Here is a 57,087-nt window from a genome sequence, read left to right as displayed (position 1 = left end):
CCAATTACATTTTGATGATGCGGCTAATACTGCGCTGGGCCTGCTGCAGCGCCTGTTCGGCGCTCATCTGGCCCATCATGGCCATTTGCAGGTAATCGCCCAGGATGCTTTCAACCTCGGCCCAGTTCTGAATGCGCGGGCGCGCCTTGCCGATTTTCAACGCTTCGGCCTGCTGCGGATACCAGCGGTATTTCGCCACCACGTCTTTGTCGGCATAGACGCTGGCGCGCGTTGGCGGCATGCCGTAGCTCAACGCCAGCGTTTTCTGCATATCGGCGCTGGTGGCGAAGGTGAGGAAAGCCGCCGCATCGGTTTTGTTTTTCGCATCCGCTGGGATCGCCAATTGCCAAAGCCCCAGCATCGGCGACGGTTTACCGATTTCCGCCGGCGGCGCCATGATTTCCATCTCGCCGACGACTTTCGACACTTCCGGGTTATCCAAATTCGGCACCCAGGCCGGCCACACTTCGATCGCCATGGCGGCGCGGCCTTTTTGCAACGCATCGCGCACTTCATCGGCGTTATAAACATCCACGCCGCGCGCCGCGTACTGTTTCATGGTCAGGAACGTTTCCAGCGCCTGCTTCGCCTGCGGCGAATCCAGCGTCGCTTTGCCATGTTGATCCACCACGTCGCCGCCATAGCCCCACAGAATCGGCAGGAACCCGGTGACGATCGGGTTGCCCTTCACGCCGCGGAACACCACGCCCTTCATCTCTGAATGCTGATTAATCACCTGCGCAGCGTTGAGAACATCACGCCAGGTTTTCGGCTGTGAGAGGTGGTATTTTTCAAACTCCGCGCGGTTCCAGGCGAACATGGCGACGTTGCCCACCATCGGCAATGCGTAGATCGCGCCGTTGGCATCGGGATAACGGCCAATATCAAACGGCGCCGTAATGAAATCGCTGTCTGCCACATCGTTGGCCAACGGCGCCAGCCAATGGTTGCTGAAAAACTCCGGCGCCCAGGCATCATCCATTTGAATGACATCGTAATTACCGGTTTTTTCACGCATAGACAGCGCGATGTTCTCGTAAAGGCCCTTATTCGGGCGCTTCACCAGGGTGATTTTGGTTTCCGGGTGGGCTTTTTGGTAGGCGTCCACGACGTACTGCAGCGCTTCGCCATAGCTGCTGTCGCGGCCGGCAATAACCAGTTCGCTCGCCAGAGCGCCAAACGTGGTGGCCAACAGCGTAGCGGCAAGGATGGTGCGTTGGAACATGGGTATCTCCTCAACATTGCTCATTAATGCGTCTTTTTGCACGCGCGTGCATTTCAATGAGCACCAGCCTAGAGAGGAAAAATGTCACCCAGATTACAACGCCGTAAAAGTTAATAGGTGGCGCCGCCCGCCTTCCCGATTACCGGCAACCGGCCCTACCCGCATGGCAGCGATGCCGACGTGCCAGCCACAGCAAGGAAAGCTGGGCCAACAACGCCAGCACAAACCCGGCCCAGGGGGTGTGGGCCAACTGCCCCTGCGCCACCAAGGTGCTGCCGCAGGCCTGGCCAAGGGTAATGCCCAGATTGAAGGCCGAGATATTCAGCGCCGAAGCAAAATCCACCGCCCGCGGCGCCCAGCGTTCGGCGGTATCCAACATCCCGGTCTGGAACCCCGGCGACATGCCGAAGGCGAATACGCCCCAGATAAACAACAGCGGCACCATCGCCGTCTTGCTGGTCATCAATAACGCCAACGCCGCGAAGACCACCAGCAGCCCGGCCAACAGCGCCACGGCGAAAAACGGCAAGCGCCAGCCAAAACTGTTGCCGATAAAACTCCCCAGCGGCACACCAACCACCATCGCCAGATTCAACCCGGCAAACATCACCGCAATCGCCCGGCTGGCCTGCCCTTCCGGCGCCAGGCGCGCGGCGATGGTGGCGCCGATCGCAAAGAAACTGCCGTGCGCCACCGCGGTGATGCTACGCCCGGCCAGCAGCAGCGGGTAGCTGGCAGACAACGCCGACAGCAGGTTGCCTGCCAGAAACAGCGCCACCAACCCCAGCAGCACCGTTTTACGCGGCAAACGCGCCAGCGCCAGCACCACCAGCGGCGTGCCGATCGCCAATGCGAAGGCGTATAGCCCCACCAGCCCACCCGCGCTGGCCAGCGGCACGCTGAATTCTGCGGCGATGGCCGGCAGTACGCCGACCACGATGAACTCCGCGACACCAATCGCAAACGCCCCAATGGCCAGCGCATAGATGCCGGGGTGGGTATGATCTTTACGACGCATGCGGCCCCTCCTGCGTGGCGAACGGATAATCGGTATAGCCTGCCGCCGCACCGCCGAAAAAGCGATCGGCATCCGGCAGGTTCAACGGCAGCCCCAGGCGCAGGCGCGCGGGCAAATCCGGGTTAGCGATAAACGGCCGTCCAAAGCCGATCAAATCGGCCCAGCCGTGTCGCAACGCCGCCTCGGCGCGCGCCAGCGTGTACTTACCGGCATAAATCAGCGTCCCGCCATAGATCAGCCGCAGCGCTTCTTTGAACGCTGCCGGCATCTCGGGGGCATCCTCCCAATCCGCCTCGGCGATGTGCAGGTAGGCGACATGACGTTCGCCAAGCAGACGGGCGGCGGCCAGATAAGTCGCCTGCGGCGTATCGTCCACCGCGCCCTGCAGGGTGGTTAATGGCGCAAGCCGGACACCGAGCCGCTCCGGGCCGGTGACGGCAGCGACCGCCTCAACCACTTCTCGCAGGAATCGCAGGCGGTTGCCCAGGCTGCCGCCGTATTCATCACGCCGGGCATTGGCCTGGGAGTCGATGAACTGGTTGATCAGGTAGCCGTTGGCGGCGTGCAGCTCTACGCCGTCGAAGCCGGCCGCCAGTGCATTACGCGCGGCATCGGCATAATCACGCACGATGCCGGCGATTTCCGTTGTTTTCAGCGCACGCGGCGCCGAATGCAGCACCTTTTCACCCATGCCGGCCAGCGGCCCTCTGCCGTCGGGATCGATAAATACGCTCACGCCCTCGGCCCGCAGCGGCGAAGATGACACCGGCGCCACCCCTTCGGGCTGCAATGACGTATGGGAAACACGGCCGACGTGCCAAAGCTGTGCGAAGATGCGCCCGCCGGCGGCATGCACCGCGGTGGTTACGCCGCGCCAGCCAGCAACCTGTTCGGGGCTGTGGATGCCGGGCGTCCAGGCATAGCCTTGCCCCTGCTGGCTGATTTGTGTGCCTTCACTGACGATCAATCCGGCCGAGGCGCGCTGCGCGTAATAGTCGGCCATCAGGGCCGTTGGTACGTTAGCAGCGCCGGCGCGCGAACGGGTCATCGGCGGCATCACGATACGGTTGGGCAACGTCAGATCGCCCATTCGATAAGGGGTAAAAAGCATAGGTTAGTGCTCCTGTGGGGTGGCCGGCAGTTTGAGATCCGGTAACAAAGCCTGTAGATCGACGGCCGCGGCCAGCGCGCGGTTGCCCTCATCACCCGGGTGTAGGCGATCGCCGGAATCGAAACGGGCCGCCAAGCGGGCGCAGTGCGCGTCATCGCGCAGGATGGCATCGGCGTCGATCACCGCATCGAACGCGCCGCTGTGGCGTATCCAGTCATTCACCTGCCGGCGCAGGGCGTCCTTGGCTGGCTGGTAGTAATCCTCCAACGGCGTGCCGGGCAATGCGCCCTCGAACGGCGTCAGCGTGGCGCCGATGACGCGCACGCCATGGCTGTGCGCCTGCACAATCAGTTGGCGGTAGCCCGCGGTTAACGCGGCCAGCGTGGGGGGCGCGCTTGCCGGCGCGAATGCCGTTCCCGGCCAGGCAATATCATTGATCCCCAGCATCACAATGGCACTTTGCACGCCCGGCTGCGCCAGCACATCACGCTCCCAGCGCGCCAGCGCATTGACGCCCATGCCGTCGGATAACAAACGCCCGCCGGAAATACCGGCGTTGAGCACGGCAACGCCATGCGGCGCCAGGCGGGCGGCCAGGAAATCGGGCCAGCGCGCGTTGTTATCCAGGCTGGCGGCGGCGCCGTCGGTGATCGAATCGCCAATAACCGCCACCGCGCGCGCCGCTGCGGGCGCCTCGACCTGCACCCCGGCCAGCAGCAGTCGCGTCGTCGTGGTTTCCCCGCCGGACAGCGCCGGCGCCATCACCCGTTCGCCCGGCACTATCCAGCCGGTCTGGCGGCCATCCCAGTGGAAGGTGCTGATGGGGGTAGCCGCCGGCAGGTACAGACTCACCGCCACCTGCCCCAAGGCGGGCACCGGTAGCGCGATCGGATCGCTAAGCAGCACGGAGCCGGGCGGGATCACCGCCGCCGCCTGGCCGCCGAAGGTAATGGTACGCAGGCTCTCAACGTGCACAGCCCCGTCGGGTGCCGGCTGGGCGGCTGTCGCCTGGCCCAAAAAAAGCGGCTGGCGGCCGTAGGCGTTGGACAAGACGATGCGTATCCGTGGCCCGCCCAAACTGACGCGCACCACCTGGCGCACGGTATGATCGTGCAGTTGCGCGGGCGCATTGCGCGGAAATAAAAAATCCGCAGCCCAAACGGGCTGGGGGCTGGCGCTCCAACTGGCCACCCAATGGGAAGCGGATGCCGCCGCGCCTCCTGCGCTGAATACACTGGCTAACAGCATGCCTGCCGATAGGGTTTTGGTGTTTTTCATCATGGTGATCTCAATGGCAATGTGTCGCTAAAGGGTGAACCTAACGGCGAAAGTGGACTAGACTGCCTTCAGGAAAAACATTTATGAACTGGATTCACAAGGAGACCGCGATGGCCCGGCTGGAAATCAACCGTTCCGGTGAACTGGACGTTTTTGTGCAGGTTATTGAACAGGGTGGGTTTTCTGCCGCTGCGCGCGCCTGTGGGATGACGCCCTCCGCCGTAAGCAAGCTGATCACTCGCCTGGAACGCCGGTTGGGCACCCGGCTGTTGAACCGCTCGACCCGCCAGCTCCAGCTCACGCCGGAAGGCTGCACCTTTTACGAGCGCGGCGTGCGCATCCTGGCCGATCTGACTGAAGCGGAACGTTGCGCCAGCGCCCAATCGACGCCGCGCGGGCGGCTGCGGGTGAATGCCAATGTGCCGTTCGGCCACCATTTTCTGTTGCCGCTGGCGCCGGAATTTCTCGCCCGCTACCCCGACGTGGCGTTAGATATCGTACTGACCGATGAGGTCATTGATATTCTGGAACAGCGCACCGACGTGGCCGTGCGCGCCGGCCCGCTCAAAGACTCCAGCCTGGTGGCACGCAAACTCGGCCAGACGCGCATGATGATCGTCGGCGCGCCGGATTATCTGGCGCGCAACGGCATGCCGACCACGCCGGATGAATTGGCGCATCACAACCTGCTGGGCGCCAACTATGTGCGCGCCCAACCCGGCTGGCCACTGCGTTATCAGGGGGAGGACATCACCGTGCCGATCGGCGGCAATGCGCAGGCCAGCGACGGCGAAGCGCTGCACCGCCTGGCGCTTTGCGGCCTGGGCCTGGCGCGTCTGGCGGCGTTTCAGGTGCGCGAAGACATCGCCGCCGGCCGGCTGCTACCGGTGCTTGAGGCGTGCAACCCCGGCGATATCGAAGAAATCCACGCGGTGTTCGTCGGCCAGGGGGGCTACCTTCCGCTGCGGGTGCGCGCTTTGCTGGATTTCCTCGTTGAGCGGGTCAAGATCGGCGTGGAGTAGCCCGGTTGGCAGGAGAGAAATGGGCGGCGCTGTTGGCATGGCGTAAACACGCCATGCCCGCCCTTCATGCCGGCAGCGCGGCCACAAAACGCGCGGTGATCTGCTGCGGGCGAGTAATGGCGCCCCCGACCACCACCGCATGGGCGCCCAACTGCAGGCAGCGCGCCATCATCGCCGGCGTGGTGATATTCCCTTCGGCGATCACCGGCCTGGCGACCGCCGCCAGCACCTGCTGAAGAAACGCGAAATCATCCATCGGCAGGCTGCGGCCCTGCGTTTCCGCGGTATAGCCATGCAGCGTCGTGCCGATGCAGTCAAACCCCAGCGCGTCGGCGGCGCGCGCTTCTTCCAGCGTGGCGATATCCGCCATCAGCAGCAGTTGCGGATAGCGGCGGCGGATTTCGCAGACCAGTTCCGGCAGCGAAACGCCGCCCGGGCGTGGGCGTGCCGTGGCGTCCAGCGCGATCATCGCCGGCCCCGCGGCCATTAACTCTTCCACTTCTTGCAGCGTGGCGGTGATGAAGACGGCGCTGTCGGGGTAATCGCGTTTTATGATGCCGATGACCGGCAGCGCCACCGCCGCCATAATCGCTTTGATATCGGCCACGCTATTGGCGCGGATCGCCGCGGCGCCGCCTTGCTGGGCCGCCAGCGCCATGCGGCTCATAATAAAATCACTGTGCAGGGGTTCATCGGCTAACGCCTGGCAAGAGACAACCAATTTCCTTTTGATGGTTTCCAACATCGTCCGGCTCATAGTGCCAATCTCTCCTCAATTTCATTTTTGATCACGGTAACCTGCGGGCCATAGATCACCTGAATACCCTTGCCATGGCTGACCACGGCCCGCGCGCCGGTCTTTTTCAGTAGCGCTTCGTCGACCAAAGCGCCGTCTTTCACCGTCACGCGCAGCCGGGTGGCGCAGCAGTCCAGTTCATCAATGTTGTGCTGGCCGCCCAACGCGGCGATCGCCAGTTCAGCGCGCGAACCGGCCGCCGCAGCCGGCACATCGGCGGCCAACGTTTCCTGCTCGCGCCCCGGCGTTTTCAAATCGAAGCGGGTGATCAGGAAACGGAACGAAAAATAGTAAAGGAAGAACCAAGGCACCCCGACCAACGGAACCCTGAGCCAATGCGTTTTGGCTTCGCCCTGCAGGACGCCGAACAGAATAAAATCAATAAAACCGCCCGAGAACGTCTGGCCGATGGTGATGTTGAGCATATGCGCCAGCATGAACGCCAGGCCGTCGAAGAAAGCGTGCAATACGTACAGTAGCGGCGCGACAAACAAGAAGGCGAATTCGATCGGCTCGGTGATGCCGGTCAGGAAAGAGGTAAGCGCCGCAGACAGCAGCAGGCCGCCAACGCGTTTTTTGTTCTCCGGCCTGGCGGTGTGATACATCGCCAGGCACGCGCCGACCAGGCCAAACATCATGGTGATGAAGCGGCCCGACATAAAGCGCGAGGTGCCGGAATAGAAATGGCGGGTGGCGGGATCGGCCAGTTGCGCGAAGAAGATCCGTTGCGTGCCTTCCACCAGTTGGCCGTTAATCATTTCGCTGCCGCCCAGGGCGGTGGTCCAGAACGGCAGGTAGAAAATGTGGTGCAGCCCCAATGGCCCCAGCATGCGCAGGATAAAGCCGTACAAGAAGGTGCCGATATAACCGGTTTGCTCCACCAGGCCGCCCAGCCCAAAGATGACTTTCTGGACATGCGGCCACACCACCACCATCACGCCGCCCAGGGCAATCCCCGCCAGCGAACAGACGATCGGCACAAAGCGTGAGCCGCCGAAAAAACCCAGAAACTGCGGCAGGTTGATCTTGTTATAGCGTTGATGCAGCCAGGCGCACACCAGGCCCACCACCACGCCGCCAAACACGCCGGTTTCCAGCGTTTGGATCCCCAGCGTCATGCCCTGCCCCACCGCGCCGGGATTACTGACTGCCAGCTTGCCGCTCAGCGTCAGCAAGCTATTGATGGTGGCGTTCATCACCAGAAAGGCCAGCAGCGCGGCCAGGCCGGCGGTGCCCTTATCGCTGCGCGCCAGCCCCACCGCCACGCCGACCGCAAACAGCACCGCCAGGTTGGCAAAGACGACGGCGCCGGCGCTGCTCATCACCGAGAAAATGCCCTGTAGCCAGGGGATATCGAGGAAGGGATAAGCGGTGACGGTATTGGGGTTCGACAGCGCGCCGCCGATCCCGAGGAGTAACCCGGCCGCCGGTAACACCGCGATCGGCAACATAAACGACTTGCCGAAGCGTTGCGCTTTTTCAAACCAGGGACTGTTGCCACTGCTGCGAAATATCGACATGAAAATTTTCCTCACCGACGTAGCCATTAGTGATAATTTTTATCACAGCAATCAGAAAAGGAAACAATTATCATCATAGGATTTGATTATGATCGCAGGGCGAGGACGGGATGAACGAGAAAGAGAATGTGCTGCTGCACCTGAAACAGGATCTGCCAAGCCTTAGCCCGGCATTACAGAAGTTGGGCAGCTACGTTATTTCGCAGGCGGAGCGGGTGCTCTACCAGACCATCACCGAGCTGGCGCGGGAAAGCCAAACCAGTGAAGCCACCATCACCCGCCTGTGCCGCCTTCTGGGCTGCAAAGGGTACACCGAATTCAAGATGGCGCTGGCGTTCGACATTCAGCAAACGGCACCAGCCATCGCCAGCGGCCGGGATGATATCGACACCCTGATCGATGAATGCGCCCAATCCCTGCGCGACACCGGCAGGCTGACCAAACGTGAGGATCTGGATAGCGCCGCCGCGCTCGTCCATCAGGCGCGCCACATTCAGATCTTCGGCGTGGCGGCCAGCGCCACGGTCGGCGATTACCTGCACTATAAACTGATGCGCCTGGGCATCCCTGCGCAGGCGTTTACCGATAGCCATTCGGCGGCGATGAACTGCGTCAGCCTGGGCGCGGAAGACGTGACGTTCGCCATCTCCAGCTCCGGCTCTACCCGCGATGTGCTTTACGTGGTTGAGCAGGCCCGCAAACGGGGCAGCAAGATCATTGTGCTGAGCAACACCTCGCGCAGCCCGCTGGCCAACCTGGCCGACGTGCTGCTCGTGGCGGCCAAACCGGAAGGCCCGTTCACCGCCGGAGCATTGAATTCGAAGGTGGGCGTGATGCTGCTGGTGGAAATGCTGATCATGGCGCTGTTGAAGTGCGATCCGTGCTATGCGCAGCGCAGCCAGGAAACGGCGAGCGTGACGCTGCCGATGCTGCTGTAACGCGCCTGCGCCGCAAAAACGATGGGCAGCGCTGCGGCTGCCCTACCGCCTTACGCTTCCAGTTGGCTGATATCCGCCGGCGATAACTGCACCTGCGCCGCCGCCAGATTTTCTTGCAGATGGCCCAGCGATGAGGTACCGGGGATCAGCAGAATATTCGGCGAGCGCTGCAGCAACCAGGCCAGCGCTACCTGCATCGGCGTGGCGCCCAGCCTGCTGGCCACGTCGTCCAGCGCCGCAGATTGCAGGGGCGAAAAACCGCCCAGCGGGAAATACGGCACCAGCGGAATACCCTGCGCAGCCAGAGAATCAAGCAGGCTATCGTCCTGACGGTGGGCCAGGTTGTAGTGGTTCTGCACACAGGCCACCGGCGTGATTTTCTGCGCATCGGCAACCTGCCTGGCCGTAACGTGGCTCAGGCCGATATGGCGGATCAGGCCACGCGCCTTCAGCTCCGCCAACACGGTTAAGGGTTCTTCCAGCGGGCCTTCGGCGGGCTGATGCGGATCAAACATGCTGCGCAGGTTGACGACATCCAGCACGTCCAGCCCCAAATGGCGCAGGTTATCTTCCACCGCCTGGGTGAGCTCTTTCGGCGAAAAGGCCGGCAGCCAGTTGCCTTTATCATCCCGCCGCGCGCCCACCTTGGTGACGATGCACAGATCGTCCGCGTAGGGATGGAGCGCTTCTTTGATCAGCTTGTTGGTGACGTGGGGGCCGTAAAAATCGGACGTATCGATATGGTTAACGCCGGCGGCCACGGCTTCGCGCAGCACGCGAATGCACATTTGCGGATCCTTGGGCGGGCCGAACACCCCAGGCCCAGCCAGTTGCATTGCGCCATAGCCGATGCGTTTCACCTGCCGATCGCCCAGTTGATAACTGCCGGACGCATGAATGTTAGACATTGTGGCTCTCCTGTTCGGGGTTTGTTTCTTTGTACGGGCGTTGACCTGTACGACTATACGCCCAAACAGAGATAGGCGAGAAATAAAGCCAACGCAGCGACAGCCCCGTTGGCCGGGTTTACCGCGATTACAGGCCGAGCAGTTTTTCCAACATTACATTCGCCTGCAGCCAGAAGGTGTAGCCATTTTCAGGTTTGACGCTGGTGGCGGCGTACTGCCAGTTCGTGTTGTTCCAGACGCGGGAACCCGTCATGGTCAGATTGATCTCCGGCGTCAGCATGAACGATGCGTCGATGCTCAACTGGTATTCATTGCGCGGCACTCGCCAGCCGGCCCCGCCCAGGGAATCGTAGGTATCCTGCAAGTAGCGCTGTTCTCGCCCGGTCAGGCGGCCGTAGCGGAACGTCAGGCCATAGCTGTCATGGGGGCGGCTGCGCCAGGGGCCAGACCAGATCACCCCGGCATCAGCCAGCGTCGCGACGCCCGTGTAAGCATCCGACTGCAAGGTTTGCGTAATGCTGCCGTGCAGGCTCACGGCGCTGGGGGCATCATCCTGCGGGTTGGCGCCGCCGTCGCTTCGCCATACGGCTTTTTTAGCCGTCAAATAAACCCCTGAAACGCCTTTATGCGTGCGTACCGCGGCGATGCCGTCATAAACTTTCGAGGTGCCGTTCACCGTGTAATAGGCATCGTCAAAGGTCAGATCGTTATAGAACGCCAGCATTTCCCAGTTGAATGGATAGGCTTCCTGCTGCCAGTTCACGCGGCGTGCAATATTGGCGACCATCAAGGTACTGCCTGAACCATAATCATCGTCCCACCGTTCCCAACCGTTGGTGAACGGAAAAGCCTGATAGGTGCGCCAGGCGCCGAGGGTGGATTCCAGCAGCGGTGTGAAATGATAACTTGCGCGCATGCCCCAGCCGGCATAGGGCGCAGGCCCGAACACCGCGGTTTTATTCAATACCGTATTCACACAGGACGATTGCACATTGCAGTTAGTGAAACCGACAAACTGACCGGGGTTGCTCTTGCCAAGCTCAATCGACAGCCGGTCGTTAAACAGCTTCTGCTCATAACCAAAACGCAGTAAATGCGCGACCTTAGGGATGTAAGGCGGCGGATCGCCGGCCAGTATACCGCCCGCGCCGTCGCCCAGGCTGATGTTATTTTTGAAAGGCACCCACAGTTGCATGAAATGAACGCTGCCGCCGGGAATCAGCCCCATGTGATCCAGATCGAAATCCGCACCGGCGAAAAATAGAGTATAAGCCGACTGTTCACCGGTGCGGGTTCCCGCACTGGGGTTCCCCAGCCAAAGCTGCGATACCATGATATGGGGAGTGACGCCGTGCTCTTTCAGCCATGTTCCCGCATCGGACAACGGCCGGTCGGCACTTTCCACATCCGCAGCGGCGGCGCCATTCGTCAGCATCAGGGCGCACGCAATCGCGCCAGAGCACAGCATTCTCTGCCATATATTACGAGGTGTTATTTTCATATCGCTATCCCATCACGATGGGACGGAAATGCGCGGTCATCAACGACCAAAAACAGCAAAGTAAATCTTTAACTCTTATTTTTAAGCCTGGTTGGATAAATACCAACAGGCCGCGAATAAGATTATTAAAACTTTATTTCGGTCCAGAGAAATACAGTAATGACGTTCAAGCGGCAATAATTTATACGGCATACCCTGCAACTCGAATTGTTTTAGGTATACAGCCGGATATTATGCATTATCACTGCTTTATTTCCGTCTCTAATCAATATTAATACGGTTCGTTTTACCTATACCGTACATTGTTGTTTCCGCTATTACGGCGTATTTTTCTTTTCACCTTCTCGCCAAGATCAAACGCGCTCAACGATCATCGCCACGCCTTGCCCGCCGCCGACACACAGCGTCGCCAGCCCCAGCGTTTTGTCTTTGGCCGCCAGCGTGTGCAGCAGCGTGACCAGGATGCGGGCCCCTGAAGCACCGATCGGGTGCCCTAATGCGATAGCGCCGCCGTTAACATTGGTTTTTTCCATATCCAGCTTCAATTCACGGGCAACGGCGATGAATTGGGCGGCGAAGGCTTCATTCGCCTCGATCAGATCGAGATCCGGCACGGTCAGCCCCGCACGGCTTAGCGCCAGGCGGGTAGCGGGCAAAGGCCCCAACCCCATCAACGCAGGATCGACACCGCTGGTTGCGTAACCGCGAATACGGGCCAGCGGGCGAATGCCCAGGCTTTTCGCCCGCTCCTCACTCATCACCAGCAGCGCCGCCGCGCCGTCGTTGATACCCGAGGCGTTGCCTGCGGTAACCGTTCCCTCCGGCTCGAACGCCGGTTTCAGTTTTGTCAGGTTCGCCAACGTCGTATCGCTCTTGGGGTGTTCATCCACCATAAACTGGCTGTTCCCCTGCTTGGTACGCACGGTCACCGGGACAATCTCCGCCTGGAAGGCGCCACGTTCAATCGCCGCCGCCGCCCGCTGCTGCGATAACAGCGCAAACGCATCCTGCTCCTGGCGGCTGACGCCGCAGCGCCGCGCCACGTTTTCCGCCGTGATGCCCATGTGGTAGTGATTGATCGCGCAGGACAGCCCATCGTTGACCACGCTATCACTCACGGGATAATCGCCCATGCGATACCCCCAACGCGCTTTATTAAGCAGATAAGGCGCCGCCGACATATTCTCCATACCGCCCGCCAACACCACCCCGGCAGCGCCGGCGGCGATACTTTGCGCAGCGGCGATCACGCTTTGCAGCCCGGAACCGCACACCATATTGAGGCTGGTTGCCGGCTTGTCTTCCGGCAGGCCGGCCTGCAACATCGCCTGGCGCGCCGGGTTTTGGCCCAACCCTGCCTGCAGCACATTACCGAAAAGCACTTCATCAACGGCTGAGGGAGCGATAGCCGCCCGCTCGATCGCCGTTTTCATCACCAGCGCCCCCAGTTGCGGAGCGCTGACCGTAGTCAGGCTGCCGCCGAATTTACCGATAGCGGTGCGCACGGCACTCACAATCACCAACGATTTCATATTTACCTCGAGTCATCTGCGGTCATGCCGGTACTGACCGGCGTCACATCAATCAACCAAAATAACAACAGCGTTATCGCGCCCACCCCTGCCAGCAGCAGATAAGCGCCGGCATAGCCCCCCAGATAAGTCAGGCCGAAGGCCAACAGGCTAAACGCGGAACAGCGCACCACCGACTGGATCGGGTGGATAATGCCGAGGGCCCGCACATAGATGCGGCGGGGAAACTTGGCGGCGATCAGCGCGGTGCTCAGGTTGGTCGCCCCCGGCATCGCCAGACCGATCATCACCAAAGAGATCCACAGCGTGACGGCGTGGTGGGCAAGCATGTTGATCACTATCGCCAGCATCCACCATAGGGTGTAGAACAGCAGCGAACGCCGGACGCCAAAGCGCTGGTTGCACCAGCCCCAGCCATAGGCCGCGGGTAAACCACACAGCGCCGATAGGGTCATATAAAAGATGGCCGTGCTCTGGGCATAGCCCATGCCCACCAGCCGGGGCACGATCTGGCTGGTCACCCCGACCAGCATGATGTAGAGGCCGCCGGTCGCGATCCCCATAAACCACACGTCCCGCATGCGCAGCAGTTGCCCAATGCTCAAGGGGAACCTGTCGCCGTCATGCTGGCGGTGCCGTTCGGTTTGTTCCTCGTCGGAAAGCCGGCCGTTATCAGGCGCAAGCCCTATATCCTCAGGCCGGTTGGCGATAAAACGTTGCGCCAGGACGGCCACGATGAACATCATCGCCGAAATGCCCCAGAAACCGTCACGGACGCCCAGCCAGAGAAAAAGGCCGGCCAACGTCGGCACAAAGAACGCGCTGGATAGCGTCTGCCCGATGGTGCACCACCCCAGCGCCAGCCCCTGCTTACGCACGAACCAATTGGCCATGATCGCCGTACCGCCGACATAGGCGAAGCCGGTACCAAAGAAGCAAACACCGGCGAATAGCAGCGTGAAACCGATAAAAGATCCGCAATATCCCAGCAGGCCATAACAGAGGCCACAGGCTATCAGGCAGAAGATGACGTTGAATTTGGCCCCTTTCTTTTCACTCAACCACGCGCATAGCGGGCCGGCGAGGATCGAGGACCAGGATGCCGGCGTCGCCAGCGCAAGCAGCACACTGTAGTCCAGGCCAAAGTTGCGCGCCAAAGCGGGCAACATGACGTTCAGACCGTGAGTCACCGCACCGGCGGCAATCCAAAACAACACGCCCTGGAACACAATGACGCGCCAGCCGTGCGCACCAAAGTGATTCCCACGGTGCGCAACGTTGGGGCCATTTTCGGCGGTCTGCGCCCTATTATTTTCCTGCGCAATCATAGCGTTGTTGTCCTTAAACCGATGCGATAGCGCGCCATTCGCACACCGTGTCAGGCCGACATCACCTTCGGCGATACGGGAACGATCAGGCGGGGCTCCACCTGGCTCTGGATGTCGTCCGGCGTCAGCCCTTCCAGCAGTTCAACCAACACCAGCCCATCGGGCGTGACGTCGATAACGCACTGTTCGGTAACGATATGATCCACGCAGCGGCGCCCGGTCAGCGGATAGCTACAGGCGTTGACCACCTTCGGCTTACCGTCTTTGGTGCACAGTTCCATGGTGACGATCACCTTGCGGGCGCCGCTGACCAAATCCATCGCGCCCCCCATCCCGAACACCCGGCCGGGCTGGGCCCAGTTGGCCAAATCGCCATTTACCGCCACTTGCAGCCCGCCCAGCACCGTCGCCGCCAACTTGCCGGAACGCACTAACGCAAAAGATTCCGCACTGTCGAACGCACTGGCACCGGGTACCGGGATAAAACGCAGAGCGGTGGCGTTGGAAAAGCCTTCCACCGCCAACACGCCGTCCACCAGCGGCCCCATCCCCACCAGGCCGTTTTCGGTGTGGAACATCACCCCTGGCGGGGCATAGTCGCTGCACAGGCTGGGAATGCCGATGCCGAGGTTGATGACGTCGCCGTCGGTGAAGTACTCCGCCGCGCGGCGGGCGATTCTGTTACGTGGGTTCATAGCCGTTCCCCCTGAAGCTTCAGGATCTTGTTCACGTAGACGCCGGGCGTGATGATGCTATCGACGCCCAGTTCGCCCACGTCTACCTGGATATCGGCGTCGACCAGCGTCAGGTTGGCCGCCTTGGCCACCAGCGGGTTAAAATTGCGCATCGTGCCGCGATAGGTCAGGTTGCCCAACGGGTCGGCGGTGCGGGCGCGCACCAGGCCGATGTCTGCCCGCAGCGGTGTTTCCAGCAGCCACTCTTCGCCATCCACCTCAATGTGCTGTTTGCCCTTATCGACCACCGTACTCAACCCCGTTTTCGTCAACACGCCGCCCAGCCCGGAACCGCCGCAGCGCATGCGCTCCGCCAGGCTACCTTGCGGCACCAACTCCAGCGCGATTTTGCCGGCCGCCACCAGCGCCACGGTTTCGGTGTTGCGGCCGATATGCGAAGCGATCAGCTTGTCGACCAGCCCGTGATGGATCAGGCGCCCAATCGTCAGGTTGGCGTCGCCGCTGTCGTTCGAAATCAGGGTAAAATGCCGCGCCCCGCTGGCAATGACGCAATCGATGAGCCGATTCGGCACGCCGTGATTGGCGAAACCGCCGCACATCAGCGTCTGCCCGTCTTTAAACAGCGCGATAATCTCTTCGGGTAGTGCAAATTTACTCGCCATGGTTTATTCCCTCGTCAGCAGTACCGCCACGCCCTGACCACCGCCGACGCAGAAGGTGATAACGGCATTGTCCAGATGGCGGCGGCGCATGTCGTACACCGCTTTCGCGGCCAGAATCGCGCCGGTGCCGGCCAATGGATGACCCATGGCGATGGCGCCCCCGTTTGGGTTGACCCGATCGGGATCCATACCGATTTCCAACATGCAAGCCAGCGATTGCGCGGCAAAGGCTTCATTCAACTCCCACAGATCGATATCGTTCACCGACAACCCGGTCTGCTGCAGGAGCTTGGCGGTAGCGGGCACCGGCCCAAGCCCCATGTAGTTGGGATCGACGCCGGCGGCGGCATAGCCGCGAAATACGCCCAGGATTTCCCGGCCCGTTCGCTCCGCCAGGCCGCGCTCCATCACCACCAGAGCGCCGGCGCCGTCGCTCATCGGCGAACTGTTGCCCGCCGTGACCACCCCGTCGGGGCGGAAACTGGGGCGCAGCGTGGCCAGCGTCTCCAGCGAGCAATCGGGGCGCACCGACTCGTCGCGACTGACCCCAGTCGCCCGCCCTTTTCTGTCCATAACGGTCACGGGCACAATCTGTTCGTCATAGCACCCGGCCTGCCAGGCAGCGCTTGCCCGCTGGTGACTCCGTAGCGCAAACGCGTCCAGTTGCCGGCGGCTGAAATCGTATTTCTCGGCAATGTTCTCCGCGGTGATCCCCATCGGCGGGTTACCCAGGCTGTCCGGCGCTGTATGAATGTCCACGAAGCGTGGCGGCTGCACGGCATAGGCCGTGTCGGTTTTTTCCAGCATCCAGGTACGGCGCGAATCGCTCTCTACGCCGCCGGCAACGATCACATCGGCAAAGCCCGCCATAATCTGGATAGCCCCGTAGGCCAACGCGTTGAGCGACGCCGCGCACTGACGATCGAGCGTGATGCCGGGAACCGTGATGGGCAGGCCCGCCTCTAACGCCACCATGCGCCCCATGTTGTTAATCTCGTGATTCATCAGATTGGCGAAAATCACGTCGTCGATACTTTCGGCGGCAATGCCAGCGCGGCGCACCGCTTCTTTGACGGCCAGGGCACCCAGGATGTGCGCAGGCACCGGCGCCAATACACTGCGGCATCGGCCGATGGGCGTGCGCGCCGCAGCAACAATAACGGCTTCTCTCATCATTTTTTCCTTAACGTCTCGGCATGCTCATAGGCCTGTTGATATCAGCGCGCTCACGCGGAGATGGCCGTTGCGCCTGCCGACGACAGTGTTTAACGCGCATTAAACGGTTAGCGGCGCAATGCCCAGAATCTCTCTGGCGATAGCCGGCGTGGCCACCCGTTTACCGAATAGCTGCACGACTTGCGCCGCACGTTCCACCAATTGAGGATTGCTCGCCTTGATGCCCTTGCTGAAATAGACGTTATCCTCCAGCCCCACGCGCACGTGGCCGCCCAGCGCCAACGCGGCAAACAGTATCGGCAGGTGCGATTTGCCCACGCCGAAGGCCGACCAGGTGGAACCGGCGGGGATCTGCCGGGTAAGATAAAGCAGGTTTTCCACCGTGGCGGGCATGCCCCCCGGGATACCGAGGCAGAACTGATAGTGAAGCGGCGTGTTCAGCACCCCCTGTTCAGCAAAATAGTGGGCAACCCCCAGCATGCCACTGTCGAAAATCTCCACCTCAGGTTTGATGCCGCGTTCCTGCAGAATTGCGGCCAGGCGCCCCAGGAACTGTGGGCTGTTGACGAACACCCCGCCGGGCATCCAGTTGAACGAGCCGGCATCCCAGGAGGCGATTTCGATACCGTTCAGCGTCGAGACGTGCGCCATGCGCTGTTCATCGCTGGCCCGGTGGTCGCCGGATGTGGTGCAATTGATGATGACGTCGCAGTCCGGGTATTCCCGTAACAAGCGGATAGTTTCGGCAAAGCGTTCACGGTCCATCGTGCCCAGGCAGTGTTCATCGCGCATATGCAGATGAACCACCGCCGCCCCTTGCTGCCAGCACCGGTAGGCATCGGCAGCAATTTCCTCCGGTGTGAGCGGAATATATTCGTTAATCTCTTTCGGCGTTACCGCGCCGGTCAGGGCAGCAGAAATAATGACGTCGTTTCCGGTTTTCATGAAACACTCCCGCTTACTGTCGTTGTTATTTTTTAAACGACATGTTTTATTAAATAAAACGCGCATTTTGCAATCATGGGGAAATAAAGGTTTTATTCTTGCACCGCCCCACCTACATTAATTATTAAATATCGGAAAAAACGGTGCGCAATAAACAACCGACATTTAACCAGCCGCAGGTTAGCTTCCGGTGAACGAACGCCGCCACCCCATATGCAATGTGAAATATGGCGAGTATAAGCCGGTTATTTTAATTATGCCGTTACCAAACTGGCCGCAGAGTGTTATTTTATTTCGTCTTCTGCCTGCCCACCGCCGATGCGCGGGCGCACCACCTGGCCATTTTTCTCTGCGGCTTTAACCAGCTCCGCTTCTTCTTTGGCCCATTGCCAGTAATTAACTTCATGAGGCGAGTGTTCGGTGGCGGTGACGTACATCTCCGCAGCGAAGGCATTACGCAGTTCGTTGGCGATGTCTTCCTTCCAGGCTTTGCGCAACTGCTGGGTGGTAATACGACGGGTGACGCGGGTGCCGGTGCGCATAATCAGCTCGGCGATCTCCCAGGCGCGATCATAGCAAGCTTCGGTGTCGGCGCAGATTTCGTTGACCATACCCAGCGCCAACGCCTTGCGCGCGGTAATAATCTCGCCGGTCAGTTCCGCATAGGCATATCTCTTGCGCCCCATCAACTCACGCCAGGCAATCCCAATGCCATCGCCCGGCACCATATTTACGCGGAAATGCATCTCGGTGGTCCAGGCATCTTCCGTGCAAAGGGTAATATCATTAAACAACACCAGATCGGTGTGAAAAGCCGCGCCGTTCCATACGCCGATAGTGGGCACTTGAATATCAAACACCTGGCCTTCAATGTCCCTGGTGCCATCGTAATACTGATAGTCGTACATCTTCCAGGCTTCTTCCGGGGCGGAATTAAATTCGGTTGCCGGTTGCCACTGGCCTTGATCATCAATCCGGCCAATCCCTTTCATAAAGTCTTGCCCGGTGCCGCCAAGGATAATTACTTCGTTATCCGGATCTCTTCCCGCCCAGTTAAAGAAATAATGCAACCCCTGATGGGCCGGCGCGCCCCATTGCAAACTATCGCCATTGGTATGCAAACGGGCTTCCAGGATGCCGTTCTTTCTTTTCATGGTAAAGCAATGCTTCAGTCTTTCCGAGTATTCTTCGAAAGGCATATGAGGAATCGTCCCCAATTCCTTATGCGACATTTCTTTACGTTTATCATGATCGGATTCATAGTTGGCTTTAATTACCATGAATAACTCCTTAATAAATCACTATGAGGGTGAGTAACGTCTAATATCCCTTACGACAGCCGCTCGCATTCGCCGCAGAATGTCGTATTAGCAACAGTGGCAAGAATTTTTAGCCACCTGGCGACGACTCAGAACGTAGCACCACCTAAAAGTTGGGAGAAATTCTTTTTTATCTTTATGGCTATGTCATTTTCACATAACCAAGAAAAATCAACGTGAGAATATTTTATAGCGATTGAAAAACAAGCATAAAATAAAACACCTCATATTAAATCGGGCAGCCTTTCCCCAACCAGGCAACAGCAACGACAATTAATTATTGTGAGTTAAATCACATAGAATTATCCGCGCCGAGGAGATGGCCTGTCTCTTCGGCGGGCCGGCGAACACACTATCCGTGATTGGCATCTAAAAACTTTCTAAACTCTGTTAAAAAAATATTGATATCCGCATTGGTATTTTGATTATCCCAAACTAATTCCAGATTGAACCAGTAATCATCTTCGATGACCTCCAGCAACACACTGTTATCGCCGAGCAGGTACTGCCGATGCTTCGGCATCAGTAGCGCCACGTCTTTCCGGTATTCCAGATTAAAGCAGCAGGTTTTCAGGTTGGGATATTCTTTATCCAGCCTGTAGGCAATGTTGTAATGGTCGAGAAAGCGTGTGCTGAATTGCTCGAATAACGGGGATTCGCGATGGTCGACGCGGATAATAGGCCATTCACTGACCTCCCGCAGCGATACCTTGCCCCGTTTAGCCAAGGGGTGATGCCGGTTTACCGCCACGCACAGCGGATCGGTAAGAAACGGCAACGCACAAAAGCGGTTGTTTTCCAGAAAATTGGGGCGGATCAGGAACCCCAGATCGCAGGACTGTTCCTCCAGAAAACGCAGTGCCTCATCCAGCTCATTGTCGCGGCACTCTATTGCGATATCGGCATGATCCTGCTGAAACTGCATCAAAAAAGGCGTCAAAAAATCCTGTATGGCCTCACCTAACACCACGATCTTCAATTGCCGGTAGCCCTTGCCGGCAAAGGCATTGATGATCGACAACGAGCCTTCATACTGTTGGACGATTTTGCGCGCTTCCTCTAAAAACAGTTTACCGGCCGATGTCAGTACAACCTTATGTGTACTACGGATAAACAACACCACGCCTAACTTGTCTTCCAGCATTTTCATATGGCGGCTGAGTACAGGTTGCGTGACGTTCATCTTTTGCGCGGCCTGGCTAAAATTAAGCAAATTCGCTAGCTGCATAAATTCATACAGAAGTTGCATCTTCATAAATAACCTCATGATTATTAATCAATTCTAACATCACTCCCTGGAAGATTAATCACTTTGCTGCGGGATAACGCTATCTCAATACCATGCCCACCGCATTGGTTATGTCACGAGAACATGACGCGGTTCAGAAAAAAGCGGTAACAGCATATTCCAGAGTGAAGATAAAGGGCTGAATCATGATTCCGACATTATTGATTGATGCGGGAATAGGTTAACGATTTGCTATGCATTATTTACATATATTGAGAATAAAAAAAGAATTACCATTTCACATTTAATTCAGGTACAAGAAACCCAGTGCTAATTTCGAATGTAAAAACCGCGCCATCATAATTTGCAAAACAGATCACATTATTTTCAGCGTTATCAGGAGAATTCTATGACGAATAACAGGAAACCCGATACGGCAGCCATGGCTGAAATGCAGGCGGTATCGAAAAATGAGTTTTGTGATGCGATGTCACAAATTTGTGCTGCCGTGCATATCATCACGACGGCAGGCGTTGCGGGCAGAGGCGGCTTCACCGCCACCGCGGTATGCAGCCTTTCCGACTCCCCGCCATCGCTTTTGGTCTGTATGCGGCGGGAATCCGCCCAACATGACCTATTTAAGCGCAACGGCCACTTTTGCGTTAATGCGCTTTCCTATGCGCAAGCCAACCTGGCTGGCCTTTTTGCCGATAAAAACACAGAGATGGACAAGCGATACGCATCGGCCGACTGGCAAACATTACGCACCGGCAGCCCCGCGTTAAAAAATGCCCTGTTAAATGTTGACTGTGTGCTAGAAACCCTTCATGAAACCACGACACACAGTATATTCATTGGCCGTATAGTCGCCATTAAAAAATGGCAAAGTAGCCATTCACTGGTTTATTTTGACCGGGCCTATCGTTACGTAAAAAAGATTGACGCGGCGATCACTTAATCACCATTCATTAAATAGCATTACTGCAAACGTTATTCACAATAACTTTAACACTTCACAGACATTGACGTTTGCATAGCGATAATTGCTTAACATATTTATTTATCATTTCCGGTTAATCTCCGGCCAACCGATTAGTAAAGTTAAGAGGAAAAAATGATCAACTCATACAATAAATGGCAAGAGCCAGAAAACCATCTGCCTGTCCCTGGCTGGGAGACGCCGCCCCAGCCAATCCCCGATAATAAAATCGCACAAATTGTCGAAAGCGATGTTGTCATCATCGGTGCGGGCTGCGCCGGTTTGTTTGCCGCCCATTCAGCAGCGGAACACGGGTTGAAAGTCACCGTGATCGAAAAATTCGCTACCTTCTCTGCCCGCGGGATGGACAACGGCGCCGTCAATAGCAAGCTGCAGCTTCAATCCGGCAAAGAGATTGATGAAGACCTGATTTTTGCCGATCTCATCCGCTTCGCCAATAACAAAGTGCATCCTGAACTGTTGTCTATATGGGTACGCCAAAGCGGCCGGGTATTCGATCACTACATCGATCTGTGTGAAGCCAACGGCATGAAAATCGCCCTCGCCGATGCGTTTAGCGTTGCCAAACAGTATCCGGATCTTTACCGCCAATACCCGACGGCGCATATTTTTGCACGCGCGGACCAGAAGATCAGTACCGGGAATGAATACATTCCTACCCAGCAGGCATTTCTCGGCTTTATTGAGGATCAGTGTAAAAAACTGGGGGTTGCCTTCTATTACAACGTCGCCAGCGAACAGATCCTGCGTGAAGAAAATGGCCGGGTAAGCGGCGTAATCGGCCAAACACAGGATGGGCACTCTGTGAAATTCACGGCGGCCAAAGCCGTGATACTGGCCTGCGGCGGATACTCTGAAAACCAAGCGATGATCGATGCCTGGTGCCCAATCATCAATAAAGCCGAAATCAAAACCTATAATCCCCAGGGCGGCAATGCCGGCGAAGCGTTGGCTCAGGCTTTGTGGATAGGCGCCGGTCTGCAAAACTGGCCGCATCCGGTGATGCTGCATACCATCCCCGGTTTTCATGTTGATTTGATGTGCGGCAACCAATCGTTCATGCACGTTAACCAGTTTGGCAAACGGTTCCAAAGTGAATCTTTGCCTAACCAGTGCCTGGTCAATGGCCGCTTCCGCCAACCCAATCAGCTGGCGTGGGCGATTTTCGACGCCAGGTATGAGAGCGATCATCAAACGTTCCAAACCGGCTTTGACGGCCCGGTGACCGAACCGATTGACGTGTTGAACGCCCACGCCGACAAAGGCCGCCTCTACCGGGCCGATACGCTGGAAGCGCTGGCTCAACAGATAGGCGTGCCCGTGGATAACTTCGTCGCAACCTGCAAACGATACAGCGAAATGGCGCATAACGGTAAAGACGCCGACTTTAACAAAGAACCCTATCTGATGTTCCCCATCGAACAACCGCCCTATTACGCCGTGCCGATCCGCTCCCACCTGCTGGTAACGGTGGGGGGCCTTGATTGCGATCCCGATATGCAGGTGCTCGATATCCGCGGCAACAAGATCCCAGGGCTTTATGCGGCCGGCAATATACAGGGTAATTTTTTCGCCAACGAATACCCTCTCATGGCGCCAGGGTTGAGCCACGGCCGTGCCATCACATTGAGTTATGTGCTGGGCGAACAGTTGGCAAAACAATAAGCCATCCCCCCGGCCTCTGGGGGGTAAAACAACACGCATTGTGAACTGGCCCTATCCAACAACCGCGCCACATTTCTGATTAATGGCCGCGCGCGGGTACCAGGAGTAATCAGTATGAGTGTTCACCACGCATCACAACAATCTCCTTATCCATCAATACGCTGGGCGATTCTCGCCGGATGCTGCCTGGCCGGCGTATCTTTCCAGCTTGCCGCTATGTCTTACGCGCCGTTATTCGGCGTTATCGCCAAGGATCTGGGGATCGCATTTCCCGAAGCGGTTCAGTTGATGACCTATTTTATGCTGTTTTCTAACCTCTCGTTCTTTATCAGCGGCCCCTTTATTGACCGATTCACCCCAGCGATATCGATTATCGTCAGTATCGTATTATCGTTTGTGCCAACGTTGGCGACGCTATGGGTCGGCAATTCCTACGCCAGCGTGGCCATTATTCGTATTCTGCAAGGATGTGCCGTCGGTTTTTGTATGGCGGCGATGGTGCCGCTGATAATGCAATGGTTCCCGGGAAAACAGAGAGCGTTTGCATTAGGCATCACCGGTGCATTTATTCCTCTCGGCGCCATGTTGAGCGTTGTGATTGCGCCAGTGATCTACACCTTGTTGGGTAATTGGAAATTATCCATGGCGGCCATCTCACTTTTTGCGCTGATTTCGCTGATTTATTGCCTGATTATTTTTAGCATCGCCAGAAATAAGGCACCATTATTAACGGATGAGGCACCCGGCCCCGACGAAATCGCCGACAATGCCCCGGGTGAAGGGTTATTCAAAGCGGCGTTGCTTTCCCGATATACCTGGATCGGCATTGCGGCCACCTTCGCCGCCAACTGGATCCTACAGTCCGTCTTTAGCCTGACGCCTTCCTATTTTTCGGAAGCCGAACCCATTGGTTTAGGGCTGGGGCCCATCGCGGGCGGCAGCCTGACGGCCGTTTTACAGGTGGCCTCGGTCATTGCTCCGGTGATCGGGGGATATATCGCCGGCAAATACTTCAATGGCCGGCCCGGAGGCATCATCACGGTCGCCATGGTGCTGACCACCGTATACGGCGCGATTCAATTCCAGCAAGTTTATCGCCAGGAAGCGGTTTTGATGCTGTGCCTGATCCTGCCGGGCTTCGGTATCGGTATGCTGATGCCAATGCTACAAGCTAAAATAGCGGAATCTTACGATCATCGCATCGTTGGGCGCATGAATGGGCTGTGGCTGGGCATCGGTTCATTCGGGGGTACCGTCGGCTTGTTCGTCTCGGCAAAGGCGCTGGCCGCCACGGGCAATTATATTAGCATTATCAATATTATTGCGTTGGTCGCACTAGTCGGATTAATCCTTTCTCTCTTCCTGAATCGCCGCAAAGAGCAAAAAGATAGCCACCCGACGCTGGAAGCAAACAAAAATTGAAACCAGATGAAATCTCCCTGCGGGGGCGGAATACTGCCGGTGTGACTAAAGGCCAGAGAAAACATATGTATCATTCACTGCTGTTGTTTGCCTTTATCACATTGGCGATGAATCTGCGGGCGCCGCTGACATCATTGCCATCAGTGATTGAGTTCATTAAGGCCGATCTGCATATTAATTCAGGCCTGGCGGGATTACTGACGACGATTCCGGTATTGTGCTTCGGCGCACTGGCGCCCGTCGCCTCTGCGGTCATTGCGCGCGTAGGTATCGAGAAGGCCATTTATTTCACTCTGTTCGGCGTAACACTGGGAGCCTTGCTGCGTTCGGCTGATGGATTAAGCCTGGTTTTGGCGGGCACATTGCTTCTCGGCGCGGCCTTGACGCTTGGCAACATCGCCAGCCTGATGGTAATCGCCCGGGACTTCCAACACCGCTCGAGCCTGATTACCGGATTGTATGTCATGTCGATGAGTATCGGCGCCATGCTGACCGCCGCGTTAACGGCGCCGTTAGCCGCGGTGATCGGCTGGCGCGCCGCGCTGGCCGTTTGGAGCGGGCTGGCCGTACTGGCCGTCATGCTATGGTTGGCGGTCAATCATGCTAAGCGTTCTTCACCGGCGGCCATTCATCCGCCTTGCCCCTCTTCCCAGCGGGAAACCGCTGAGCCAACGCCTTCCCAGCGGGCAAACGCAGCGCAAGTATGGCGCCGCCCGGTGGTCTGGTTACTGGCCATCGCATTTTCAGCACACACCTTCCTGTTTTATGCCATGACCGCCTGGCTGCCGGACTATTTGAAACACGCCGCAAATATGAATACCAGCGCCGCCGGTATGGCGGCCTCGCTGTTTCAGATCCTGGGTATCCTCGGCTGCTTCGGTATCCCCTGGCTGGGTTCGGCCGCGCATTTTTCCAAGGCCACACGCTTTCTTATCGTGGGCCTGGCGTGGTTTTGTATGCCGGCCGGGTTGTTGGCCTATCCCGGCCTGTGGCCGATATGGATAATTTGCGGCGGGATCGGCGCCGGCGGCGGCTTTCTGGTGGTCTTCACATTAGTCATCGACATCGCCGACAATTTGGATGAAAACCGCCGAATTTCCTCTTTTGTGCAAGGCATTGGCTATATCGTTGCCTCCACCGGGCCGATTGTGGTCGGGGTGATTCATCAATTGAGCGGCGGTTGGCACAGCGGATTCATTCTACTGGCCTCGATTGCCTTATTGATGTGCTTTAGCGGAACAAGTGCAGCGAAATCTCAACGCAGGTAAATTAGCCGGCGCCGGGCCGATGAACGGTATGACCCGGGTTGCAGGTAACGCCTTTATTCGTGAGTTGCAGGGTAAGTTTTTCTAAGGGCGCACCATCAGCCGATGCCTTCTTGGCCAGCGCCACACACCAGGGCGCAGACGTTAACATCCTTGGCAAAGGTCAACTGCCCGGAGCGCAGCGCAGCAATAGCGGCACTGCCACTGAGATCGGCCGCCAGGCCAAGCTCAAACCACAGCCACTGGGCCGCAGAAAGCAACGCCTCATCGGATACCAAAACAACGTGGTCAACGGATTGGCGAACGATATCGAACACCAATTGTTCGGTTTTACCGCATGCCATGGTCGCGACACGCGTTGTCACCTGCGGCAGTCGCATCACTTGCCCCGCCTGCAACGACGCATGCAGGGTCGGTGAACCTTCCGGCTCGATGCCGATGATTTTCACGCTGGGCTTTAGCACCTTAAGCACACTCGCAATGCCGCTGATCAGGCCGCCACCGCCAATGGATACCAGGATCACATCCAATTCCGGCAGCGCCTGCAGGATCTCCAGGCCCAGCGTACCCTGGCCGGCGATCACAGCCGGATCGGCAAACGGATGGAAGTAAGCCGCTCCGGTCGCATCGGCCAGCGCCAGGGCCTGTTCGTTACATTCGTCCCAAACATTGCCGAAGATCTCCACGTTGGCCCCCCAGGCTGCCAGCTTGACCAACTTGGCCGGAGTGATATTTTTAGGCACAAAAATAGTCGCAGGCACCCCAGCCAAATTTGCCGCTCGCGCAGTCGCCAGGCCATGATTGCCCCCGGATGCGGTAACGATACCGTTACCGAGTTTTTCAACCGGTGTCGTCAACCAGCGGTTGGTTGCACCTCGGACCTTGAAAGACCCCGTAGGTTGTAAGCATTCCAGCTTGAGCCACAGATTAGCCTCGGTGATCGGCACACGTAACGCCGTCACCTGCAACAACGGGGTTTGGCGAATATGTGGTGCAATGCGCCGTTCGGCGTTTTTTATTTCATCAAGGTTAATCATGGTGTTTAACTTTTTAGTTAATCGATTGCGTTAAATTTTATATCAACATAAGCTCCATTGGCTGACAAGCTTTTTTATCATGGAGATTCCGCCGATGAATGAGATCCATTTTTTCGATCCGCGCCAGAGCCGCTATTGTGCATTCAGCAACCTCCATCCACGCCCTTTGTGGCTGCATGGCGAGATATTTGCCAGCGCTGAGCATGCCTACCTGAGCGCTAAAGCGCGCCGCCCGGAAGTCCGCCGCTGGCTGATCGCCGCGCCAACGCCGGAACTGGCGGCGATAGCCGGCCATGGCCTGCCACCGGAAGAAACCGCCGAGGGTTGGCCTGCCTGGCACGTAGACTTTATGCGCACAGTGCTGCAAACGAAGTTCGACCAGGCGCCGGATCTGCGTATCTTGCTCACCTCGACCGGCGATGCCCGGCTCGTTGAATGGTCACCTGAAGACAACCCACTGGCACGCTTCTGGGGCGAGTATCAAGGCGAAGGCGCAAACACGCTGGGGAATTTATTGATGGCGCTACGTGCCCAATTTCAGCAAAAGCCTTAATGCCCGCCAGCGAACGCCCTAATCGCGCCAATCAGAACCGATAGGTATGCAACGCGTTATCACGATAAAAACGGCGCAGATCGTCCTCCGCTACACCCTGCAACACATCGTCCAGAAGATGTACCCATTGGCTATAGCTGCTGCTCATGTTCATTACCGGCCAGTCGCTGGCAAATAACATGCGGGAGAAACCGAAGCAATCGAAAGCGTGCTCGATATAGGGTCGGATATCGTCAAGCGTCCAGTGTTGCCGATCGGCCTCGGTGGTCACTCCGGTCATCTTGCAAACCACATTGGGCAACGCAGCAATAGCCCGCATCTCTTTCATCCAGGGCTCGCGCAAACCAGCGGCAATCCCGGGTTTTGCAATGTGATCCAGCACAAAATTAACGTCCGGGCAACGCCGTACCAGTTCTATGGCGCTGGCAAGTTGCTGATGACGAATGCAAATATCAAAACTAAAGCCGTATTTTGCCAGCAGACGTACACCCGCAACAAAATCGGGATTCAGGCAGTAGTCCGATGCCGAATGATACTGGATCAAGCGGCGAACCCCCGTTACCCGGCCGATATTCGCCAACGCATCCAGCGCCGGCTCAACGTGTGCGCCCAGTTCAATCGGCGCCGATACGACAATCGCACCAATCCGCGGTTCCTCTTTCTGCGCCAGCCCATCAATAAACCGGGCTTCGTCCAATTCCTGCCCTGAAGCAACATCGACCTCAACGAAAACCATCCGTTCGACATCAACCCCCTCGCTGGCGGCTTGAAAATCCTGCGGCAAATAAGTGCCATTGATGAGGGGCACGCTTGCCAGCCAGGGATACGACAACCGTTCTGGCGCGTAGAAATGAACGTGAGCGTCTATCAGGGCAAAATTTGGCATATTACGCCTCCAGGAGCGGTGTGGTACTGCGGCGAATGATCAGTTCTGTCTCTAGCACCACGCGTGCATTGTTCTTCGGCGTACGGCCACTAGACATCACATATAACAGATGCTCGGCGGCCACCTGTCCAAGCTGATAAGCCGGCTGAGAAACCGCGGTTATTGCTGGCTGGAACATCGGATACCATTCCATATCATCAAAACCAACGATCGACAGATCATCAGGGATACGCAAACCCGCTTCCAGTACGGCGGCAATAGCGCCCATCGTCATCAGGTTATTTGTGGCAAAGATGGCGGTCACAGATTGCTTCCCGGCCAGTAACTCACGGACGATGGCTTGACCGCCCTCGTAGGTGGAAGCACCATTCAGCACCAGAGCGGGATCGACCATGAGGCCGCGTTGCGCAAACGCATCGTGATACCCCGCCAGGCGTTCGCGGTCAAACGAGGCTTGCAGTTGCCCGTTGATAACGGCAATACGCCGGTGCCCCAACATCAGCAAATGCTCAACCGCCTCTTCAGCCGCCCGCCGGTTATCGATAACGATAGTCTCGGCATTCACTCCGCTGAACTCGGTATCCACCAAGACAATGCGCATCCCATGCGCGATAGCCTCTTCAATGTGGCGCCCATCGGCAGCAGAACTGGCCATGATGACGGCATCAACCTGTTTTTCCGTCATCAGCCGCAGTAAACGCTTTTCTTCTTTGACGCTGTTGCCGGAGTTAGCCAGCAGCACGGCGAAGTTTTGTCGGCTGAGAATGTTTTCCACCCCGCTGGCGAGCCGGCCAAAGAAGGGGTTAGCAATATCGGCGATGATCAAACCAACCGTCGAGGTTCTTTCGCGGCGCAGGCTGGCCGCAACCGAGTTAACCACATAGCCCAACCGGGTAGCGACATCACGCACACGTTTGGCCGTCGTATCAGACGTCGCCCCTTTGAAATCCGCCAGCACGCGCGAAACAGTGGCCGTGGACACACCGGCCTCTCTGGCAACATCCTGCATGGTAATTTTATTGCTGGTTTTCAATGAGATTCCCTTTATTAAGATAAGGAGGAAACTGCCCCGCGATTTGCGTGGCGCAAAAAAGCAAGCCCCCCTTAATAAAACTTCTTGACGATGTAATGTTGATTATATTATTAAGTAATCGATTACGTAAATCCATTACGTGATTTTTTCAGCGAGGGCAACGCATGTATCAGCATTTTCCGACTTCTGCGAATGACACAGCCACCAGCATTCCCCCGCGCCGCAAACCGGCCCTGGAAGCACTGGGCATTGTTAAAAACTTCGGTTCACTCCATGTTTTACGTGGCGTATCAATGTCGTTGTATCGCGGAGAAATCACCGCCGTCGTTGGCGATAATGGCGCCGGCAAATCTACCTTTATGAAAGTCTTGAGTGGAGAACATGTTCCTGATGACGGCCAACTTTGCGTGGACGATAAGGAAGTTGTTTTACGCTCAACGCAGGATGCCCAGCATTACGGTATCGAAACCGTCTATCAGGATCTTGCGCTAGCGCCGGATTTGTCCGTTGCGGAAAATGTCTACCTGGGGCGTGAACTGAAAGCACCAGGCTGGCGTGGCCGAATCGGCATGCTCAATCACGCCGAAATGCTCGCAGAAACCGCGCATACGCTGACCGAATTGGGCGTCAAGCTCAAAACCTACCGGGCCGCCACACAAAGCCTTTCCGGCGGCCAGCGCCAGGGGGTCGCCATTGCACGTGCGATCAAATGGGCGCGCCATGCCATTTTGATGGATGAACCCACCGCTGCGTTAGGTGCCCGGCAGAGAGATATGGTCTATCAGGCTATTCGCGCCGCCGCCAGCAGAAACCTGGCGGTACTGCTAATTTCGCACGATCTTCCTCAGGTTCTTGAGTTAGCTGACCGCATCATAGTCATGCGCCAGGGAACCGCTATCGCCACGCTCAACCCGGCCGACGTTAGTGTCCGCGACATTGTCGACGTCATGCTCGGCGCCAAAGAGGTCTGACCATGAATGAGCCACATGATTTGCAGAATGTCGACACGCCCCCGTTAACCGATGATGGTTCGACCTGGTTTTCTCGCCTTCGCGAAACCACCGTATTTTGGATGGCGCTCATCCTGTTCGGCCTGATCGTGCTGTTTTCAATGATTTCACCCAATCACGCTTTCCTTAGCGTAAATAATTTCTTCAATATCGCGCTCAATGCTTCGCAACTGGTGTTAATGGCAGTGGGTATGACCTTCCTGCTTGGCGCAAGGGAGTTTGATCTGTCGATCGGCGCTAACCTGGTACTGTCTTCAATACTGGCCGCAAAAACCATCACGTCTCTCGCCGGTACGCCTGACGAGGTGGCGATGGGAGAATACCCACATCTGCCGCTGGCACTTACTGCCGGCATTCTGGTGGCGCTCATTACCGGCACACTGTTTGGCATCATCAACGGCCTGTTGGTGACCAAACTCAAACTCAGTTCGTTTCTGGTCACGCTCGCCACCACCGCCATCGGGCTGGGCACCGCGCTGGTGATCACTCACGGCGCCAACGTGCCGAACATCCCACGCGTGTTGCAAACCTCTTTTGCGACCTATCGCCTGTTTGACGTTGTTCCACTGCCGGTAATCCTCTCACTCGCCATTGTGCTATTGCTCTGGTTCGTGATGGCGCAGACCCGTTTCGGCATACACACACTGGCGTTGGGATCTTCGCCCGACGCTTCACGCCGCGCCGGCATCAACAATGGCCGCCACTTGATTAGCCTGTTCGCCATGATGGGATTTATTTGCGGGATTGCCGCCATGCTCGATATTTCCCGTTTTGCCACCACCAATATCGGTGGCCACCAAACCGACAATTTACAGGCCGTGGCCGCCGCTGTGATTGGCGGCACGAGCCTGTTCGGCGGCATGGCGTCAATTCCCGGTACGCTAATCGGCACCATGATCCCAGTGGTGCTGGGCACCGGGTTGGTCATTATGGGGCTGGATTCCTTCTACCAGCTCATCGTGGTCGGCCTGATTGTCATTGCTGCCGTATATATCGACCAACATAACCGTCAGCGCAATCATTGATGTTGTCAAACACCAACCCAGAGGTAGCAAGATGAAGATGAAATATGCCGTTTCACTATCCATGCTGTTCAGTACCCTGGTTTCCCATGCACAAGCCGCCGATACTGTCAGCGTGGCGTTCCTTCCCGGCCAGGTGGGCATCCCCTTTTATTCCTCTATGCAGTGCGGTGCACAAGCGGCGGCGAAAGAATTTAACGTTAAGCTAAGCTGGGCTGGGCCACCGGAATGGGACGTTTCGTTGCAACAACCCTTTATTGATGCGGCGCTGCAGGCGAAGCCGAACGCGGTAGTGCTCGCGCCGACAGACGGCAATGCGCTGATTAGCCAGGTAAAATCATTGGAAGAGAGCGGCGTACCGGTGATTACCGTTGATGCGCCGCTGAATGAACCGGTGGAAACCCAGAACATCCAGTCCAACCACTATCTCGGCGGTGCCGCGGCGGCGAAAACAATGTCCGATGTTGCTGGCAGCGACGGCACATTCCTGGTGGTCGGTATGCGGCCGGGTTTGCCGGACATTGATGCCCGGGTCCAGGGGTTCATTGATACGATGAAAAAGGATTACCCCAACGCCAGGTTGTTGCCGGTTGTCTATCCAGAGACCAGCTCCACCCGAGCAGCCCAGCAAGTCGCCGCAGCGCTGCAGGCCACGCCAAACCTGAAAGGGGTATACGTTACCCATTCAGCAGCGGCAACAGGCGCTTCCGCCGCCATCATGGAAGCGGGCCTGCGCGGCAAAGTGAAACTGATTTCATTCGATGCAGACCCGCAACAGGTTCGGGATCTGAAAGATGGGATCTATGACGCGCTGATTATCCAGCAACCATACCAAATGGGCTATCAGTCCGTGAAGCTTGCTGAGCAACTGGTGCGCAAGCAGGTACAAAAAAGCACTGTGCCGCACGACAATTTATTGCCGTTTGTGATCGCCACCCGCAAGAACATGCAAAATGCGGATATCCGTGCCTACTTTTACCAAACCAGCTGTAAATAAGCCATTGCGACCCGGTAGAAACGCAAGCGGCCTGGTAGCCAGTAAAACCAGGCCGCAACGGCACCATAGTGGTTTACGGGCCACCACGCGACAAGCGATGGCACCCCGGGGAAGTTATCTAAAACAAACGGGCGGCGACACGCCTTCCGCAAATGGAGTGATGTATGAGTAGGCGTTTAAACGGCCAGATCGCCATTGTCACCGGTTCTGCCAAAGGCATTGGAGCAGCGATTGTTCGCCGCTTCATCGCCGCAGGAGCCAGCGTAGTTTTTGGCGATATCGACGAAGAAGCCGGTCAACGATTGGCCGCCGAGTTGGGCAGTAACGCCGTGTTTGAACCGGCGGACATCACCAATGAAGAGGCCATGCATCGGCTGGCAGATACCGCACTTTCACGTTTCGCCCGCCTGGATATATTGGTGCAGAATGCAGGTATCTATCCCTCAACCCTGCTCAAAGATCTGCCGCTAAGCCAATGGCAACAGGTGATGACGGTCAACCTAACAGGGACGTTTCTCGCCATGCGGGCTTGTTTGCCTGCCATGCAGGCCAGCGGGAGAGGACGAATGATTTTTACTTCATCCATCACCGGGCCACGCGTCGCTAACTTTGGCGTTGGCGCCTATGCCGCGACCAAGGCCGGTATCAACGGTTTAATCCGTTCCGCCGCGCTGGAGTTCGCCGCCAGCGGCATCACGGTGAACGGCGTCGAACCCGGTAATATCATCACTGAAGGCCTGATGGCTGGGCGTACCCCCGAATTTATTGAAAAAATGAAAAAATCCATTCCCCTCGGCCGGCTTGGCACCCCAGAGGACGTAGCAAACGCGGTATTGTTCCTCGCTTCTGATGAGGCTGCTTATATCACTGGCACAACGATCATTGTCGACGGTGGCCAAATACTGCCGGAGGGCGGCAGTTTCGCCGACGCCTGGCAATAATTCACTGAACTCTCTAGGAAAAAGGAACCCATGATGCCCGTGTTACAACGCCTGCAACAGCTTGGTTTAGCACTTCCCTCCGTCGCCGCGCCGGTCGCTAATTACCTGCCGGTCAAACGCGATGGCGATCACCTTTACATCTCTGGACAAGGCCCACGCAACCCCGACGGCAGTTACCATACGGGTAAAGTTGGGGACAATGTGAGTACCGAGGAAGCCTATCAGCACGCGCAATTGGCTGGCCTGTATCTCCTCGCGGCGGCCCAGTCAGCGGTAGGCGACCTGGAGCAAGTGGAAGTGGTTAAGCTGTTTGGTATGGTCAATGCCATAGCCGAATTTACAGACCATCCACAGGTCATTAATGGCTGCTCCGATCTGTTGGTTAACGTGCTGGGCGAACGCGGGCGCCACGCCCGCTCCGCAATCGGCATGGGCTCGCTTCCCAACGGGATGACCGTGGAAATTGAGGCGGTATTTAAGATCCTTGCCAGTGCGTGAGGCTCTGGGAGGGGCCGTATAGGCCCCCCAGCGCTTACGGCCTATATCCGCGCCTATTATCATCTTCATATAGACCGGGGCTTCCCAAGAGTGCGTTATATCAAATCGCGTTCAGATCGACGTCATCCGTATATTCCAGGCTGGAAATCTCCTTGGTTATTGGCTGGCCGCAGATAACGCGCTTGCGTTCAGTGTCGAATGTCAACGTGGCAGGGCCGGCGATCTCCCACCCATTATTCAGCAGCCTGGTGACCCGTTGGCAAAACTCAGCATCATCTGGCCCGGTGATATATCGGTAAGCTTTCATTCTGTGACCTCCATTTTTCGTCGGTGCCGTTGTTAAGGCCGGCCCAACCTGAATAAAAAACGAACAAGGTTCAGAATAAGCATCCTGTTGTTGCCGTCAACATCTGCTTCATTGCCGGCAGCGGCAAAGTGCATATTGACGGGCAACGGCTGATTTATTTTACTTACGGGCGCCCGCCCATCCGTTAGTTGGCGGCTGCGTTAAAATGCCGCCAAATGGCTATTGCGAATATCCGTCACCACCATATGGCCCGGGGCGTGGGTAATCGCAAACGGCAGGCCCGCGGAACGAATGGCTTCCTGCGGCGTAACGCCGCATGCCCAAAATACCGGGATTTCGCCCGCGTTAATCAGCGAACGGCCACCGAAATCAGGCGCGTCGATATCGCTAATGCCGATCAGGGCAGGATCCCCCAGATGCACCGGCGCACCGTGCACATCAGGAAAACGCGAGGTAACCTGCACCGCACGAATGGCCTGCGCTGGCGTCATTGGGCGCATGCTCACCACCATGTTGCCGGCAAAATCGCCAGCCCGGCCATTGGCAATATTGGTGATATACATCGGCACATTGGTGCCCTGTTCGATATGGCGGATCGGGATCCCGGCGTCCAGTAATGCATCTTCAAATGAATAGGAACAACCAATAACAAAACCGACTAAATCGTCACGCCAGACATCGTGCAGATTTTCCACCTCGGCGACGCGCTTGCCATCATGGAACACATAATAGGAAGGGAAATCGGTTTTGATATCTATATCCCCAAGCTCCGGCACCTTGCCGCTACCCGGTTCCGTCATGCCGATCACCGGGCAGGATTTAGGGTTCAACCGGGCAAAGCGTAAAAACGCATCGGCATATTTGTGCGGCAAAACCGCCAGATTACCCTGGGTATATCCGGGGCATTGCCCGGCCGTCGGGACAGTAAAACGCCGTTGCCGAACGGCCTGACGAAACTCCGCCGGATTATGCCAAATCGTGGCCATTATCATCACCTGATAATCAATTATGGGAAGCCTTATTCTTTTGCAGTAACGACATAATGTCTAACCAGAAATAATCACGATGGCTGTTTAATATTTATAGACAATACTTGCACCAATATTGTGCCATTGTGCAACTGCAGCCTTATTTATTTCATTATTTGTGCCAAGATGCAGCCAATAATAAAGATATTGCGTTGCAACGCCTGGGGGGAGTAGATAAAACCCCGCTTAGCCATAATATTCCGCCAATGAATCAAGCAGGCGGGCGCGTTCAGTCCGCAACGCCTGCGCGTGATGAAGATCGCACCAGGTAAAATGGATCGTCTCCCCGGGCAGACGCTGGGCCAACAGGGGCAAATCGACGCTGATAACATGCGCGATTTTAGGGTATCCGCCGGTGGTCTGACGATCGGCCATCAACAGAATCGGCTGGCCGCTGGGGGGCACCTGGAGAGTGCCGAAGGCAACGGCTTCTGAAAGTAGCTCCAGCGGCTCGCGCAGCGGCAACGTGGCGCCGCTCAACCGATAACCCATGCGCTCCGACGCGCTGGAGATCTGGTAATCCTTTTCCGTCAGTGCCTGCTGAGCTTGTTCGGTAAAATAGCGCCATTCCCGCCCGGGGATCACCCGGATCGGCGCGGCCGCCAACAGATCGACCCGCAGGCTGCACGGCAACGGTAAGCGCGGCAATGCATTTTTGAATGAAGACGGAATCGCAATACGATCCCCGGCCTGTAACGGGCGGCCAGCCATGCCGCCAAAACCGCCGTGGCGATAGGTACTGCAACTGCCCAATACCGGCGGGATCAGGTAGCCGCCATGCACCGCAATATAGGCGCGAGCGCCGGATATTCGCTGGCCAAAGCGCAATATGCTGCCGGCTTCCACCCGCACCGCGACGCCGGGTTGTATCGCCCGCCCATCCAGCGTGGCGGAAAGATCGGCCCCGGCGATCGCCATCAGGCAACGCGACTGGAACAACAGCTCCGGCCCTACCAAGGTGACTTCCAGCGTGCTGCAACTGCCGGGGTTCCCCACCAGCAGATTGGCCACGGTGTGACTCACCTCATCCATCGGCCCACTGACTGGAATGCCTAAATGCTGATGCCCATAGCGCCCTGAATCGTGAAGGGTGGTGCATAAACCCGGTTTAATAACCTGAATACTCATCGCTGCGCTTCCTGTGCCATGGCATAAAACGCCGGTTCATCAATCGCCACAAACCGCACGCGATCGGCATTACGGAATAAACATGGTTCTTCCCTGTCAGTCGCAAACACTGTTAACGGCGTCCGGCCAATAATGTTCCAGCCGCCAGGCAAATCCATCGGATAAATAACCGATTGCCGATTCGCGATGCCAATGCTGCCTTGCCGCACCTGCGTCCGTGGCGTCGCGCGTCGCGGGGGGTTCAGCGTGCTATCCAACATGCCGATATAAGCATGCCCCGGGGCAAACCCCAGCATCAACACATCCAGCCAGTGTGCGGTATGTTTTTCAATTAAGGCCGCCGGCGATAAGCCGCAAAGTGCCGCCGTTTGAGCAAGATCAGGTCCGAACGCACCACCGTAACAGACCGGAATGTCGATTTGCCGCGGCGGCTGAAGCGTAGCCGAGAAAGGCGCCTGCAAAACCGCAATAATCTGCCGGCAGAGCGCCTTATAGGGCGAGCTTTCGCCCTCGCCACAGCGGATCCGTTCAGGCAGGTAGTGAACCCCAACCGTCACCATAGCCGGGACGATATCCAGAACGCCGATTAGCTTGCCGGCCTGTTTCGCCGCGGTTAGCATGGCCGCGGCGTTGGCGGCCTGATGATTAGCCTCGGGGCAAAATGTTGAAGAAAATTCGAGAATGACGCAGCTGTCGCCGGAAGCAACAATGCCGCCGCCAGCCCAAGAGAACTCCGCCGAAACATCGGGCATAAAAGAAAAATCGTTATCATGTTTAAACATAATCAAAACCTGATGACAAAATAAAAAAGATCCCCTTCCCCTGGCATTCACCGTAGCCGCGAAAACATCAGTAAAAAAGCAGGAAAAATGGGTTTCATTCTTTTACTCCAGGAACCATAAAACGCTTTGTTATTATTTGAATAGACTGGTTATGATGTCTATCGAAGAATAATCTGAGTATCTGTTCAGCTAAATTTAACCGTTATGGCACTCATCATGGGAAAATTTACCGGCCATAGCATTCATTGCACCAACCAGAGGCATGAATGAACACGCGATTTGTTGAAACTTTTGTACTGTTAGCCCATATCGGCAGTGTCCGTCAGGTTGCCAAACGCTTATATTCCACGCCAGGGGCAATCTCTATGCGTGTAAAAAAGCTGGAAGCGGAACTGAATGTCGTGCTGTTTAACTGGGATCATAAAACCCTGCAATTATCCCCCGATGGTTTACGGCTATTGCCCTATGCCGAACGTTTGCTGGAATCGACGCAGCAACTGGAGCGCATGGCTAAATCCCCCAGCAGAGAAAAAAGCAAAATACGTATCGGTATTATTGAAACCGTCGTACATACGTTCCTGCCAGAATTTATGAAAGAGATGAACCGCATGATGGCGGACGTTACTCTCGATCTGTCGGTCGAACTCACCACTAACCTGAAAGAACAATTAATGCGACGCGATATTGATTTATTGATTCGGGTTAAAGACGATGAAAGTAATAATCCGTTTGCCATCACCCGGCCGATCGCCGAATTGCCCATACATTGGATCGCTCATCCCCGGCTTATCCCCACGCATGATCTTGTCCGCAACATTTTAAGTCAACAGCTGCTGACCCAAATGCGCGGTTCAGTGCCTTATGAATCCGCGGTCGCCGTCGCCCAACAATTGGCATCGGCATACGGCCTGCTCCCCAGCGAATTACGCATTTCCGGCACACCTTCGCTGGCCACGCTGGTGGCGCTGGTGCGCGAAGGCGTCGGGGTGGCGATCATGCCCGGGATCCTGGTTAAAGAGCCGCTGGAACATCACGCATTACAGGAGCTGGCGTTACCGGGTTCCCCGCCGTTCCAACTGGCGATTTCCTACATGAAAAACGCCTCCCCGCTGATCGCCGATGTGGCAAACATCGCGCATAACGTTTGCCGAAATTACTGCCAGCGGCAGGGGGAGCACTGGATAAAATTTATCGAGTAACCCGCATCAACGGCGCCGCTGGCCCGGTGTTGTCTTGTGCCCGAATTCGGGGCGCCATGTTATATCCAACGCTGGCCGTCAGTAACACGGCATGCCCACATGCCGCGACGCACCGATTATTTCAACACATCATTGTGCGTGTCACGCATACGCAGCAGGGTGAACAGGCTACAAAATGCAGCGAACGCCATAAAGAAGCCCGGCATCAACAAAATACCGGTTTTATTGATCAACGCAGTGACCAGATACGGAGTGATACCGCCACCGAGGATCGCCCCGATATTAATACTGATCGCCATCGCGGTATAACGTACCGACGTCGGGAATTGCTCGGCATACGTTGGGTAGCCCACAGACTGAATAATCGGCATCGGCAGAGTTGCAATCAACATCGCTAGCGCAGCAATCCAAATATTGTGGCTGTCCATTAACAACATCATCGGAATAACAATCACCACATAACCAATAAAACCGGTTAATAATAATTTACGCCGCCCTAGCCGATCGGATAGCCCGCCCCAAAACGGCATCATCGCCGCCACGCATAATCCCAGCGCCGCCATCAACCAAAACACATGGCTCTTTTCATATCCCAGATAGGTGGTGAGATAAATATTCATAAATATCACCCCAATCCAGTAGCCGGCATTTTGCCCAAAGGTCAGCATAATCACCCGAAACAACGCCGAAGAGTGCTCGCGCAATACCGACATAAAGGGCGTATGCACCACTTTTTTATTGCCGGAGATAAACCTTTTGAATGCCGGCGTTTCCTCCACCTGATGACGAACATGGACAGAAAACAGCACCAGCGGCAACGTCAATAGAAATGGAATACGCCAACCCCAGGCCTGCAATTGCTGCGAATCAAGAATCGTGGTGACCAGGCCACAAATAATCGCCGCCAACGCGCCGCCCAATGCCACGCCAACCGGGGTAAATGAGCCATAAAACCCCCGCCGCCCGGTGGGCGATGATTCAGCAACAAACGCCGCCGCGCCAATAATCTCCCCGCCGGCAAAAAAACCCTGTATCAGGCGTAAACAAACCAGAAGTATCGGCGCCGCAATGCCGATGGAGGCGGTCACCGGCAACATGCCGATCGCCGCCGTCGCCCCGCCCATACCAATCACGGTTAACAACAGCACCTTCCGCCGCCCCACGCGATCGCCAATACGCCCCAGCAAAACACCGCCCAACGGCCGGATAAAGAAAGCGCTGCCGAACACCGCCAGAATAGACAACAATGCCGCCGCAGGATTATCTCCGGGGAAAAACAGCGGCCCGATAATCACCGCCATAAACCCATAAATACCAAACTCATAATATTCAATCGCGGTACCGGTCATGGAAGCTATCGCCGCACGTTTTGCGATCCGTATTGAGGCCGGATCAGGCACTGCGGCCTGGCGTATATCAGTAAAATCAGACTCTAGTTCATATGACATATATCACCCGTCTGGTTGTCTGCTAAGGATGAACAGCGCTGACATCATGCTCGCTGCCCGCAAAGCTAGTTCTCAATTAGCTACCCTAAATAAATGCAAGTGCGGGACCAGACTGACCAATCAGGAAAATGTTTTGTATATCAAATGACTGATAAACAAACGCGATGAGTCAACCACCAATAAGGCGATAAAAAGGCGGGACTGACGGAAAAAATCGCATCAGGCGGTAGAAAATGCATATTTCCACCCGCAGTGATAAAGAAATAAAGTAATAATCAATACCGGTAATCCCCAGCCAGGTGCAAATCACCGATTATTTTCACCGTACTGGTGCAGCAATATTTTTGACAAGTTAGGGAATAAAGTCAGCCAACTCAATATCGCCAAAGCAGAGAAAAACAGAGGGTGTGGCGGGGGAGTAAAAAACACAACGGATTACGGGGAAATTAAAAGACGCCATTAAAACACGGCGGCGGCTTTATTATTCGCAAGCCGCCACGATGTTATCAGCAGAGAATTACTGTTTTTTCGTCGCCTCATAGCGAGCGCGGTTTTCTTCATTAGGCGGGTAAAGCCCCGGCAATGCGACGCCCGCATTAACTTCGGCCATAATCCAGCTTTCAAGGCGCTCCTGCTCAACGGCCAGTTCGACGATGTCGTCCAGCAACGCGGCAGGGATCACAACCGCGCCGTCCTGGTCGGCGACGATAACGTCATCCGGGAAAACGGCGACACCGCCACAACCGATGGGCTGCTGCCAGTCAACGAAAGTCAACCCGGCTACCGAAGGCGGCGCGGCAGCACCGCGTGCCCACACCGATAGACCGGTTTCCAGTACCCCGGCCCGATCGCGAACGACACCATCGCTGACCAGCGCGGCGACACCGCGTTTAGCCATCCGCGCGCACAGAATATCGCCCCAGAACCCGGCATCCTGCACGCCGTTGGCATCAACCACCGCGATACAGCCTTCCGGCATCAGTTCAATCGCCGCACGCGTCGACTTCGGGGAACTCCAGGATTCCGGCGTCGCCAAATCCTCACGGGCGGGAATAAAACGGACGGTGAAAGCACGCCCGATGGTGCGAGGCAAGCCGGATTTGAGGGGGAACGCCCCACGGATCCAGACATTGCGCAGCCCCTTCTTCAATAACAGTGTGGTCAGCGTGGCCGTCGTAATATTGGCCAGCGTAGCGAACGCCGCTGCGTCTTTAGACAAGGTCATATGCCATCTCCTGTAAGCCGGTGGAATACCGTGCCGGCCGTTAGATATTATTGATTAAGCCGCCATCAACCCGCAGGGTAGAACCGGTGATGTAAGCCGCCCGATCGCTGGCCAGAAAGGCCACCGCATCGGCATACTCTTCCGGGCGGCCGTAACGGCCTAACGGAATGGTGGCGGTGCTTGCGGCTTCCACATCGGCCAGCTCTCGCCCTTCGCGTTTCGCCCGGGCGTCGTCGAGAAAACGGGTCCGCGCCGTAGCAATACGGCCTGGTACGATAATATTCGCGGTGACCCCTTGCGCCGCCACATCGCGCGCCAGCGTTTTAGACCAGCCGAGCAGAGAAATCCGCGTCGCATTCGATAACCCCAGGTTGGCAATCGGTGTGATCACCCCGGAGGAGGTGCTGGTGATAATCCGGCCCCATCCGCGTTCACGCATCCCCGGCAGCAGCATATCGGTAATGCCGATAACCGGGATAATCATGGATTCAAAGGCGTTGCGCCAGATGGCGCTGTCATGCCCGAAAGCCGGCCCCGGCTGCGGCCCACCGGTATTGTTAATCAGGATATCGATGCCGCCGACGCGCTCCAGCAGCGCCGCAACGCCGGCACGCCATTGCGCCTCATCGCTTAAGTCCCAGCTAAAAACATGGGCGGTGCCCTGCTGGGCACGCACTTTTTCTGCCGTTTCCGCCAGCGCCGCTTCATTTTTATCGGCCAGGCAAACCGTCACGCCTTCATTTGCCAGCGCCAACGCAATCGCGCTACCCAGCCCGCCGCCGGCACTCACCACCAGCGCGCGTTTCCCCGCGATGCCTAAATCCATCTGCCTTCCCCTTATTGATTCAGTTGGCTGCACGCCTGATGAATACGCTCACAGGCGCGTTCAAGTTTCTCTGTCGATGTGGCGAAAGAGATACGGAAATGGCCCTCGTAGCCGAAAGCGCTGCCGGGCACCACCGCAACCTGCGCCTGTTCGAGCAGATAACGGCAAACATCCAGATCGTTTTGCAGCAGGACGCCATTCGGCGTGGTACGGCCGAACAGGCCGCGGCAGGACGGAAACAGGTAAAAAGCCCCTTCCGGGCGCAGACAGGATAATCCCGGCGTCGCATTAAAACTGGCCAGGCACAAGTCGCGGCGCTGGCGGAATATCTCATTACGCGGCGCGAGAAAATCCATGGGGCCGTCAAGCGCCGCCAGGGCGGCTGCCTGTGCAATCGAGCAGGGGTTACTGGTGCTTTGTGACTGAATCGTCGCCATGGCGGCAATCAGTTTTTTCGGCCCGCCGGCATAGCCAATGCGCCAGCCGGTCATCGCATAGGCTTTGGAAACGCCATTGACCGTCAGCGTGCGTTCGCGCAACGCCGGAACCTCTGCGGCGATATTGGCAAATTTCCAGCCGTCGTAGCACAGGTGCTCATACATATCGTCGGATAAGACATACACCTGCGGATGCGCCAGCAGCACCTCACCCAAGTGGCGTAAATCATCAGCGCTGTAACCGGCGCCCGTCGGGTTGCCCGGCGAATTGAGAATCAGCCATTTGGTTCGCGGCGTAATCGCCTGGTGCAACTGTTCCGGTTTTAACTTGAACCCTTGCTCAGCACCGCAGCTAACACTGACCGGCGTTCCCCCCGCCAGCCGCACCATATCCGGATAGGAAACCCAGTACGGCGCCGGAATAATGACTTCATCACCGGGATCCAGCGTCGCCAGCATGGCGTTGAAAATAATTTGTTTACCGCCGGTACCGACGCTGATCTCAGATCGCTCATAGACCAGCGCATTATCGCGTTCGAATTTACGCGCAACGGCCGCTTTCAGTTCGGGCGTGCCATCGACATCGGTGTATTTTGTTAACCCCTGATCGATCGCTTCACGTGCCGCGGCATTAATATGCTCCGGCGTTGGGAAGTCCGGTTCGCCTTGCGACAAACTGATAACGTCAATGCCATTTCGCCGCATTTCCGCTGCCTGCCGGGTTATCGCCAGCGTGGCAGAGGGTTTAACTGAATCCAGCAGGTGCCCCAGCAATTGCATATCCATCCCCCTTGATTTAGACCTGAACTTCATCGTAGGGCTTGATAATCAATAATAAAATCAATATATTTTTGATAAATACTCAAATAAAATCTATCAATGATCCGCGAACTGAAAACGCTACTCGCCGTCGCGCGTGAAGGCACCTTTGCCGCCGCCGGTAAAAAAATCGGCCTGACCCAGGCGGCAATCAGCGCCCAGATGCAACGGCTGGAGGCCGGGCTGGGCTTCCCCCTTTTTGAACGCAAGGGGCGGTCAGCACATCTGAACCCCATGGGTGAACAGGTGCTGCGCCAGGCGCAGGCGCTGTTGGAGCTCTATGATCATCTTGGCTCAGTTCCCCCGCCGGATACCGGTAGCCGCCTGGTCAATATTGGTGCAATCGCCTCGGTACAATGCGCGTTGCTACCCGCCGTGCTGGCAAAATTTCATCAAAGCTATCCGGGATGCCGTTCACGCGTGGTGCCGGGGCTATCGATGGAACTGGCTAATCTTGTCGATGCCGGCGAGCTGGATATCGCGGCGATTATTCGCCCCCCTTTCTCACTGCACAGCGATCTGCAGTGGTCAACGCTGGCGAGCGAGCCGTTCCGCCTGCTGGTGCCCCACGCCATCCCCGGCGACGATTGGGTTGAATTACTGAGTAGCCAGCCGTTCGTGCGCTATAACCGCACGTCGTTTGGCGGCCGCCAGGTTGATCGTTTCCTCAGAGAAATGCACCTGTCGGTGCGCGAGATCTGTGAAGTTGACGAACTGGATGCCATTGTCCAATTGGTGGCGCATGGCGTTGGCACGGCGCTGGTGCCGCAAACGCTCACCTATCAACGCTGGCCGGCGACCATTCGTGTGCTGGATCTGGGGCAACATACCTTTCACCGCGATATCGGCCTGATCTACCGTGCTGGGCTGGAACTGAACGAACCGCTAGCCACGCTGAAACAGCTGATTACCACCTATACGCACGTGCAATACCATCGCACGGTTCAGCCGGCCGCAGGAAAAAAATAGGGCGCGGATTAGCCGCTGCAGGGAAAACCCCCGCGCCCGGCAGCAGCAGATAGCGTTAGCCACGGCTTGTAATATTTACCGCTCGTGATTACTATTTTTTATCAAAAATAGAACCTTCCCCTGCAAATGAACATTTTTATTAATGAATGGGGCCGCCATGATACGAGAGCTAAAAACCTTTGTCGCCGTAACGCAATTCGGTACTTTTGCCGCGGCTGGGCAACATATCGGCCTGACGCAATCCGCGGTCAGCGCCCAGATTCGCTCGCTGGAAGACGCGCTGGGTATGCAGCTCTTTGATCGTTCAGGGCGCACCGCGCAGTTGAATACCGCCGGCAACCGGGCGTTACCCATGGCGGAAGAGATTCTGGCTATTTTTGCCCGCATGTCGCAGCCGGAAGATCTGGATCGCTATCGCGGCGCCATTAAGATTGGCGCGATTGCCACCGTACAGACCGGCCTGCTGCCGAAGATGCTGGTGCAACTGCATCGGCAGGCGCCCGCGCTGGAAATGAAGCTGCTACCCGGCGTTTCATTTGATTTATTAACGCAAGTGGATGCCGGGCATATTGATTTGGCGATTGCCCTAAAGCCTTCCTTTGCGTTAAGCAAAGATCTGTATTACGAAACGCTCAAGCAGGAGCCTTTTGTGCTGATTACACCGCCCGATCTGGCGGGCGATAACCCGTTGGCAATCATCCGGGAAAAGCCGTTCATCCGTTATGACCGCACATCTTTCGGTGGGCGGTTAGTCACGCGTTTTTTACGCGAACAACGGCTGGAGCCAAATCAGGTGCTGGAAATTGACGAAATTGACGCCATCGTCAAGATGGTGGAAAACAATTTGGGCGTAGCCTTGGTGCCGCAGGCAGGGCTATGGCACGAACGCGAAAACCACGTGCGAATAGTGCCGCTGGGCGATCTCACCTTTTGCCGCCAACTGATCGTCGCAACGCGCCAGGCCGATCAGCATAAGCCCTTACATCAGATGATTATCCAGTGCCTGCACCACTATGCTAAACAATAATTCTGTTTTACCGCGGTAAAAAAGCGGTTATCGCATTGCGTGGTAATTATAAAAACAGCTCAGCAACCGCCTTCCAGTTCGCCACACGCGGGAACCCTGTTACAGCGATATTGTGCGGGGCACTGAATAAAATGCCTTTCCCGCTAAAGCCCGCAAAATGCCGGGCGTTATCGTCTATCAGATAATCCGCTTGTAAGATGCCCTTGTAACCACAGAAAACAATATGCAAGGGATTAATAAAAGGAAAGTGCTCGTTGAGCCAGCGGAATTTAGCATTAAATGACAGCGGAAATTCCATCGCCGCCGTGGTAATGAACACATCATGTTTCAGTACCATGCGCCGCAGCGTTTCCTGGCTGCCTTGCATGACAGGCAAATCGGCGAAGAAATCAGGCTCCCCAATCATCTGGTTAATTTCTTCACACAGATCGGGCCGTAGTTGCTGAATCGTCTGCCCTTTCAGCTGCTCCAGCGTTAATGTTTCACTGAAGCGATGATTAAAAGCCGCCACCATTTTCACATTGAAGTCTGCGATGACTTCATCCATATCGACTGCAATCCGCGCCATTTCGTCCCCCTCGCACCCTCTCACCGTGTTTCGTTCGGTATCACTACACGCGATAAACATCTGTAACGGATTCGCCACAGGCAACGCACGGCAAAACCGCAACGCATTCACTAGCGGCCAAGGTTACCCCCAATGATATCTCTACGCAGGCGACTTATTTTTGTGATATTGGGTTTTAAAGCCACACATTTATGGCAATAAATCGCAAATTCACAACATACTGATTGCGATTTAATCCAGCAAATCCCAAAATAAAAAATGCAGGCAGGATCACAGATTCGTGGTGGACGCACGTGATTTGCCTGGCGACAGGCGGCGGCGGAACGCTATGGTTGATTAGCATCGTGGATGAAAAACCAAACCCGGCCCGCTTGAATTATCGGTTTCATCACGCATTCCATTGATATAAGGAATATCGGCATGTCGTTAAGTTCTGCCCAGCAAAGGCGCCATTATCTGGCCGAAGTGCTGCTCACCGAAGGGAGTGTCCGCGTGGGCACTCTGGCCGAGCGCTTTAGCGTCTCGACGGAAACCATCCGCAAAGATTTGATCGAACTTGAGAAGCAAGGGATCGTCAAAAAAAATCATGGGCGGGCGGTGCCCACCAGCCATTTTCTGGAAATAGAGCAGCCTTTCGATAAGAAAAATAATGAAAACCAAAAAATAAAAAATAAGCTGACCCAGGCGGCGCTGGCGCTTGTGCCCGCAGGCGGCGTGATCGTGCTGGATACGGGCAGCACCGTATATAGCCTTGCCAGGCTGCTTGCACTGAAGAAGAACCTGAAGATCTTCACCAATTCATTAAACAGCGCACAGATTTTGGCTTCCAGCAGCAATGAGGTCTATCTGCTGGGCGGCAAATTAAGAAGCACCAGCATGGGTGCGGTGGGCGGTTGGGGTGTCAGTGAGATCAACAGCATACGGGCAGACCTTGCCTTTCTGGGAACAGACGGATTCTCCGGCACCACAGGCCCCTGCACCGCATCCTATGAAGAAGCAGAACTGAAAAAAGCCATGGTTGACTGTGCCAGAGTCAGCGTGGTGGTCAGCGACAGCAGCAAATTTGCTATTGCCGGCCTGTTTAAATTCAGTGAATGGAGCGCACTGGATCATCTGGTGACCGATAACAAAGCCCCTGCCCCCGCGCTACGGCAGCTTGAAGAATATCTGAACGTGATACAGGTTGCCGTATGAGCCACCAATAGCTGAAGGAAAGCGGGCCATAAACGGCAAGCCCGGCTTAATAATATTCATTCAACGGCGGGAAACCTGATTTAACGCCTGTATCAGTTCGCCCTTTGTCATACGCACACAATAGGTCGGCATACCTCTTTCGAAACGCCATCCTTCAGACAGCGGGCCAACATCCACGCAGTCAAAGCCAAAGGCATCATAAAGATCAGCAACGATTTGTTTCCCAGCGGGATCGTCGCCGGCGACAGGCAGCGCGCGCCTGGCGGGATCTCCCGCAGGCAGCCCATCACTTTCCAGTTGCGTCATGGGGATGGCATTAAATGCTTTTGTTACTTTCACCTGCGGCAGTTGGTCAGCCAGAAGTTCACTGGTTGTTGTCTGCCCATCATCAAGTGCTTCAACCTGCCCATCCCGTTCAGGATAATAATTAACCGCATCAATGACCGGTTTTCCGCTAAGCACGCCCTGTGGAAGCTGCCTGATAGCGGTAAGAGGCACTGCGATGATAACAATATCGCCGTACCTCGCCGCATCACTGGCCGTGCCTATCTCACAGCCGATCATTGGCCGAAGGCTAAACAGCGTTTGTGGGCCGCGGGAATTACTGAGCATAACCGTATGCCCCACTTTAATAGCCAGTTTCGCCACTGCCCGCCCGACAAAACCTGCACCTATGATACCGATCTTCATCACTCCGCCCTCTTTCTTCACGAATGAAAAAAGAACTTATTTCATTACTCATTAATGATAAAGTGCATTATTTAACCGACATAAACAACAAAATGGGGTTAATTGTGGACAAGCTAACCAGCATGGGAGTTTTCGTAAAAGCTGCCGAACTGGGCTCCTTTGCCGCAGCAGCCAATACGTTAAAAATATCCCCGCAGATGGTGGCGAAAAACGTTGCGTGGCTCGAAGCCCGGCTGGGCGCCAGATTATTGAATCGCACCACGCGCCGCCAGAGCCTGACCGACATCGGGCGTAACTACTATGAAAGATGCAAGATCGTGTTGGCAGAAGCTGAAACGGCGGATGCCGTAGCACTGGAAATGAAAACATCCCCTTCTGGTATCATCAAAGTCAACGCGCCGCTGACCTTTGGTTCATATTCCTTACCCCGTTTTATTGATGGTTATCTCGCCGAATATCCAGATACCGAAATTGAACTCACATTAAGCGACCGTATCGTCGATCCGATTGAAGAAGGATTCGAAGTCATTATCAGGATAGGGGAGCTTGCCGACAGTTCAATGATCGCCTGGCCCCTGCGCCCTTATCGGCTTATCACCTGCGCATCACCGGGTTATCTGGCAAAAGCGGGAGTGCCAGAAACACCATCCGATCTTATTCACCATTCTTGCCTGGTTTATGGTATTTGGTCGCCCTCTATGCCTTGCCGCTGGGTTTTCAGCAGAAACGGCAAGACGGAAGAAATAAAACCAACGGGAAGGTTCCGTTCAAATGACTGGAAAGCCCTTCTCCACGCGGCTATAGCAGGCAATGGCATCACCTTGGGGCCGGAAGACGTACTGAACGGTGAAATTCAACAAGGCCGCCTGGTGCAAGTTTTGCCACACTATGAAGGGCCAAGCCGCCCGATGCATATATTATTACCCGCAGGGCTGCGGCCAACGGTGAAAATAAAAAGTTTCGTTGATGCCATGCGAAAACAATTTGGTCTTAAAAAAACTTCGCCAAGGTAACAGCCTGCTTTCAACCTGTTCCTGCCGTATTCATCCGCTCAACACGCACCTACAAACAAGCCGCTAAAAATGGGCGGCGCAATTGCCCGGCAGCCGGCGCATCCTGAAAGGCTAACGCTCATGCGCCCCACCATACGACGCTCTGTCGGCCTGGCGATCGCTGCAACACTCACCGTTGTAACCACCAGCCCTCTTCCGCACTGTCTGAATCCTCATCGGCATCAATATATGCCAGGCTCCTTTTTGCCCGAAGCTCGGCCAAACCGCGCTTGCAGCCTGGTTTGTGGGCCTAACCGGCGTATGTTTTCTGCCGCTTGGCCTACACGCCATCAATGCCGCCCTACGTTCAGCGCGAGCAAAACAGAGACAAAAGTTGTGATCCTATTCTCCTTTCCGCACAGTTTTTTTGGACAAGCCACAGCGTATGCACGATATTTACAGAATAATAAATCATCATTGAATATTTATTCATAATGGAGATAATAAATGAAACGTACCCTGCTTACTTGTCTACTGTTTTCCACTATAGCGCTCGCTACCGGGGCGCTGGCAGCAGAAAAAGGGCTGATCGTTATCATCACCCCGTCCCACGATAACCCGTTCTTCAAAGCCGAAGCCGACGGCGCGGCGCAGAAGGCTAAAGCGCTCGGCTATAGCACGTTGACGGCCTCTCACGATGATGATGTCAGCAAACAAAATCAACTGATTGAAACCGCCATCGGCCGTAAAGCTAAAGCCATCATACTGGATAACGCCGGGGCTGATGCCACCGTCGGGCCAGTACAGAAGGCCAAAGATGCCGGTATCCCCACCTTCCTTATCGACCGTGAAATAAATAAAACCGGCGTGGCCGTGGCGCAGATCGTCTCCAACAACTATCAGGGCGCGCAGTTGGGGGGGGAGAAGTTCGCCAAACTGCTGGGCGGCAAAGGCGAGTACGTAGAGCTGTTGGGTAAAGAATCCGATACCAACACCGGCGTGCGCTCCCAGGGCTATCACGACGTGCTCGACGATTACCCGGAGATGAAAATGGTGGCCCAGCAAAGCGCTAACTGGAGCCAGACTGAAGCCTTCAGCCGTATGGAAACCATCCTGCAGAAACACCCGAATATCGTCGGCGTGATCTCCGGTAACGACACCATGGCACTGGGTGCCGAAGCCGCACTGAAGGCCGCAGGGAAAAAAGATGTGGTGGTCGTAGGGTTTGACGGCAGCGACTACGTGCGTGACTCCATCATCAACAAGGGCAATATCAAAGCCACCGTGTTGCAGCCTGGCTGGGCGCAGGCGCAGATGGCGGTTGAACAGGCAGACTACTATCTGACGCACGGCAAAGCGCAGAAGGAAGAAAAGCAGCTGATGGACTGCGTGCTGATTGATGACAGTAACGCCAGCAAACTGAAAACCTTCAACCTGGCACAGTAAACAGGGAGCCGATGATGGTGATGAAACTTGCACACGGCGCTCTGTTGGCCGCAGCCGCTTTACTATTAAGCGCCTGCAAAGTGGTTGATCTGGACGCCAACGGCCAGCCGATCATTCCGCAAGATCCCAATGTGCAGCATGGTTATCGCAACCAGACGGCGCAACAGGTGGCGGAAGCCACCTGGAACAGCAAAGTGCTGGCCAGCGCCGAACAGCATGCGATGAGCTGGGCCGACATGAAAACCCGCAGCAGCACCGTGAAAACCGGCAGCAGCGACAGTGTGTTTGTCCGCGCCGGCGGAACCGTGGCCGCAGTCGGCGCCGCCGACGAGCGGGAACGGATCCTGACTGTCACCATTAACGGTGAAACGGTGCCGGTGGCCATCGGGCCCGTGGTGCGCAGCAATGCGATCCGCGATGCCGCCGGCTTTAAGTTTGAAGAGTTCACCAACCAGGTGCAATTTGCCCAACTGACCAAAGCGCTTAACCGCCACGCGGTGCAACAATTGCCGCCGATGGACGAAAGCTGGGTGGGCAAACCGGTGCAACTGTTGCTGGCGGTCACGATGCAGCCTAACAAAGTGCAGGACGTGGTCGCCGTCAGTGTGACGCAGGAGCAACCGTAATGAGCCAAACCGATCCAATCATTCTGCGCACCAAAGGGGTTTCGATGCTATTCCCCGGTACCCTGGCGCTGGACAAGGTGGACTACAACGTCTGGCGCGGCAAGGTCAACGTCATCATCGGTGAAAACGGCGCCGGAAAATCAACGCTGATGAAAATCCTCGCCGGGGTGCAACAGCCGACCAGCGGCGAGATCTGGCTTAACGGCCAGTTGGTCAGGCTGCCCAGCACCCGTGCGGCAGCCAAGCTGGGCATCGGCATGGTGCACCAAGAGCTGAACCTGTTTGAGAATCTGTCGGTGGCGGAAAATATTTTCCTCGGGCGCGAGTTGCAAAGCGGCCTAAAACCGATAGATGAAAAAACCCAGGAAGCGCGCACCGCCGAGCTGATGCAGCGCCTCGATCAGGATATTTCACCGCGCGAGCTGGTGGCGAACCTGAAAGTCGGCCAGCAGCAACTGGTGGAAATTGCCAAAGCGCTGGCGGAAAACACCGATATTCTGATCCTCGACGAGCCCACCTCCGCCCTGAGCAAAACCGAAGTTGAGATCCTGTTCCGGGTGATCCGCGAACTCACGCGCCAGGGGGTATCGATTATCTATATCTCCCACCGGCTGGAAGAGCTGATGGCGATTGGCGATGTGATCACCATTCTACGTGACGGCCGTTTCCAGGTGGAAGCACAGGTTAGCGAGATCGATGTGCCATGGATCGTGCGCCAAATGCTCGGCAGCGAGCCGGTCACCAGCTTCCTGGAGCCGGGGCGTGAATTCGGCGTGCCGGTGCTGGAGGCAGAAAACATCACCTGCGTTGGCCCCGCCGGCAACGCAGTGGTGGATAACGTGTCGTTTAACGTGCGAGCCGGTGAGATCGTCGGCATTTACGGCCTGATGGGCGCCGGGCGCACCGAACTGTTCGAGTGCCTGCTCGGTACCCAGCGCAGCTATCTCGGCAAACTGTGGCTCGACAGCAAACCGGTGCCACTGCGGCTGGATACCGCCGACCGCATCCGCATGGGTATGAGCCTGGTGCCGGAAGACCGCAAACGTACCGGTATCTTTCCGGTGTCGTCGGTGGCCAGCAACCTGACCATCGGCAGCCTGTGGCAACGGCTGGAGTATCGTTTCGCCATCTCGCGCAGCCAGGAGAAAGCGGTGGTGAATGATACCGTCAGCAATCTGTCGATCAAAATTTCCTCACCGGAGGTGACCATTAACGCCCTGAGCGGCGGCAACCAGCAGAAGGTGGTGATTGGCCGCTCACTGCTAACCAACCCACGCCTGCTGCTGCTGGATGAACCCAGCCGCGGCATTGACGTCGGGGCCAAGGCGGATGTGTTCCGCATGATGGTGAAGCTGTCGCAACAAGGCATTGCCATTTTGTTTTCCACTTCGGATCTGAAAGAGATTATGGCGGTCTCTGACCGCATTCTGGTGATGTCCGGCGGCAAACTGACCGCCGATATTCCACGTGCAGCGGCGGAAGAATCGGCGCTGGTGAAAGCAAGTGCTCAGGGGTTCTGACATGAAAAATACCACGACGGCCACGCTGGCCGCACCCACGGCAAAAGCCTTTAACTCGCGCGAGAGCCTGATCCTGCTGCTGTTAAAAATGCGTACCTTTATCGCGCTGTTCCTGATCGTCGGGTTCTTTGCCATTACGGTGCCGGATTTTCTCGCGGTGGGCAGCATGGTCATCATGATTAAACATATCGCCATCAATGCCTTCCTTGCCCTCGGCATCACCTTTGTGATTATCACCGCCGGCATCGATCTTTCCATCGGCGCCACGCTCGGGCTGTGCGGCATGGTCGCGGGTTGGCTGATCACCAAAGGCATTGTGCTGCCGATGTTTGGCATCGCCATCTTCCCCAGCGTTTGGGTGATTGTGCCGCTAGTGCTATTGCTGGGTGGGCTGATCGGCGCCGCCAACGGCTGGATCATTACCCGCTATAACGTAGCGCCGTTCATCTGCACCCTCGGCACCATGTACATCCTGCGCGGTGCGGCGATGCTGACATCAGGCGGCGAAACCTTCCCCGGCCTGCAGGGCAATCCGCAGCTCGGCAACACCGGCTTTGAGCAGATTGGCGCCGGTTATTTCCTCGGCCTGCCGTACGCTATTTGGATGATGATCGTACTGGCGTTGGTCATTGCCTACATTGCCCGTCGCCTGCCGTTTGGCCGCCAGGTATACGCCATCGGTGATAACGAACGCGCCGCCGAACTCTCTGGGGTGCGAGTAAAACGTGTGAAGATCATGGTGTATGCGCTCTCTGGCTTCTGCGCGGCGATCGCCGGGATCGTGGTTTCTTCCCAGTTAGTCGCCAGCCACCCGGCCAACGGCACCTCGTTTGAGATGAACGCCATTGCGGCGGTGGTACTGGGCGGCACTTCACTGGCGGGCGGGCGCGGCACGATTGTCGGCACGCTGATCGGGGCGTTCGTTATCGGCTTCCTGGCGGACGGGCTGATCATGATGGGCGTCAGCGAATTTTGGCAGATGGTGATCAAGGGCATTGTGATCATCATTGCGGTGATCATCGACCAAATGCAGAACCGCATGCAGCAAAAAGCCGCGGTCGTCGCGCAGAAGGCGCTGATTGAGGAAGGTGGCGCTAGCCGAGCGGGCTGATAGCCCGGCAGCCGCGTAATTTTCTATCCGTTTCGCATTTAAATAAAAATCCAGGTGGCGTGATGAACCCGTTCAATCTGTCGAAAGAACAACTGCAGAGCAAAGCGCGAACAGCCCGCCGCCACATTATTCAACTGAATGCAGCCGGCCCCGCCGGAGGGCATGCCGGAGGGCATGCCGGTATAACGCGCTTTCCCTCTTGCCGCCAAGGCTGCATGTACCCTCTTACCTTGTTAAGCCTGGAGAAAGATCAAAATGACTCATTACAATTACCCAAAATTTGGCGCCGGTTTGTGGCATTTCGCTAACTATATCGATCGCTATGCGGTGGATGGTTATGGCCCGGCGCTGAGCACCTTGGAACAGATCCAGGAGGCCAAAAAGGTCGGCGATCTGTCCTATGTTGATATTCCTTATCCCTTCTCACCGGGGGTGACCTTAAGCCAGGTGAAGGAGGCGTTGAATGACGCTGGGCTGAAGGCCATCGGCATCACGCCGGAGATCTATCTGCGCAAATGGTCACGCGGCGCCTTTACCAACCCCGACCCGGTGGCGCGCGCCGAGGCGATGAAACTGATGAATGAGGCAGCCGATGTGGTGCGTGAACTGGGCGCCAGCTATGTGAAGGTGTGGCCGGGCCAGGATGGTTGGGACTATCCGTTCCAGGTGGATCACAAACAACTGTGGAAGCTAGCGGTGGACGGTATGCGCGAACTGGCGGCGGCCAACCCCGATGTTAAATTCGCCATTGAGTATAAACCGCGTGAACCACGGGTAAAAATGACTTGGGATTCGGCCGCGCGCACGCTGTTAGGCATTGACGATATCGGCCTGGATAACGTTGGCATACTGTTAGATTTCGGCCATGCGCTGTTTGGCGGTGAATCGCCGGCGGATTCCGCACAGTTGATTATCGATCGCGGCCGCCTGTTTGGTATGGATGTGAATGATAACCTGCGTAGCTGGGATGACGATCTGGTGGTTGGCACGGTGCATATGACGGAGATCTTTGAGTTCTTCTATGTGCTGAAGATCAACTACTGGGATGGCGTGTGGCAGTTGGATCAGTTCCCGTTCCGCGAAAATAACGTTGAGGCTGCGCGACTGTCCATCCGTTTCCTCAAGCATATTTACCGCGCGCTGGATAAACTGGATATCGCGGCGTTGCAGGAAGCGCAATCGCGCCAAGACGCCATGCAGGCGCAGCGCATTATTCAGAATGCGCTGCTGTCGTCCATCGAAGCGGAATAATAGTGCTTCCACAAAAATGAAAGGCCTGCTGTCCCGGTCACCGGGGCAGCAGGGAAATTTACTGGTTTCCTGCCTATTCAACGCCTCTGTAGCATCTGCCGCAGAGGCGTTGAAGCCTGTTGGCGCCAGCCTACTGTGTTTGTTTAGTGACGACAAAAGAACACCTCTTTGAGAGGCATCCTTCACGATTCAACTTAGCGCGTTATTTCGCTATCGGTGAGTGGTATGCTTTCAACATATCCGCCTGATAACGCAATCCCCGTTACAATGCTTCTTTGTGCCTGCCGATCACCAGGAGCTTCGAGTATGAATTGTACAATGAACTGCCCTTTATCGGGGAATTGATAAAAACCGGGCGGATACACAACTTGCCATTTTCTACAGCCAGATCAGGTGAGTCCGTTACTGACAACTTTTGCGGCGGCGTTCCTCTGGGGGTTTATTGCGATCAGAGAAAGCGGGTAGTTCCCGACATCTGGAACCTGAAAGCATATGTCTTCACCGATCTTACTAACCGTTGTTGTTTCGTCTGCTTTTAATCTGTCGCCTGAACTCGAGCATCCAGCCAGAAAAAATGAGGTAATCAAAATAAGAGGGAACTACTTTTAGTTTTTTTCATTATTCCCCATGGGAAGCCAAAAACCAGGCCAGTCGCAAAGGTGTTGGCAACTATCCAGAATAACGCCGCGTTTTTCCGTGAACTTACTGAAAATAAAATATTAATGAAAAGCCCTAAAGGGCTTTTCATACATCAGTATCTGCAAAAGGTTAATCACCACATTAAATCATCGGGCACTTTAAAATCGGCATACGGATCGTCTTCATCTTGTTCTTCCTGACTAAGCGCACTATTCAATACAATACTGCTCGCATCTCGCTGTGCAATTTTATCGGCTACACTCGCGGGGATAATAGCGTATTCACTCTTGCCACTGTTATCAACAAGCAAACGAGCAATAGCGAGACGCCCACTAATCAGCTGGGCCTGCGTAGTTTTATCCACCACTATTTTTTTGATTAAATTATTATCTGTGAAGTTAAAACCAATATCACCTTTTGAAATGTCGATTTTGTTCATTTCAATGAGTTGCTTCACCTGAGCTTTATACTCTTTAGATAAAGCAGCTTGTTTTTGTTGTTCGCTTAGCTGTTTATCACGCTCAAGTTGTGCCTTTTTATTTTCTTCCACCGCGGCTCTTGCCTCACGAGCCTGAACCCGTGATTTTTTAGCCGTTCTTTGGACCTTGGCCACTTTTTTGCTGGATACTAATCCAGCTTTTAGCAGTTGTTCTTGTAAGGTGAGTTTTGTCATCTTCGTTTCTAAACCAGTTGAATAATTGAGGGGATTATACCTGTAATTTTTGAGACTATACCAGTTGCGGCACGGTGTGGTCTGAGTTTAAAGAAGCCTATCTAAGCAGATAAAGCTTCTAACACATTGAAGGCGAGAATAACGGAAGTCATAAAATGCCGCGATTCCTTGTAGCACGCTATCTCGCCAAGCCTGTTGAGCTACAAACGCAAAAAGCCTATTGAAATGCTGACATTCTATAGGCTGCAAAAGCGCAGGGAAGAGATTACCCGTATGCACAGGAATGCTCTCCCCATTTAGCCCTCTGCCATATGTCAGTCTGGGGAAGACTCACTTGAAGGTGCCTGCAGCACCTCTTCCGCCACCTCACGTACCAGCTGTAGCTTTTTGGCCTGATCTGCAGTGGTCAACGGATTGCCTTCCCAGGTAGAAGCAAAGCCGCACTGAGGAGAAATGCCGATGCGTTCGAGCGGTATAAAACGGGTCGCCTCGTCAATTCGTGCCTTAAGCAGGTCTTTTGCTTCAATATCTGGCCGCTTGGTAGAGATTAACCCAAGGATAACCCCTTTGCCCTTGGGAACCAACGCCAGGGGTTCAAAGTTTCCCGAACGAGGATCGTCGTATTCCAGAGAATAAAGATCGAAACTACGCGCACCTTTGAACAGCGCCTCGGCGATACTCTCATAACCGCCTTCGGCATAGAACTGCCCTGCATTGTTGCCACGGCAGATGTGCAAACAGGTTTTTATCCCTTCCAGATCGTCGACGACCTCGTTGATGCAGGCAATACCTTCTTTGAGTAAGCGCTCAGTATCAATGCCCGTCTGCGCCTTCACCCCTTCCCTTAATGATGGATCGATGAGGATCGCCAGTTCCGGCGCGTCGATCTGCACATATTCACAACCGAGAGCACGTAACTCTTCGATTTCTTCCCGGAGCAGCCTGGCCACGTCATGAAAAAGATCGAATATATCGGGATAGGCCGCCGCTGAATGAGACGAGGACCAGAACGACCATGCGAGAAGTGGCGAGGGCAGCGTGATCTTCTTGGGCCGGTCAGTGATAGCACGAAGAAAGGTGAACTCTTCAACCGATACGGCCTTCTTGCGCGCGAGTTTACGGGTAACTACCGGCACAACGGGCGTTTTCGCATTGGTGCTCTGCGCCGCCCCCTTCAGGCCACGCCATTCCAGGCCCGGAAAATTGGACGATGCAGTAAGATCAAATCCTGATAGCGCATCAAAAAACCAAGAGAAGAACATCGACCGACGCTGCTCGCCGTCGGTAACGACATCCATACCGGCAGCTTCCTGAACTGCGACGGCCTCACGCACGGCACGATCCTCGATACTCTTGAACTCCGCCGCTGAGATTTCGCCCGCGTCGAAGCGGATGCGCGCCTCTTTCAACCATTCAGGCCGGAGCAAAGAGCCAATCTGTTCTACTTTGTACATCATTCCAACCTCGTTCCTTTTTCGTTTAGTCTGCAGTAAGACGGGGTAGAAAGGCATCGACTATCTGCCCTGAAGTGGCACACTGAGTTTGGCCACCTTAACAGAGGTGATATGCTCACCTCAGAACAATACAGGTGCTCCAATGAAAAAAAGAAATTTTAGTGCAGAGTTCAAACGTGAAGCGGCTCAGTTGGTTG

The 57,087-nt window shown here is 56.0% G+C and carries 54 protein-coding genes; 22 read left to right on the top strand and 32 right to left on the bottom strand.

Translation table 11 applies throughout. The features are described 5' to 3' along the window. Positions 1-4: 4 nt before the first annotated feature. The 4 genes from AC559G_RS19365 to AC559G_RS19350 form a co-directional block, all read right to left on the bottom strand. Positions 5-1,225 carry an ABC transporter substrate-binding protein gene (locus tag AC559G_RS19365; RefSeq protein WP_498914022.1) on the bottom strand — a complete coding sequence of 407 codons (1,221 nt, stop codon included), beginning with the start codon at positions 1,223-1,225 and terminating at the stop codon, positions 5-7. A gap of 139 nt (positions 1,226-1,364) precedes the next feature. Then, a complete protein-coding gene (locus tag AC559G_RS19360; protein ID WP_498914020.1) occupies positions 1,365-2,243 on the bottom strand; it encodes an MFS transporter in 879 nt (292 codons plus the stop codon). Next, the gene (locus AC559G_RS19355; protein WP_498914018.1) at positions 2,233-3,354 is read right to left on the bottom strand and encodes an alkene reductase; all 1,122 of its coding nucleotides are present in this window, start codon (positions 3,352-3,354) and stop codon (positions 2,233-2,235) included. The genes AC559G_RS19360 and AC559G_RS19355 overlap by 11 nt, the downstream gene beginning before the upstream one ends. 3 nt (positions 3,355-3,357) lie before the next feature. Further along, positions 3,358-4,635: an SGNH/GDSL hydrolase family protein gene (locus AC559G_RS19350; RefSeq protein ID WP_498914016.1), complete on the bottom strand. Its 1,278-nt coding sequence runs from the start codon at positions 4,633-4,635 to the stop codon at positions 3,358-3,360. Between the two features lie 80 nt (positions 4,636-4,715). Here AC559G_RS19350 and AC559G_RS19345 point away from each other — a divergent pair, with 80 nt between their 5' ends. Next, the gene (locus AC559G_RS19345) at positions 4,716-5,654 is read left to right on the top strand and encodes a LysR family transcriptional regulator (RefSeq protein ID WP_498914014.1); all 939 of its coding nucleotides are present in this window, start codon (positions 4,716-4,718) and stop codon (positions 5,652-5,654) included. Between the two features lie 64 nt (positions 5,655-5,718). Here AC559G_RS19345 and AC559G_RS19340 read toward each other — a convergent pair whose 3' ends face one another. Then, positions 5,719-6,411, bottom strand: a complete 693-nt coding sequence (locus AC559G_RS19340; RefSeq protein ID WP_498914012.1) for an N-acetylmannosamine-6-phosphate 2-epimerase — start codon at positions 6,409-6,411, stop codon at positions 5,719-5,721. Further along, a complete protein-coding gene (locus tag AC559G_RS19335; RefSeq protein WP_498914011.1) occupies positions 6,408-7,970 on the bottom strand; it encodes a PTS sugar transporter subunit IIBC in 1,563 nt (520 codons plus the stop codon). Before AC559G_RS19335 ends, AC559G_RS19340 begins: the two co-directional genes overlap by 4 nt. Positions 7,971-8,080: 110 nt before the next feature. Here AC559G_RS19335 and AC559G_RS19330 point away from each other — a divergent pair, with 110 nt between their 5' ends. Beyond that, complete coding sequence (locus AC559G_RS19330; protein ID WP_498914009.1) at positions 8,081-8,908, top strand: MurR/RpiR family transcriptional regulator; 828 nt, start codon at positions 8,081-8,083, stop codon at positions 8,906-8,908. Positions 8,909-8,958: 50 nt separating this feature from the next. Here AC559G_RS19330 and AC559G_RS19325 read toward each other — a convergent pair whose 3' ends face one another. From AC559G_RS19325 to AC559G_RS19280, 10 genes are all read right to left on the bottom strand, one after another. Further along, entirely contained in the window at positions 8,959-9,816 is an 858-nt protein-coding gene (locus AC559G_RS19325) for an aldo/keto reductase family oxidoreductase (protein ID WP_121555466.1), read from the bottom strand. Positions 9,817-9,943: 127 nt separating this feature from the next. After that, the gene (locus tag AC559G_RS19320) at positions 9,944-11,317 is read right to left on the bottom strand and encodes a carbohydrate porin (protein WP_498914007.1); all 1,374 of its coding nucleotides are present in this window, start codon (positions 11,315-11,317) and stop codon (positions 9,944-9,946) included. A gap of 353 nt (positions 11,318-11,670) precedes the next feature. Beyond that, the gene (locus AC559G_RS19315; RefSeq protein WP_498914005.1) at positions 11,671-12,849 is read right to left on the bottom strand and encodes an acetyl-CoA C-acetyltransferase; all 1,179 of its coding nucleotides are present in this window, start codon (positions 12,847-12,849) and stop codon (positions 11,671-11,673) included. Between the two features lie 2 nt (positions 12,850-12,851). Beyond that, positions 12,852-14,177, bottom strand: a complete 1,326-nt coding sequence (locus tag AC559G_RS19310) for an MFS transporter (RefSeq protein ID WP_498914004.1) — start codon at positions 14,175-14,177, stop codon at positions 12,852-12,854. Positions 14,178-14,227: 50 nt separating this feature from the next. After that, on the bottom strand, positions 14,228-14,872 hold the full coding sequence (locus AC559G_RS19305; RefSeq protein WP_498914002.1) for a sugar phosphate isomerase family: 645 nt from the start codon (positions 14,870-14,872) through the stop codon (positions 14,228-14,230). Next, positions 14,869-15,534, bottom strand: a complete 666-nt coding sequence (locus AC559G_RS19300) for a sugar phosphate isomerase family (protein ID WP_498914000.1) — start codon at positions 15,532-15,534, stop codon at positions 14,869-14,871. Before AC559G_RS19300 ends, AC559G_RS19305 begins: the two co-directional genes overlap by 4 nt. 3 nt (positions 15,535-15,537) lie before the next feature. After that, on the bottom strand, positions 15,538-16,710 hold the full coding sequence (locus AC559G_RS19295) for a thiolase family protein (RefSeq protein ID WP_498913997.1): 1,173 nt from the start codon (positions 16,708-16,710) through the stop codon (positions 15,538-15,540). A gap of 99 nt (positions 16,711-16,809) precedes the next feature. Next, positions 16,810-17,655, bottom strand: a complete 846-nt coding sequence (locus AC559G_RS19290) for a beta-keto acid cleavage family enzyme (RefSeq protein WP_498913995.1) — start codon at positions 17,653-17,655, stop codon at positions 16,810-16,812. Positions 17,656-17,939: 284 nt separating this feature from the next. Beyond that, complete coding sequence (locus AC559G_RS19285) at positions 17,940-18,935, bottom strand: enoyl-CoA hydratase/isomerase family protein (RefSeq protein ID WP_095847657.1); 996 nt, start codon at positions 18,933-18,935, stop codon at positions 17,940-17,942. 391 nt (positions 18,936-19,326) lie between these two features. Next, positions 19,327-20,229, bottom strand: coding sequence for a LysR family transcriptional regulator (locus tag AC559G_RS19280; protein ID WP_498913993.1), 903 nt, complete (start codon positions 20,227-20,229; stop codon positions 19,327-19,329). Between the two features lie 382 nt (positions 20,230-20,611). Here AC559G_RS19280 and AC559G_RS19275 point away from each other — a divergent pair, with 382 nt between their 5' ends. From AC559G_RS19275 to AC559G_RS19260, 4 genes are all read left to right on the top strand, one after another. Then, on the top strand, positions 20,612-21,160 hold the full coding sequence (locus tag AC559G_RS19275) for a PNPOx family protein (protein WP_498913992.1): 549 nt from the start codon (positions 20,612-20,614) through the stop codon (positions 21,158-21,160). Positions 21,161-21,316: 156 nt separating this feature from the next. Then, the gene (locus AC559G_RS19270; RefSeq protein WP_498913990.1) at positions 21,317-22,867 is read left to right on the top strand and encodes an FAD-dependent oxidoreductase; all 1,551 of its coding nucleotides are present in this window, start codon (positions 21,317-21,319) and stop codon (positions 22,865-22,867) included. Positions 22,868-22,981: 114 nt separating this feature from the next. After that, positions 22,982-24,289 carry an MFS transporter gene (locus AC559G_RS19265; protein ID WP_498913988.1) on the top strand — a complete coding sequence of 436 codons (1,308 nt, stop codon included), beginning with the start codon at positions 22,982-22,984 and terminating at the stop codon, positions 24,287-24,289. 65 nt (positions 24,290-24,354) lie between these two features. Next, positions 24,355-25,557 (top strand): MFS transporter, encoded by a 1,203-nt coding sequence (locus AC559G_RS19260; RefSeq protein WP_498913986.1) that lies wholly within the window; start codon positions 24,355-24,357, stop codon positions 25,555-25,557. Between the two features lie 95 nt (positions 25,558-25,652). On the opposite strand, the gene AC559G_RS19255 is transcribed toward AC559G_RS19260, so the two are convergent. After that, positions 25,653-26,591: a threonine ammonia-lyase gene (locus tag AC559G_RS19255; protein WP_498913984.1), complete on the bottom strand. Its 939-nt coding sequence runs from the start codon at positions 26,589-26,591 to the stop codon at positions 25,653-25,655. A 94-nt stretch (positions 26,592-26,685) separates the two neighbouring features. On the opposite strand from AC559G_RS19255, the gene AC559G_RS19250 reads away from it, so the two are divergent. Continuing rightward, positions 26,686-27,144: an NADAR family protein gene (locus AC559G_RS19250; RefSeq protein WP_498913982.1), complete on the top strand. Its 459-nt coding sequence runs from the start codon at positions 26,686-26,688 to the stop codon at positions 27,142-27,144. 31 nt (positions 27,145-27,175) lie between these two features. Here AC559G_RS19250 and AC559G_RS19245 read toward each other — a convergent pair whose 3' ends face one another. Beyond that, entirely contained in the window at positions 27,176-28,030 is an 855-nt protein-coding gene (locus AC559G_RS19245; protein WP_498913980.1) for an amidohydrolase family protein, read from the bottom strand. 1 nt (position 28,031) lies between these two features. Next, positions 28,032-29,063 carry a LacI family DNA-binding transcriptional regulator gene (locus tag AC559G_RS19240; protein WP_498913979.1) on the bottom strand — a complete coding sequence of 344 codons (1,032 nt, stop codon included), beginning with the start codon at positions 29,061-29,063 and terminating at the stop codon, positions 28,032-28,034. Between the two features lie 164 nt (positions 29,064-29,227). On the opposite strand from AC559G_RS19240, the gene AC559G_RS19235 reads away from it, so the two are divergent. The 5 genes from AC559G_RS19235 (at position 29,228) to AC559G_RS19215 (ending at position 33,531) form a co-directional block, all read left to right on the top strand. Continuing rightward, complete coding sequence (locus AC559G_RS19235) at positions 29,228-30,034, top strand: sugar ABC transporter ATP-binding protein (protein WP_498913978.1); 807 nt, start codon at positions 29,228-29,230, stop codon at positions 30,032-30,034. 2 nt (positions 30,035-30,036) lie between these two features. Beyond that, complete coding sequence (locus AC559G_RS19230; protein ID WP_498913976.1) at positions 30,037-31,098, top strand: ABC transporter permease; 1,062 nt, start codon at positions 30,037-30,039, stop codon at positions 31,096-31,098. Between the two features lie 31 nt (positions 31,099-31,129). Then, positions 31,130-32,092, top strand: coding sequence for an ABC transporter substrate-binding protein (locus tag AC559G_RS19225; RefSeq protein WP_498913974.1), 963 nt, complete (start codon positions 31,130-31,132; stop codon positions 32,090-32,092). A gap of 164 nt (positions 32,093-32,256) precedes the next feature. After that, positions 32,257-33,033 carry an SDR family NAD(P)-dependent oxidoreductase gene (locus AC559G_RS19220; RefSeq protein WP_498913973.1) on the top strand — a complete coding sequence of 259 codons (777 nt, stop codon included), beginning with the start codon at positions 32,257-32,259 and terminating at the stop codon, positions 33,031-33,033. Between the two features lie 30 nt (positions 33,034-33,063). After that, positions 33,064-33,531, top strand: coding sequence for a RidA family protein (locus AC559G_RS19215; RefSeq protein WP_498913972.1), 468 nt, complete (start codon positions 33,064-33,066; stop codon positions 33,529-33,531). A gap of 100 nt (positions 33,532-33,631) precedes the next feature. Here AC559G_RS19215 and AC559G_RS19210 read toward each other — a convergent pair whose 3' ends face one another. The 4 genes from AC559G_RS19210 to pxpB form a co-directional block, all read right to left on the bottom strand. Next, positions 33,632-33,838, bottom strand: coding sequence for a DUF1737 domain-containing protein (locus AC559G_RS19210; RefSeq protein ID WP_498913970.1), 207 nt, complete (start codon positions 33,836-33,838; stop codon positions 33,632-33,634). A gap of 200 nt (positions 33,839-34,038) precedes the next feature. Beyond that, complete coding sequence (locus AC559G_RS19205) at positions 34,039-34,824, bottom strand: putative hydro-lyase (protein WP_498913968.1); 786 nt, start codon at positions 34,822-34,824, stop codon at positions 34,039-34,041. A gap of 228 nt (positions 34,825-35,052) precedes the next feature. Further along, positions 35,053-35,994: a 5-oxoprolinase subunit C family protein gene (locus AC559G_RS19200; RefSeq protein ID WP_498913966.1), complete on the bottom strand. Its 942-nt coding sequence runs from the start codon at positions 35,992-35,994 to the stop codon at positions 35,053-35,055. Further along, complete coding sequence (pxpB, locus tag AC559G_RS19195) at positions 35,991-36,776, bottom strand: 5-oxoprolinase subunit B family protein (protein WP_498913964.1); 786 nt, start codon at positions 36,774-36,776, stop codon at positions 35,991-35,993. Before pxpB ends, AC559G_RS19200 begins: the two co-directional genes overlap by 4 nt. A 266-nt stretch (positions 36,777-37,042) precedes the next feature. Here pxpB and AC559G_RS19190 point away from each other — a divergent pair, with 266 nt between their 5' ends. After that, positions 37,043-37,975 (top strand): LysR family transcriptional regulator, encoded by a 933-nt coding sequence (locus tag AC559G_RS19190; protein WP_498913962.1) that lies wholly within the window; start codon positions 37,043-37,045, stop codon positions 37,973-37,975. A 116-nt stretch (positions 37,976-38,091) separates the two neighbouring features. Here the strand turns inward: AC559G_RS19190 and AC559G_RS19185 are convergent, their stop codons facing one another. The 4 genes from AC559G_RS19185 to AC559G_RS19170 all read right to left on the bottom strand — a co-directional run bounded on the left by AC559G_RS19185 (position 38,092) and on the right by AC559G_RS19170 (position 42,697). Beyond that, the gene (locus tag AC559G_RS19185; RefSeq protein WP_498913960.1) at positions 38,092-39,423 is read right to left on the bottom strand and encodes an MFS transporter; all 1,332 of its coding nucleotides are present in this window, start codon (positions 39,421-39,423) and stop codon (positions 38,092-38,094) included. A gap of 517 nt (positions 39,424-39,940) precedes the next feature. Then, on the bottom strand, positions 39,941-40,648 hold the full coding sequence (locus AC559G_RS19180; RefSeq protein ID WP_498913958.1) for a ribonuclease activity regulator RraA: 708 nt from the start codon (positions 40,646-40,648) through the stop codon (positions 39,941-39,943). A gap of 40 nt (positions 40,649-40,688) precedes the next feature. Next, positions 40,689-41,474, bottom strand: coding sequence for an SDR family oxidoreductase (locus AC559G_RS19175; protein WP_498913956.1), 786 nt, complete (start codon positions 41,472-41,474; stop codon positions 40,689-40,691). Between the two features lie 11 nt (positions 41,475-41,485). Further along, entirely contained in the window at positions 41,486-42,697 is a 1,212-nt protein-coding gene (locus tag AC559G_RS19170; protein WP_498913954.1) for a pyridoxal phosphate-dependent aminotransferase, read from the bottom strand. A 93-nt stretch (positions 42,698-42,790) separates the two neighbouring features. Here AC559G_RS19170 and AC559G_RS19165 point away from each other — a divergent pair, with 93 nt between their 5' ends. Then, complete coding sequence (locus AC559G_RS19165) at positions 42,791-43,699, top strand: LysR family transcriptional regulator (protein ID WP_121555352.1); 909 nt, start codon at positions 42,791-42,793, stop codon at positions 43,697-43,699. A gap of 157 nt (positions 43,700-43,856) precedes the next feature. Further along, the gene (locus AC559G_RS19160; RefSeq protein WP_498913951.1) at positions 43,857-44,726 is read left to right on the top strand and encodes a LysR family transcriptional regulator; all 870 of its coding nucleotides are present in this window, start codon (positions 43,857-43,859) and stop codon (positions 44,724-44,726) included. A gap of 46 nt (positions 44,727-44,772) precedes the next feature. On the opposite strand, the gene AC559G_RS19155 is transcribed toward AC559G_RS19160, so the two are convergent. Then, the gene (locus AC559G_RS19155; protein ID WP_498913949.1) at positions 44,773-45,294 is read right to left on the bottom strand and encodes a 5' nucleotidase, NT5C type; all 522 of its coding nucleotides are present in this window, start codon (positions 45,292-45,294) and stop codon (positions 44,773-44,775) included. Between the two features lie 420 nt (positions 45,295-45,714). Here AC559G_RS19155 and AC559G_RS19150 point away from each other — a divergent pair, with 420 nt between their 5' ends. Then, a complete protein-coding gene (locus AC559G_RS19150; RefSeq protein WP_498913947.1) occupies positions 45,715-46,488 on the top strand; it encodes a DeoR/GlpR family DNA-binding transcription regulator in 774 nt (257 codons plus the stop codon). Between the two features lie 60 nt (positions 46,489-46,548). On the opposite strand, the gene AC559G_RS19145 is transcribed toward AC559G_RS19150, so the two are convergent. Continuing rightward, positions 46,549-47,178: an NADPH-dependent F420 reductase gene (locus AC559G_RS19145; RefSeq protein ID WP_498914050.1), complete on the bottom strand. Its 630-nt coding sequence runs from the start codon at positions 47,176-47,178 to the stop codon at positions 46,549-46,551. 104 nt (positions 47,179-47,282) lie between these two features. Here AC559G_RS19145 and AC559G_RS19140 point away from each other — a divergent pair, with 104 nt between their 5' ends. The 6 genes from AC559G_RS19140 (at position 47,283) to AC559G_RS19115 (ending at position 54,124) form a co-directional block, all read left to right on the top strand. Then, entirely contained in the window at positions 47,283-48,191 is a 909-nt protein-coding gene (locus AC559G_RS19140; protein WP_498914048.1) for a LysR family transcriptional regulator, read from the top strand. A 486-nt stretch (positions 48,192-48,677) separates the two neighbouring features. Then, positions 48,678-49,616, top strand: coding sequence for a D-ribose ABC transporter substrate-binding protein (locus AC559G_RS19135; protein WP_438598894.1), 939 nt, complete (start codon positions 48,678-48,680; stop codon positions 49,614-49,616). 20 nt (positions 49,617-49,636) lie between these two features. Then, complete coding sequence (locus AC559G_RS19130; RefSeq protein WP_498913945.1) at positions 49,637-50,242, top strand: DUF2291 family protein; 606 nt, start codon at positions 49,637-49,639, stop codon at positions 50,240-50,242. After that, positions 50,242-51,762, top strand: a complete 1,521-nt coding sequence (locus tag AC559G_RS19125; protein WP_498913944.1) for a sugar ABC transporter ATP-binding protein — start codon at positions 50,242-50,244, stop codon at positions 51,760-51,762. The genes AC559G_RS19130 and AC559G_RS19125 overlap by 1 nt, the downstream gene beginning before the upstream one ends. A 1-nt stretch (position 51,763) precedes the next feature. Further along, the gene (locus tag AC559G_RS19120) at positions 51,764-52,873 is read left to right on the top strand and encodes an ABC transporter permease (RefSeq protein ID WP_498913942.1); all 1,110 of its coding nucleotides are present in this window, start codon (positions 51,764-51,766) and stop codon (positions 52,871-52,873) included. 255 nt (positions 52,874-53,128) lie between these two features. Further along, complete coding sequence (locus AC559G_RS19115; protein WP_498913940.1) at positions 53,129-54,124, top strand: sugar phosphate isomerase/epimerase family protein; 996 nt, start codon at positions 53,129-53,131, stop codon at positions 54,122-54,124. 389 nt (positions 54,125-54,513) lie between these two features. Here AC559G_RS19115 and AC559G_RS19110 read toward each other — a convergent pair whose 3' ends face one another. From AC559G_RS19110 to AC559G_RS19100, 3 genes are all read right to left on the bottom strand, one after another. Further along, positions 54,514-54,711 (bottom strand): putative T6SS immunity periplasmic lipoprotein, encoded by a 198-nt coding sequence (locus tag AC559G_RS19110; protein WP_498913939.1) that lies wholly within the window; start codon positions 54,709-54,711, stop codon positions 54,514-54,516. 185 nt (positions 54,712-54,896) lie between these two features. After that, positions 54,897-55,436: a DUF2058 domain-containing protein gene (locus AC559G_RS19105; protein WP_498913938.1), complete on the bottom strand. Its 540-nt coding sequence runs from the start codon at positions 55,434-55,436 to the stop codon at positions 54,897-54,899. A 314-nt stretch (positions 55,437-55,750) separates the two neighbouring features. After that, positions 55,751-56,893, bottom strand: a complete 1,143-nt coding sequence (locus tag AC559G_RS19100) for a cobalamin-independent methionine synthase II family protein (protein WP_498913936.1) — start codon at positions 56,891-56,893, stop codon at positions 55,751-55,753. Positions 56,894-57,087: the final 194 nt, after the last annotated feature.

The sequence above is a fragment of the Gibbsiella greigii genome (assembly GCF_039540155.1).
GTDB classification, from domain to species: Bacteria; Pseudomonadota; Gammaproteobacteria; order Enterobacterales; family Enterobacteriaceae; genus Gibbsiella; species Gibbsiella quercinecans.
Note: the sequence above shows the minus strand (reverse complement) of the source record. Positions and strands in the feature narration are given on the sequence as shown.

Bases quoted from the DNA above. Each gene is read 5' to 3' on its own strand.
- AC559G_RS19100 (WP_498913936.1), bottom strand. From the start codon at position 56,893: ATGATGTACAAAGTAGAACAGATTGGCTCTTTGCTCCGGCCTGAATGG.
- AC559G_RS19220 (WP_498913973.1), top strand. From the start codon at position 32,257: ATGAGTAGGCGTTTAAACGGCCAGATCGCCATTGTCACCGGTTCTGCC.
- AC559G_RS19210 (WP_498913970.1), bottom strand. From the start codon at position 33,838: ATGAAAGCTTACCGATATATCACCGGGCCAGATGATGCTGAGTTTTGC.
- AC559G_RS19200 (WP_498913966.1), bottom strand. From the start codon at position 35,994: ATGAGTATTCAGGTTATTAAACCGGGTTTATGCACCACCCTTCACGAT.
- AC559G_RS19290 (WP_498913995.1), bottom strand. From the start codon at position 17,655: ATGAAAACCGGAAACGACGTCATTATTTCTGCTGCCCTGACCGGCGCG.
- AC559G_RS19310 (WP_498914004.1), bottom strand. From the start codon at position 14,177: ATGATTGCGCAGGAAAATAATAGGGCGCAGACCGCCGAAAATGGCCCC.
- AC559G_RS19330 (WP_498914009.1), top strand. From the start codon at position 8,081: ATGAACGAGAAAGAGAATGTGCTGCTGCACCTGAAACAGGATCTGCCA.
- AC559G_RS19180 (WP_498913958.1), bottom strand. From the start codon at position 40,648: ATGACCTTGTCTAAAGACGCAGCGGCGTTCGCTACGCTGGCCAATATT.
- AC559G_RS19120 (WP_498913942.1), top strand. From the start codon at position 51,764: ATGAAAAATACCACGACGGCCACGCTGGCCGCACCCACGGCAAAAGCC.
- AC559G_RS19105 (WP_498913938.1), bottom strand. From the start codon at position 55,436: ATGACAAAACTCACCTTACAAGAACAACTGCTAAAAGCTGGATTAGTA.
- AC559G_RS19265 (WP_498913988.1), top strand. From the start codon at position 22,982: ATGAGTGTTCACCACGCATCACAACAATCTCCTTATCCATCAATACGC.
- AC559G_RS19340 (WP_498914012.1), bottom strand. From the start codon at position 6,411: ATGAGCCGGACGATGTTGGAAACCATCAAAAGGAAATTGGTTGTCTCT.
- AC559G_RS19175 (WP_498913956.1), bottom strand. From the start codon at position 41,474: ATGGATTTAGGCATCGCGGGGAAACGCGCGCTGGTGGTGAGTGCCGGC.
- AC559G_RS19125 (WP_498913944.1), top strand. From the start codon at position 50,242: ATGAGCCAAACCGATCCAATCATTCTGCGCACCAAAGGGGTTTCGATG.
- AC559G_RS19205 (WP_498913968.1), bottom strand. From the start codon at position 34,824: ATGGCCACGATTTGGCATAATCCGGCGGAGTTTCGTCAGGCCGTTCGG.
- AC559G_RS19185 (WP_498913960.1), bottom strand. From the start codon at position 39,423: ATGTCATATGAACTAGAGTCTGATTTTACTGATATACGCCAGGCCGCA.
- AC559G_RS19245 (WP_498913980.1), bottom strand. From the start codon at position 28,030: ATGCCAAATTTTGCCCTGATAGACGCTCACGTTCATTTCTACGCGCCA.
- AC559G_RS19285 (WP_095847657.1), bottom strand. From the start codon at position 18,935: ATGGTAATTAAAGCCAACTATGAATCCGATCATGATAAACGTAAAGAA.
- AC559G_RS19305 (WP_498914002.1), bottom strand. From the start codon at position 14,872: ATGAACCCACGTAACAGAATCGCCCGCCGCGCGGCGGAGTACTTCACC.
- AC559G_RS19280 (WP_498913993.1), bottom strand. From the start codon at position 20,229: ATGAAGATGCAACTTCTGTATGAATTTATGCAGCTAGCGAATTTGCTT.
- AC559G_RS19315 (WP_498914005.1), bottom strand. From the start codon at position 12,849: ATGAAATCGTTGGTGATTGTGAGTGCCGTGCGCACCGCTATCGGTAAA.
- AC559G_RS19150 (WP_498913947.1), top strand. From the start codon at position 45,715: ATGTCGTTAAGTTCTGCCCAGCAAAGGCGCCATTATCTGGCCGAAGTG.
- AC559G_RS19225 (WP_498913974.1), top strand. From the start codon at position 31,130: ATGAAGATGAAATATGCCGTTTCACTATCCATGCTGTTCAGTACCCTG.
- AC559G_RS19270 (WP_498913990.1), top strand. From the start codon at position 21,317: ATGATCAACTCATACAATAAATGGCAAGAGCCAGAAAACCATCTGCCT.
- AC559G_RS19165 (WP_121555352.1), top strand. From the start codon at position 42,791: ATGATCCGCGAACTGAAAACGCTACTCGCCGTCGCGCGTGAAGGCACC.
- AC559G_RS19135 (WP_438598894.1), top strand. From the start codon at position 48,678: ATGAAACGTACCCTGCTTACTTGTCTACTGTTTTCCACTATAGCGCTC.
- AC559G_RS19350 (WP_498914016.1), bottom strand. From the start codon at position 4,635: ATGATGAAAAACACCAAAACCCTATCGGCAGGCATGCTGTTAGCCAGT.
- AC559G_RS19230 (WP_498913976.1), top strand. From the start codon at position 30,037: ATGAATGAGCCACATGATTTGCAGAATGTCGACACGCCCCCGTTAACC.
- AC559G_RS19345 (WP_498914014.1), top strand. From the start codon at position 4,716: ATGAACTGGATTCACAAGGAGACCGCGATGGCCCGGCTGGAAATCAAC.
- AC559G_RS19115 (WP_498913940.1), top strand. From the start codon at position 53,129: ATGACTCATTACAATTACCCAAAATTTGGCGCCGGTTTGTGGCATTTC.
- AC559G_RS19320 (WP_498914007.1), bottom strand. From the start codon at position 11,317: ATGAAAATAACACCTCGTAATATATGGCAGAGAATGCTGTGCTCTGGC.
- AC559G_RS19130 (WP_498913945.1), top strand. From the start codon at position 49,637: ATGAAACTTGCACACGGCGCTCTGTTGGCCGCAGCCGCTTTACTATTA.
- AC559G_RS19250 (WP_498913982.1), top strand. From the start codon at position 26,686: ATGAATGAGATCCATTTTTTCGATCCGCGCCAGAGCCGCTATTGTGCA.
- AC559G_RS19255 (WP_498913984.1), bottom strand. From the start codon at position 26,591: ATGATTAACCTTGATGAAATAAAAAACGCCGAACGGCGCATTGCACCA.
- pxpB (WP_498913964.1), bottom strand. From the start codon at position 36,776: ATGTTTAAACATGATAACGATTTTTCTTTTATGCCCGATGTTTCGGCG.
- AC559G_RS19275 (WP_498913992.1), top strand. From the start codon at position 20,612: ATGACGAATAACAGGAAACCCGATACGGCAGCCATGGCTGAAATGCAG.
- AC559G_RS19235 (WP_498913978.1), top strand. From the start codon at position 29,228: ATGTATCAGCATTTTCCGACTTCTGCGAATGACACAGCCACCAGCATT.
- AC559G_RS19155 (WP_498913949.1), bottom strand. From the start codon at position 45,294: ATGGCGCGGATTGCAGTCGATATGGATGAAGTCATCGCAGACTTCAAT.
- AC559G_RS19190 (WP_498913962.1), top strand. From the start codon at position 37,043: ATGAACACGCGATTTGTTGAAACTTTTGTACTGTTAGCCCATATCGGC.
- AC559G_RS19365 (WP_498914022.1), bottom strand. From the start codon at position 1,225: ATGTTCCAACGCACCATCCTTGCCGCTACGCTGTTGGCCACCACGTTT.
- AC559G_RS19325 (WP_121555466.1), bottom strand. From the start codon at position 9,816: ATGTCTAACATTCATGCGTCCGGCAGTTATCAACTGGGCGATCGGCAG.
- AC559G_RS19145 (WP_498914050.1), bottom strand. From the start codon at position 47,178: ATGAAGATCGGTATCATAGGTGCAGGTTTTGTCGGGCGGGCAGTGGCG.
- AC559G_RS19300 (WP_498914000.1), bottom strand. From the start codon at position 15,534: ATGGCGAGTAAATTTGCACTACCCGAAGAGATTATCGCGCTGTTTAAA.
- AC559G_RS19360 (WP_498914020.1), bottom strand. From the start codon at position 2,243: ATGCGTCGTAAAGATCATACCCACCCCGGCATCTATGCGCTGGCCATT.
- AC559G_RS19215 (WP_498913972.1), top strand. From the start codon at position 33,064: ATGATGCCCGTGTTACAACGCCTGCAACAGCTTGGTTTAGCACTTCCC.
- AC559G_RS19260 (WP_498913986.1), top strand. From the start codon at position 24,355: ATGTATCATTCACTGCTGTTGTTTGCCTTTATCACATTGGCGATGAAT.
- AC559G_RS19160 (WP_498913951.1), top strand. From the start codon at position 43,857: ATGATACGAGAGCTAAAAACCTTTGTCGCCGTAACGCAATTCGGTACT.
- AC559G_RS19295 (WP_498913997.1), bottom strand. From the start codon at position 16,710: ATGATGAGAGAAGCCGTTATTGTTGCTGCGGCGCGCACGCCCATCGGC.
- AC559G_RS19355 (WP_498914018.1), bottom strand. From the start codon at position 3,354: ATGCTTTTTACCCCTTATCGAATGGGCGATCTGACGTTGCCCAACCGT.
- AC559G_RS19335 (WP_498914011.1), bottom strand. From the start codon at position 7,970: ATGTCGATATTTCGCAGCAGTGGCAACAGTCCCTGGTTTGAAAAAGCG.
- AC559G_RS19170 (WP_498913954.1), bottom strand. From the start codon at position 42,697: ATGGATATGCAATTGCTGGGGCACCTGCTGGATTCAGTTAAACCCTCT.